The organism is Streptomyces sp. NPDC028635, from assembly GCF_040637635.1.
In the GTDB taxonomy this organism is placed as follows: domain Bacteria; phylum Actinomycetota; class Actinomycetes; order Streptomycetales; family Streptomycetaceae; genus Streptomyces.
In genome coordinates this window covers 1-56,901 of record NZ_JBEZWX010000042.1, presented here as the reverse complement: position 1 = coordinate 56,901, position 56,901 = coordinate 1, and the positions used below count along the sequence as shown (strand labels likewise).

Here is a 56,901-nt window from a genome sequence, read left to right as displayed (position 1 = left end):
GAGAGCGCCATGGTCAGGCCGCCCAGTGCGAAGGCGGCGGAGAGCGGGAGCAGGAGGCGGCGAGCGGCGGCGGTCGTGGTGCCGAAGCGGGCGAGGGGGACCTGGAGGGCCACGACCATCACGTTGTTGAGGACGAGGAGGAGGGGGGCCAGGCCGTGGGGGACGTTGCCGGCGTGGGCGATCCACAGGGGCAGGCCGATCTTGAAGACGGCGTCGTCGAGGGAGAGGACGGTCTCGGTGGCGACGTAGGCGAGGTAGGTGCGGTCGCGCCAGGGGCTGTGGGGCGGGGCTGGTGAGGACGGCTGGGCCGAGGTGGTGACGGTGCGGTGGGCGGAGGGGGGTTCGGCGCAGCGCAGGGTGAGGAGTGCGCAGAGCAGGAAGGAGAGGGCGTCGCCGGTGAGCAGGCAGCGGTAGGCGGTGGTGGTGCCGAGGGTGAGGGCGGCTGCGGCGGCCAGACCGCCGAGGGCCCAGCCGGCGTTGGCGAGGGTGCGGTGCAGGGCCTGGTAGCGGACGCGGTCGGGGCCGGCGATGCGGGTGGCGTAGAGCTTGGTCAGGACGCTGGCGGCGCGGTCGCCGAGGCTGCCGGCGGCGGAGAAGAGGAGCAGGAGGGCGAAGCGGTCGGTGGTGAGCAGGGCGAAGGAGGCGATCGCCCGCAGGATCTGGACGGTGACGAGGATCCTGGTGATCGGGAACCGGTCGGCGAGCCGTCCGCCGAGTGGTGAGCCCGCGATGCCGACGGCTCCGGCGGCCGCCGCGAGGGTGCCGATCTGTGCGAGGGACAGGTGGGCGACGTAGGCGAAGTACAGGACGGAGACGGAGGCCCACAGTCCGCTGCCGATGCGGTCGGCGAAGGCGATGAGCAGCATGGTGCGCCCATCGCGTCCTCCCGGTATGCGTGCTTTTCCGTCGGCTGTCCGGTGCGTTCGGCGCACGGTTCCCCCTTGCGGCACATTATGTATTGATACATAATTATCAACGTGGCAACACAATATGGGATCGCCGGTACGACGGCCAAGGGAATTGCCGCGTCCGTGGAACGGTGCGTGGCCGGAGGGGTGCTGGCGCCGGGCGCCGCGCTGCCGCCGGTGCGGCGGCTGGCGGACGAGCTGGGCGTGAGTCCGGGCACGGTCGCCACGGCGTACAAGGAGCTGCGGCAGCGCGGCATCGTGGTGACGCGCGGCCGGGGCGGGACGGTGGTGGCGCCGGCGCCGGCGGTCGCCTCACGGCGGCCGCCCAAGGTGCCGGAGGGCCTGCGCGACCTGGCGGGCGGGCACCCCGATCCCCGGTTGCTGCCCGCTCTCGTACCGCCGTCCCGCCTCTCCCCCGGCGCGCGTTCGCACCGTTCGGCACCCCGGCTGGCGCACCTCGAGGACGCCGTGCGTGACTGGCTGCGGCCCGACGGAGTGCCCGTGGACCACGTGACGTTCGCCCATGGCGCGCTGGATCTGATCGGGCGGCTGTTGTCGGTGGAGCTGCGCCCGGGGGACGCGGTGGCGATGGAGGATCCCGGCTATCACCATCTGCTGGACCTGGTCGCCGCCCTCGGGCTGCGGATCGTGCCGGTGGCGGTGGACGACGAGGGGATGCGACCGGACGCGCTGCGCGACGCCGTGCGCGCGGGCGCGCGGGCCGTCGTGTACAGCCCGCGGGCGCAGAACCCCTACGGGGGCTGCTTCTCGGCGGCGCGCAGGGACGCGCTCGCGGAGGTGCTGCGGGGGGCCGGGGAGCTGTTGGTCGTGGAGAACGACCATGCCTCCGCGGTCGCCGAGGCGCCGCTGCGGACGCTCACCGCCTCGGGGATCGAGCGCTGGGTGCATGTGCGGACGGTGAGCAAGTTCCTGGGGACGGACCTGCGCTGGGCGGCGGCGGCCTGTGATCCGGTGACGCTGGCCCGGCACGACGGCCGACTGCTGCTGACATCGGGGTGGGTGAGCCACCTGCTGCAGCAGACCGTGTACGGGTTGATGACGGACGCGGACACGCGGGCGTTGGTGGCACGCGCGCGTGGAGCGTACGGCCGGCGACGACAGGCGCTGCAGGACGCGCTCGCGGAGCGGGGCATCACCGCGCACGGGGCGAGCGGAATGAACGTGTGGGTGCCCGTCCGGGACGAGTCCGCGGTGGTGAACGGATTGCGGTCGTACGGCTGGTGGGTCGCGGCCGGCGCCCGGTTCCGGATGGCGTCGCCCGCGGGGGTGCGCATCTCGGTCGCCGAGCTGGAGGGCACCGACGCCGCGCGGCTGGCCTCGGACTTCGCCGCCGTACTGGGCGAGTCCGAGGCCACCTACGGCGGCTGAGGGCGCGGCAGCCGGCCCCCGCGGGCCTCAGGCGCGCTTGCGGGCCAGGTCCTCGTAGAAGTGCAGCAGGTCGAGGTTGTCGATGGAGCCGGGGTTGACGGCCTTCTCCAGGGAGGTGCCCTGCAGGAGGCGCTTGACCGGGACCTCGATGCGCTTGCCGGTGAGCGTGTGCGGGACCCCGGGCACCTCGATGATCTCGTCGGGGACGTGGCGCGGGGACAGCTGCTCGCGGATCGTGCGCTTGATCCGGTCGGTGAGCGCGTCGTCCAGCACGGCCCCCGGAGCCAGGTGCACGAACAGCGGCATCCAGTAACCGCCGTCGGGCTGCTCGACGCCGATGACGAGGGACTCCCGGATCTCCGGCAGGCGCTCGACGGCCTCGTAGATGTCGGCCGAGCCCATGCGCACGCCCTGGCGGTTCAGGGTGGAGTCGGAGCGGCCGTGGATGATCACCGAGCCGCGCGAGGTGACGGTGATCCAGTCGCCGTGGCGCCACACTCCGGGATAGGTGTCGAAGTAGCTGTCGTGGTAGCGGCTGCCGTCGGGGTCGTTCCAGAAGTGGACCGGCATCGACGGCATGGGGTTGGTGACGACCAGCTCGCCGACCTCGTCGGTCAGGGGCTTGCCGCTGGGGTCCCAGGACTGCAGGTCGGTGCCCAGGCAAGGCGCCTGGAGCTCGCCGATGTACACCGGGAGGGTCGGGACGGCACCCGCGAAGCAGGAGCACACGTCCGTGCCGCCGCTGACCGAGGCGATCCACAGGTCGTCGCGCACCTCGTCGTGCAGCCAGCGGAAACCGTCCGGGGGCAGCGGCGAGCCCGTGGTGGCGACGCAGCGCACCCGGGAGAGGTCGAAGTCCCGCGCGGGATGCACGCCGGCCTTGCGGCAGGCCATGACGTACGCGGCGGACGTGCCGTAGAGGGTGGCGCCCGTGCGTTCCGCGACCCGCCACTGGGCGCCCGTGTCGGGGTAGCCGGGGCTGCCGTCGTACAGCACGATCGTGGTGCCGGTCAGCAGGCCGGAGACGAGGAAGTTCCACATCATCCAGCCGGTCGAGGTGTACCAGAAGAAACGGTCCTCGGGACCCAGGTCGCAGTGCAGGCCGAGCTGCTTGAGGTGCTCGACCAGGATGCCGCCCTGCGACTGGACGATGGCCTTGGGCAGGCCGGTCGTGCCGGAGGAGTACAGCACCCACAGGGGGTGGTCGAAGGGCACCGGCTCGAAGACCGGCTCGGTGTCCGCCGCGGTCAGCGCGGACCACTCCAGCGTGCCCTCCGGAGGCTCGGTGCCCAGCAGCGGGATGTGCACCACGGCGCGCAGCGTGGGCAGCTCGCGGCGCAGCTCGGCGACGGTCTCACGGCGGTCGTGTTCCTTGCCGCCGTAGCGGTAGCCGTCCACGGTGAACAGCACGACCGGTTCCACCTGCTGGAAACGGTCGAGGACGGAGCGGGCGCCGAAGTCGGGGGCGCAGGAGGTCCATACGGCGCCGACGGCGGCCGTCGCGAGCAGGGCGACCACGGCCTGCGGGACGTTGGGCAGATAGCCGCTGACCCGGTCTCCGGGGCGTACGCCGAGGGCGCGCAGCTCGGCGGCGAGGGAGCCGACCTGGCGGCGCAGCTCGCCCCAGGTCACCGGGCGCGTTTCGTGGGTCTCGTCGACGTGGAGCAGCGCCGGCGCGTCGGCGCGGTCGGCGGCCGCGCGCAGGGCGTGCTCGGCGTAGTTGAGGGTCGCTCCGGGGAACCACTGGGCCCCGGGCATGGCGCGGTCACCGAGCACGCGCGTGTACGGCGTGGAGAACCGTACGTCGAACCACTGGGTGACGGCCGTCCAGAAGGACTCGAGGTCGTCCACGGACCAGCGCTGCAGCGCCGCGTAGCCGCCGTCGGCGGGTGCGCCGTGGTGCTCGGCCGCCCAGGTCTGGAACCTGGTCACCTGGGCTTGGGCGATGCGTTCCGGATCCGGCTGCCAGAGCGGTTGCGGGTTCACGGTCGTCATGGGGGCGGCTCCCGGGCTGTGCGCGTCGTGTGCGTCCTCCGCGCACGGGCTGGGGTGTGCGCGTGACGCGGCTGGAACGGACGATGCCATGTGATCGTCTTCTGCACCAGGGTTCGCCGCACATAGTTCGTGTCGTGAAGATGTGGTCCGATCACGGGTGAACGGCAGTTGAACGAGGCACGCGCGTGGGCCGGTCAATGGCAGGGTGAGCAGCATGGACGGTCGTGACCTGGTGCGTTCGATGAAGCGGGTCGGTTCGGTGGGGGCGGCCCAGGGATTGCGCACCGTGCGGGCGGCGTGGCGCAGGAATCGGGCCGACGCCACGGGGCTGCCGCGGCGCGGGTCGGAGCGGGCGCGCGTGCCCGGCACCATCCGGGAGGTGGAGCCCGGTCCGGGCGGCGGGGTCATCCGGTTCGGCCGCTCGGAGCTGCGCCTGCTCGTCGCCGTCAACGGGGCCGCGTTCTGGGGGTGGGACGGGGTCGGAGCGGAGCCGTCGTACGCCCTGGCGGGCCGTTGCCCGGAGCCGGACCCCCGGGCGTCGCTGGAGCCGGACAAGGACGGCGGCTGGCGGGTAGTGGCCGAGCGGGTGACGGTCGCCGTTTCGCGGCACGGCGCCGTGGAGATCCGCACGCCCGGCGGGGTGACCCTGCGCCGCGAGGATCCGCCCAGATGGTGGGAGCCGGCCGACGGCAGGACGGGCCGCTGGATGGTGCGCTCCGAGGTCGCCCCGGACGCGCGGTTCTTCGGCCTCGGCGGGCGGGCCCACGGCCCCCGGCTGCGCGACGGGACCTACCGGCTGTGGAACACCGACCCCGGGCACGCCTTCACGCCTGGCGACGACCCGCTGTACATCACCATGCCGGTGCAGGTGGTGGTGGCGGACGCGGGGACGCATCTGCTGTTCCACGACAACTCCTGGGACGGCACGGTGACCCTGCGGGAGGGCGAGGAGGGAGCCGGTTCGGGGCACGACCGGGCCGGGGTCAGCGAGCTGCGCGTCGAGGGCGGCCCCCTGCGCTGCTGGGTGATGGTGGGCACTCCCGCGCGCGTGCTGCTCGCCTGGGCCTCGCTGACCGGGGCGCCCGCCCTGCCGCCCGCGTGGGCGCTCGGCCACCAGCACGCGCGCTGGGGCTTCGGCAGTGAGCGGGAGGTACGGCGGATCGTCGCGGGCTACCGGGAACGCGGTCTGCCGCTGGACGCCGTCCACCTCGACATCGACCATTTCGACGGCCACCAGGTGTTCACCGTCGACCGGGAGCGCTTCCCGGCGCTGCCGCAGCTCGCCGAGGAGCTGCGCCGGGACGGGATCCGTCTGGTCTCGATCGTGGATCCGGCCGTCAAGGCCGCCCCGGGCAACGACCTGTACGACGGTGGCGTGGACCTGGACGTGTTCGTGCGGGACGCCTCCGGGAAGCTCGTCGAGGGGGTGGTGTGGCCGGGAGGCGCGGTGTTCCCGGACTTCACGCACGCACGCGTGCGCAAGTGGTGGGCCGGCCTGTACTCCGAACGCCTCACTCAGGGCTTCGCGGGCTTCTGGCACGACATGAACGAGCCGACGTCGTTCACCGCCTTCGGCGAGTCGACGCTGCCGCGGTCGGCCCGGCACTGTCTGGAGGGGCGCGGCGGCGACCACCGCGAGGCGCACAACGTCTACGCGCTGTGCATGGCGCGTGCCGCGTACGAGGGCCTGCGCGAGCTGGCACCCCGCGAGCGGCCCTTCCTGTTCTCGCGTTCGGGGTGGGCGGGCATGCAGCGGTACGGCGGGGCCTGGTCCGGCGACGTCGCCACGGGCTGGCCCGGACTGCGGGCGTCCTTGTCGCTCGTGCTCGGCCTCGGGCTCTGCGGGGTGCCCTACTCGGGCCCTGACGTCGGCGGGTTCGACGGCAGTCCGTCAGCGGAGCTGTTTCTGCGATGGTTCCAGCTGGGTGCGTATCTGCCGCTGTTCCGCACGCACGCGAGCATGGACGCGGGACGCAGGGAGCCGTGGGAGTTCGGGGCCGAGGTGCTCGAGCACGCGCGCGTGGCGCTGGTGGAGCGCCGGCGTCTGCGGCCGTACTTCATGACACTGGCGCACCTGGCCCGGCGTACCGGCGCTCCGTATGCGCGGCCCCTGTGGTGGGGCGCCCCGGAGGACCGGGCGCTGCGCGACTGCGAGGACGCCTTCCTGCTGGGCGACTGCCTGCTGGTGGCGCCGGTGCTCGACCCGGGGGCGGACCGGCGCGCGGTGCAGCTGCCTCGTGGCCGCTGGTACGACACGGCCACGGGACGGGCGTACGAGGGGCCCGGCCTGGTGGTGCTCGACGCGCCGCTGTCGCGGATCCCGGTGCTGGCACGCGCGGGTGCCGTGCTGCCGGTGCGCGGCGACGACGGGCGGCCGGCGCTCGAGGTGTGGGCGCCGGCGCCGGGCCGTTCGGGGGGCGGGCTGGTGGTGGCGGACACGGGCGACGGCTGGGACGACGCGGAGATCGAGCGGTACGTCACCCGCTGGGAGGGCACGCGCGTGGTCGTGCGGCTGCAGGGCCCGGACGGTCTGCGCGAGCCGTCCCTTCCGGTCCGGGTGCGGGGGCTCGACCCGCGCTGACGTACGGGTACGCGCAGCGCGGTCGCTCAGACGTAGCGGCCCTCGAACCAGGCCCGGACGGCCGCCGTGTGCAGCGGGAACGCGAGCTGCTCCGGGCGGCGCAGCAGCTCCCAGCCCTGCGTCTCGTCCGTGGCCGCCGACGGCGGCAGCCCGTCGGCGGGGCGCTCGGGGAGCAGTCCGAACAGCAGCAGGTGGCCGTCGGGGGAGCTCATGGCGTCGACCAGGCGGACGTCGCGGCCGGCCGCGTCGATGCCCGTCTCCTCCTTGAGCTCGCGGACGACGGCCTGCCGCCAGTCCTCCCGGTCGTCGACGTACCCGCCGGGCAGGGCGATGCCCCCGCGCGCGGGTTCGACGGTCCGGGTGATCACGACCAGGGCGGTGCCCTGTGTGTCGTACACGGGCTGCAGGGCGATCGCGACGGGCAGGGGGTTGCGGTAGGCGACCGTGCCGCAGCCTGAGCAGGTGCGCGGCCAGTCGGTGACGCCCTCTCCATAGGGCGTGCCGCAGCTCGAACAGTGGGAGCCGGGACCGGAGTTGGAAGCGGAGTGCTGAATTTCGGACACGCGCGGACTGTATCCGATCGGAGAGGGCGCCGACTTCCGGCGGTTGAAAGTGCCTTCGTGGCCGACTTCAGTCGGTTGACCGTTCCTTCGTGAGCGACTTGGCGGAGACGGGGAAGTCGAAGTAGGTGCCGGGGTAGGGCTCGGGCTTGTAGGTGTAGTGCCACCACTCCTCTGCGAGGTTCACGAAACCGAGGCTCTCGAGGGTGCTCTTCAGGAGCAGCCGGTTCGCGCGTTGCTCGCCCTGGACGCGCGGGTCGAGGGTGTGCGAAAGAGTGTCGAAGCAGTCGAATCCGGTCCCCATGTCGAGGGAGTTGTCCGGAAAACGCTCCTTCTTGGGGGCGTAACAGGGCACGAGAGGTTGCCCCGGCACGTACGGGTGCGTCGGGCGGGCGGGCAGCCGCACGATCGTGAGGTCCATCGTCGAGCCCCGGCTGTGGCCGGACTTCTCCGCGATGTACCCGTCGGCGAACAGCCGGGTCTTGTCGACGTGCGGATAGAACTCGCCCTTCATCCGCTGGTCGTCGAGGTCCTTCGCCCAGCGCACGAAGTGGTCGACGGCCCGCTGCGGGCGGTAGCAGTCGTACACCTTGAGGCTGTAGCCCTCGCGCAGCAGCTTCTGCTGCGCGAGGTGGAGCGCCTGGGCGGCGGGCCGCGTGAGGATGCACATCGGCTGCTCGTAGCCGTCGATGCGTTCGCCGACGAAGTTGTGCGGGGTGAAGTAACGGATCTCCTGGAGGATCGTGGGGTCCACGGACCTCAGGGCGACGAAGTCCGCGGGGGCCACGGGTTCTGTGGACGCGGGGGTCTTGGGCTCCGTGGACGCACGGGCCGTGGCGGAGGCGAGGGGCACGGTCAGCAAGGCGGTGAGCGCAGTGATCAGCGCTCGCGCCAGGCGGGGCAGTCGTGTCATGCCCTTGCGTCTACCAGGTACGCGGGGCGGCGGGCAGCCGATTGCCCGCATCGGCGGCCGCCGGGACGGTGACGGGGCCCCCGGTCCTACGCTGAGTGATCGCTCGGGAATCCTGCGTGAACGTCTCATGAACTGCGCCTGGGCGGCGCCCCGCGGCGCCATCATGCTCCCGTGCGCTCCTGGACGGATACTCTCCGCTTCGCTTTCCAACCGGTGGTCAATCTCGCCACCGGCGGGGTCGCGGGCCTGGAGATCCTTGCCCGCCCGGAGGTCGGCGACATCCTGGCCGAGGCCCGCCGCGATCCGGAACTGGACGGTCAGCTCGCGGTGTCGGCGTTCCGCGCGGCCGTGCACAAGGAGACGCTGCTGCCGTTGCAGGTGAACGTCTTCGCGGGGACCGTGGCCGATCTCGGCGGGCTGGCCGCGTTGCACGACGCGGTGCGCGAGGCCGGCCGGCTGCCCTGGGAGGTGACCGTCGACATCGGCCCTCCGTACACGCACGTGCCGCAGCGGGCGCTGCTGGAAGCCGTGAGCGTGCTGCGCCGCCAGGGCTTCCGGATCAGCGCCGACGGGGTCGGGGACGGCGACGTGCCGCTGCGGCTGCTCACGGACCTCTCCCCCGAGCTGGTGAAGCTCGACGCGTCGCTGCTGGCGCGGCCCGCGGCGGTGCGGGCGATGCGGACACTGTGCGACGAACTGGGCGCCCTGCTGGCCGTGGAGGGCGTCGAGACGGAGTCCCAGTGCACCGCGGCCCTGGCGGCCGGTGCGCAGCTGGCCCAAGGCGAGCTGTTCGCGCCGCCGGCGCGGCTGCCCGCTGCGGACGTATACGTTCCGCCCCGCTCCCCCGGCCTCGTCCCGCTGCCCCGCTCGGGGCCGCCGGTCCGGCAGTTCGTCCGCCCGGCCGCGCTGCTGCCCGCCGACGCCTCCGCGGGCCGGGTGCGGGACCTGCTGACCGGGTCGCCCGACGTGTCGGGGGTGCTGCTGGTGGACCGTGCCGGGGTACCGGTGCGGTCCGTGCACCGCTCGCGCTTCCTGCTGACGATGTCCGGGCGTTACGGCCACGCCCTGTACGCCGACCGTCCCGCGGCCAAGCTCGGGGATCCCCCGCGGACGGTCGGGATCGACGCCACTGCCTGGGAGGTGCTGGACGTGGTGGCGGTCGGCGGTCGCGACCGCACCTCCGACGATGTCGCGGTCGTCGAAGCGGGTGGGCGGTGCGTGGGGGTCGTACGTCTGGCGGACCTGGTGCGGGCGCTCGCCGAGAGCCGTGTGGAGGAGGCCGCCGGGCTCAATCCGCTGACCCGGCTGCCGGGGTCGGACGCGATCACCGGCGAGGTGGACCGCCGGATCGCGGCCGGGCGGGCGTTCGCACTGAGCTGGCTGGACGTCGACCACTTCAAGCAGGTCAACGACGGGGCGGGCTTCGCGGCCGGCGACGAGCTGATCCGCTCGGTCGGGCGGGCGCTGCAGCGGGCCGCGTCCGGCACCACGCGCGTGGGACACATCGGCGGGGACGATTTCCTGGTACTCGCCGATCCGGAGGGCCTCGGTGCGCTGGTGGCGGCCGTGCTGGACGCACCGTGGGCGGCAGGTGGCCTGCCGGTGACGCTGTCCCTGGCCACGGTGGTGTGCGCACCGGGGACCGTCAGCGACCACCGGGAGGCGGCGGCGTCCCTGGCGCCGTTGAAGAAGGCGGCGAAGGCGCTGCGCGGGGCGAGCTGGGTGCTGGGCCGCGCCGGCCTGGCCGGCCATGAGGTCCTGCGGGGGGCGGAGGGGGCTCCGGTGGCGTCCTGAGGGGCTCGGGGGCGAGGAGGCCACCTCCGGCGCCACTGGCGGCCTTTGGCGCCACTGGCGGCCTTTGGCCCGCGGGGGCCTTGGAGGCCCGCGGGGACGGCCTTGGGGGCCCGCCGGGCCGCCTTGGAGGTCCGCGGGGCGGGTCGGAGGTCCACAGGGCCGCCTTGGAGGTCCGCAGGGCGGCTGGGAGGTCCGCAGGGCGTCCTTCGGGTCGGCTGAGACTCCGGGAGAGGCGTGGGGCCGCTCGGCACGCTCAGGGAGGCCCACGGCGCGCCCCCGTCGCGGGGCGGGCACGAGCCGGGACGCAGGCGCGTCGACGCCGGACGGTTTCTTCGAACGGGCGGCCGGTGCCAGTGCGTGAGGGGGCCAACGCGTGCGGTCGCCGACCTTGACGCTCCCTGAGCACGGGGGAAGACTTCCCGTTGTCAGCCGACATCGCCGTACATTCTCGGCGAATCACGCACCGTGCCGTGTGGGCTCTCTGCGTACCAGGCCTGTCTCGGGGCGGGTCGGCTGCGACGGCACGCTCGTCACGGGCGGACGCCGGGCGGGACGCTCAGGTGGCCCGCCCGCGGCCGGAGCCGCACGGAAAGCGCACCCTGCACGGAGCACCGCGGTTGATCATCGGCCGGACCCGGGAGCCGCCATGCGCAGCGGAGGCACCGCTCGCCGATCCGAGCGATTCTGGAAACCGGCCCCCGGCCCGCCGACGGGAGGACACGCGCGGGCCTCGTCCACCACCCAGCCTGCTGAGCCGAAGCACAAGGGGTAGCCATGACGGACAACGCCGAGAAGTACGTCGCCGCCATCGACCAGGGCACCACGTCGAGCCGCTGCATCATTTTCAACCACTCCGGCGAGATCGTCGCCGTCGACCAGCGCGAGCACCGCCAGATCTTCCCGAAGCCCGGCTGGGTCGAGCACGACGCCACCGAGATCTGGTCGAAGGTGCAGGCGGTGGTCGCCGGCGCGGTCGCCAAAGCCGGGCTGCGCGCCGACCAGCTGAGCGCCCTCGGCATCACCAACCAGCGTGAGACGACCGTCCTGTGGGACCGCGCCACCGGCAAGCCCGTGCACAACGCCATCGTCTGGCAGGACACCCGCACCGCCGGGCTCTGCCGGGAACTGGGCGGATCCGACGGGCAGGACCGCTTCCGTGAGCAGACCGGACTGCCGCTCGCCAGCTACTTCTCCGGGCCCAAGGCCGCCTGGCTGCTGGACAACGTGCCCGACCTGCGCGCCCGCGCCGAGCGCGGGGAGATCGCCTTCGGCACCATCGACTCGTGGCTCATCTGGAACCTCACCGGCGGCACCGACGGCGGACGGCACGTCACCGACGTGACCAACGCCGGGCGGACCATGCTGATGAACCTCGAGACCCTGCAGTGGGATCCCTCCATCCTGTCGGCGATGAACGTGCCGGAAGCGGTGCTGCCGGAGATCCGGTCCTCCGCGGAGGTGTACGGCACGGCAATCGGCCAGCTCGGCGGCGTGCCCGTGGCCTCCGCGCTCGGCGACCAGCAGGCGGCCGTGTTCGGGCAGTGCTGCTATGACGTGGGCACCGCCAAGAACACCTACGGCACGGGCAGCTTCCTGCTGCTCAACACGGGCAACCGTCCGGTGCCGTCCAAGAGCGGACTGCTGACGACGATGGGCTACAAGATCGGGGACGAGGCTCCGGTCTACTGCCTGGAGGGCGCCATCGCGATCACGGGTGCGCTGGTGCAGTGGTTCCGCGACCAGCTCGGCATCATCCGCACGGCGGACGAGATCGAGCCGCTCGCGGCGAGCGTCGAGGACAACGGCGGCGCGTACATCGTGCCCGCGTTCTCCGGGCTGTTCGCACCGTACTGGCGCTCGGACGCACGCGGTGTCGTCACCGGGCTGACCCGGTACGTGACGAAGGCGCACCTCGCGCGTGCGGTACTGGAGGCCACCAGCTGGCAGACCCGTGAGGTCGTGGACGCCATGTTCCAGGACTCGGGCGTGGAGATCACCAGCCTGAAGGTGGACGGCGGCATGACGAAGAACAACCTGCTCATGCAGCACCAGGCCGACGTGCTCGGGGTGCCGGTGATCAGGCCCAAGGTCTCCGAGACCACCTGCCTGGGCGCGGCCTACGCCGCGGGACTGGCCACCGGGGTGTGGAACGACCTGGACGAGCTGAAGGCGCACTGGCAGGAGGACGCCGAGTGGAGGCCGTCGATGGAGGAGTCGGTGCGCGAGCGCGAGTACCACAACTGGCGCAAGGCGGTGGAGAAGAGCTTCGGCTGGCTGGAGGACGGTGACGACTAGCCACGCGCGCGTGCGCGGCTTCCGAGGAACTGCGCACCGCACCTGAGAGACACGCGTGCGTGCGCTCACGGACTGCGGCTCGTACCCCGGTCGGCGGGGGTACGAGCCGCGCCCGTGCGTCAGGTATTACGTCAGGTGGTGACGGCCCGGCGGTGTTCCGCCGTGCAGGCCATCGCGTGCTGGACGACGCCGATCAGCACGTCCTTGACCGACCCGCGGTCGCGGGCGTCGCACAGCACGACCGGAACCTCGTCGTCCAGGTCCAGCGCCGCGCGGACGTCCTCGGCCGGATGGCGTGCGGCACCCTCGAAGCAGTTGACGCCGACGACGAAGGGGATGGAGCGGCGCTCGAAGTAGTCGACGGCGGCGAAGCAGTCCTCCAGGCGGCGGGTGTCGGCGAGGACGACGGCGCCGAGCGCGCCCCCCGACAACTCGTCCCACATGAACCAGAAGCGTTCCTGGCCGGGTGTGCCGAAGAGGTACAGCACGAGGTCCTCGCGGAGGGTGATGCGCCCGAAGTCCATCGCGACGGTGGTGGTGTGCTTGCTCTCCACTCCTCGCGTGTCGTCGACCGGGCGTCCCGCCTCGGTGAGCAGTTCCTCGGTGCGCAGCGGCCTGATCTCGCTGACCGCGCCGACCAGCGTGGTCTTGCCCACGCCGAAGCCGCCGGCCACGAGGATCTTGAGCGTGACGGGCTCGACCGGGGGCTTGCCTCGTTCAGAGCGCCCGAAGATCATCGGTTCCTTCTCCTGCTCGCTGGGTGTCGTCCGGCGGCGGGCCGTAGCCCCCTCCGCCGGGGGTTTCGATGACGAGTACGTCGCCGGGTGCGACGTCGGCCGAGCCGCTGCCGCCTAGGCGGGTCACGGTGCCGTCGGCGCGCTCGATCCGGTTGGCGCCCAGGGCTCCCGGCCGGCCTCCCGCCATCCCGTAGGGCGGCACCCTGCGGTGCTGCGACAGCGTGGAGACGGTCATGGGGGCGTCGAAGCGGATGCGGCGCACCGCTCCGTCGCCGCCGCACCACCGTCCGGCTCCGCCGCTGCCGCGCCGGATCGCGAACTCCTCGAGCCGCACGGGCAGCCGCCACTCCAGCACCTCGGGGTCGGTGAGCCGGGAGTTCGTCATATGGGTCTGCACGACGCCGGCGCCGGGGAAACCGTCCCCGGCGCCGGACCCGGAGGCGACGGTCTCGTAGTACTGGTGCCGGTCGTTGCCGAAGGTGACGTTGTTCATCGTGCCGGAACCCTCGGCCTGCACGCCCAGCGCCGCGTACAGCGCACCGGTGATGGCCTGGGACGTCTCCACATTGCCGGCCACGACGGCGGCGGGCGGCTCGGGCGCCAGCATCGAGCCGGGCGGCACGATGATCCGCAGCGGGCGCAGGCAGCCGTCGTTGAGCGGGATGTCATCGGCGACCAGGGTGCGGAAGACGTACAGGACGGCGGCGTTGACGACCGAGAAGGGCGCGTTGAAGTTCGTGTCCAGCTGTGCGGAGGTGCCGGTGAAGTCGATGGTGGCGGTGCGCTCGGCGCGGTCCACGCGCACGCGTACCCGGATCACCGCCGAGGAGTCCGTCTCGTAGGCGTACTCGCCGTCGTCCAGCGCGTCGATCACCCGGCGGACGGCCTCTTCGGCGTTGTCCTGGACGTGCCTCATGTACGCCTGGACGACGTCGAGTCCGACCGCGTCGATCATGCGGCCGACCTCCTCGACGCCCTTGTGGTTGGCGGCGATCTGGGCCCGCAGGTCGGCGAGGTTGGTTGCGGGGTTGCGTGAGGGGTGCGGCGCCTCGGTCAGCAGGCGGTAGGTCTCCTGCTCGCGCAGCCGGCCGCCTTCGGCGAGCAGCCAGTTGTCGAACAGCACCCCTTCCTCCTCGATGGTCCGGCTGCCCGCGGGCATGGAGCCCGGCGCGATGCCGCCGATCTCGGCGTGGTGGCCCCGGGAGGCGACGTGGAAGAGGATCCGCTCACCCTCCGTGTCGAAGACGGGGGTGATCACGGTGACGTCGGGCAGATGGGTGCCGCCGTGGTACGGGTCGTTGACGGCGTAGGTGTCGCCGGGCCGCATCCGGGCCCCGCGGCGTGTGATGACCTCCTTGACGCTGGTGCCCATCGAGCCCAGGTGGACGGGGATGTGCGGGGCGTTGGCCACCAGGTTCCCGTCGGGGTCGAACAGGGCGCAGGAGAAGTCCAGACGCTCCTTGATGTTGACCGACTGGGCGGTGGACTCCAGGCGGGCGCCCATCTGTTCCGCGATCGACATGAAGAGGTTGTTGAAGATCTCCAGCCGGACGGGATCGGTTTCCGTGCCGATGTGGGAACTCTGCGTGACCGCGACGCGTTCCATGACCAGATGCCCGTCGTCACGGGCGACGGCCTCCCAGCCGTCGTCGACGACGGTGGTCGCACTGGCCTCCGTGATGATCGCGGGTCCGGTGACGGCATGGCCGGGAGCCAGGTGCTCACGGCGGTGCAGGGGTACGTCGCGCCAGGCGCCGCCGGTGTGGAGGCGGACGGTCTCGGGCGCGGCCGGGGTGCCTTCGTACGGGGCGAGGGCGGACAGATCGGGGGGTTCAGTGATGCCGGTGGCTTCGACGGAGAGGGCTTCGACGACGATCGGACGGTCGAGCGTGAAGGAGTACGTGGCGCGATGACGTTCCTCGAACGCCTGCCGCATGGCATCCGGCTCGGTCAGCTCGACGGTGAGGGTGGTGTCGGTGCCGTCGTAGCGCAGTTGGGCACGGCGGCTGACACGGATGCGGTCCTCGGGCACGTCCTCGGCGAGGAGTTCCGCGCGGGCCGCGGCCTCCAGGTCGTCGGCCGTCCGGCGCACGCCGGGGAGTGCGGAGGGATCCAGTGGTGCCTCGACGGACTGTTCGCGCATGGCGGTGGTGTCGGCGAGGCCGATGCCGAGGGCGGACAGCACGCCGGCCATGGGCGGGACGAGGACGGTGCGGATGCCGAGCGAGTCGGCCACCCTGCACGCGTGCTGGCCGCCCGCGCCGCCGAACGTGGTGAGGGTGTAGCGGGTGACGTCGTGGCCCTTCTGCACGGAGATCCGCTTCACCGCGTTGGCGATGTTGGCGACGGCGATCTGCAGGTAGCCCTCGGCGACCTGTTCGGGGGTGCGGTTGTCGCCGGTCCGCTCATGGATCCGCCGGGCGAGCGCGGTGAAGCGGTCCCGGACGATGTCGGCGTCCAGGGGCTGGTCGCCGTCCGGGCCGAAGACCTGGGGGAAGTGGGCCGGCTGGATACGGCCGAGCATGACGTTGGCGTCCGTCACGGCCAGTGGCCCGCCGGCGCGGTAGCAGGCGGGGCCGGGGTCCGCGCCCGCCGAGTCCGGCCCTACGCGGTAGCGGGAGCCGTCGAAGTGCAGGACCGAGCCGCCTCCGGCCGCGACGGTGTGGATGTCGAGCATCGGCGCGCGCAGCCGGACGCCGGAGATCTGCGTGGTGAAGACGCGTTCGTAGGCGCCGGCGAAGTGCGAGACGTCGGTGGAGGTGCCGCCCATGTCGAAGCCGATGACCCGGTCGAAGCCGGCCAGTTGCGACATCCTGGCCATGCCGACGATGCCACCGGCCGGGCCCGACAGGATGGCGTCCTTGCCGCGGAACTGCCCGGCTTCGGCGAGACCGCCGTTGGACTGCATGAACATCAGCCGTACGCCCTTGAGCTCGTCGGCGACGTGCTGGACGTACCGGCGGAGCACGGGCGAGAGGTAGGCGTCGACGACGGCGGTGTCGCCGCGCGGGACGAGCTTCATCAGGGGGCTGACCTCGCTGGACAGCGAGATCTGCGGGAAACCGATGCGCTCGGCCAGCTCGCCTACGGCCCTCTCGTGCGCCGGGTGGAGATGGCTGTGCATGCAGACCACGGCGACGGCGCGGATCCCGTCGTCGTACGCCTGCCGGAGGGGTCCGGCGAGAGCGTCCAGGTCGGGGGCGCGCAGTACGGTCCCGTCGGCGGCCATGCGTTCGTCGACCTCGACGACCCGCTCGTGGAGCAGTTCGGGCAGCTCGATGCGGCGGGCGAAGATGTGCGGGCGGTTCTGGTAGGCGATGCGCAGGGCGTCGCGGAAGCCGCGGGTGATCACCAGCAGGGTGCGTTCGCCCTTGCGTTCAAGCAGGGCGTTGGTGGCGACCGTGGTGCCCATGCGGACGGCCTCCACCGGCTCCGGGGAACCGGCGAGCAGGGTGCGCACGCCGGTGACGGCCGCGTCCTCATGGCGTGCGGGGGTGTCCGAGAGCAGTTTGTGCGTCAGCAGGCGGCCGTCCGGGCGGCGCGCGACGATGTCGGTGAACGTGCCGCCCCGGTCGACCCAGAACTGCCAGCCCGTCATGTCCTCACCCGGCTTCCACGCTGTTCACAGCGCTCGCAGGCCGTTGATCACGTCGCGCAGAATACTCTCGTCGGGCAGCTCGGCAGGCGGTACGGGCCGGTTCACATGGACGAATTCACCGTGCACGAGATCGCCGACGAGGACCCGGACCACGCCGATGGGCAGATCGAGCTCCGCGGCCAGCTCGGCGACCGACTGCGGGGTGGTGCGGCACAGCTCGACGATGTCCACGTGCTCCGGGGAGAGCGTGGGATCGGTTTCCGGGTCGCCCGCGCCGGGTTCCGCGACGACCACCGCGATCAGGTCGAGGCGGTGCTGGGCCGCACTGGTGGTGCGGCCGCGCGTCATGGCGTACGGGCGGACGACCGGTCCGGCCTCCTCGTCGAACCAGCGGCTGCTTGCCTGACCGTCTGCGCTCATGACCTCTCACTACCCGCCGGAGGGCAGATCGGTGCGCGGCGCGGTGCCCAGATGCACACCGACCCGCTTGACGAGGAGGGTCATCTCGTAGGCGACCTGGCCGACGTCCGAGTCGGCGTCGGACAGCACGGCGAGGCAGCTGCCGTCGCCCGCGGCGGTCACGAAGAGGAAGGCGTCGTCGAGCTCCACCACGGTCTGGCGGACACTGCCGGCCTCGAAGTGGCGGCCCACGCCCTTGGCGAGGCTGTGGAAGCCCGAGGCGACGGCGGCGAGGTGCTCGCCGTCCTCCCGGGTCAGGTCCTTGGACACCCCGGTCGGCAGGCCGTCGCCGGAGAGCACGACGGCCTTGCGGATGCTCGCGACGCGGTCCACCAGGTCGTCGAGCAGCCAGTTGAGCTCCCCGTTGCTGGTCGTGCGGCCGGTCGGCTTCGGTGCGGTCATCGACCGTCCCCCTTAGTGGTTCCCTGTGGTGCTGAGCCGCTCCGGGCGTTCTCGCCGGCGGCGTTCTCCTCGCGGCCGCGCTGCCAGCCCCGCTGGAGCGAGGCCATACGGCTGCGTACTTCCTCCGCGTCCCGTTCCCCGGGCTCGTCCGCCGCGGGGCGGGAGCCATGGGCGGGTGTCTGCTTGAGCTGCGGGGCCAGGCTGGCCTGGCGCACCCGCCGGGGCAACCGGCCCTGCGCGGCGGGAGCCTCGGCGGGCGTGGCGGGCGGCGTGGTACCGGTGGTGTCCCGCTCGTCGGAGGAGGCCCGGGCGGAGGTGTCCGGCCGGCGTGGGTCCTGGCCCTCGGTGCGGGTGCCGGCGGCGGTCGGCTCGGCGGCGTTCCGCTCGTCCGAGGAGGTTCGGCCGGGCCGGCCGGGGCGCTCCGGTGGCCGCCGGTCGTGGTCGTCACGGCTCGGTCCGGCCTCCGCCGGTCCGCTGCCGCCCGGTGTCGACGCGGGCCGGCTCTCGGCGGAGTCGGCCGCGTCGCCGGAGGGCAGATCGTGCCGTCGCGGGGCGACCGGTTCCGACGGCGAGGTCCCGCCACGCGTCCGCCGGGGCAGCGCGGGGGCGCCCGCCGGGTCGTCGGCACCGGCGGTGGCCGGCTCGACCGGGCGGCGGTCGGCCGTGCCGCGGTGGTGTGGTGCCGGGCCGCCACGGCGGCGAGTGGGCAGGGGCGCCAGGTTCTCCCCTTCGGGCGCCGGACGCCGGGGCGCGGGCTCGGCGTCCTCTTCGTCCCGCCGTGAGCGTCGCTCGCCGACCGGACGGCCGTGCGAGCTGACGAGCTTGGGGGTCTGGCGTCGGGACAGCGGCACCGGGCCGCCCGCGGCCTGCGTCCGCTCGTCCGGGTCGACGGTGTCCGCTTCGCGCCGGGCGCCGAGGCTGCCGCGCAGCGATCCGCGTGGTTCGCCCACGGGGGCGTCCGGCGTCCCCGTCACGGAGCGGCGGGGACGGAACAGGCCACTGTCGTCGTCGAGGACGTCGGGCAGGTCGCCGAGCGCGTTCAGATCGACGGGAGCGTCCAGCTCGACCGGGCCGTCCAGCAGCGAGGCGGGCAGGCCCGGCAGCTGCACGGGGCCCTTGGCGAGGGCTGCCCGGCGCCGGCCGGCCGCCTTGGTGTCCTTGGCGGTGTGCGGACGGTCCAGGCGGAAGCCGATGCCGTTGGTGTCGGGGACGTCGTCGCTCAGCAGCGCGTCCGGTAGGAAGACGATGGCGGTGGTGCCGCCGTAGGGGGACGGCTGGAGGGAGACCCGGACGTTCTGGCGCTGGGCGAGCCGGCTGACCACGAACAGGCCGAGCCGGTCGGTGTCCGACAGCTCGAACTCGGGCGTCTCGGCGAGGCGCAGGTTGGCGTCGAGCAGAGCCTCGGCGGTCATGCCCAGGCCGCGGTCGTGTATCTCGAGGGTGAATCCGTTGGCGACCCGCTCGCCGACGACGTGGACGGCGGTGTGGGGCGGTGAGAAGACGGTGGCGTTCTCGAGGAGTTCGGCGACGAGGTGGGTGAGGTCGGCGACGGCCGGGCCGGTGACGGCGACCCGCGGCAGCCGGCGGACCTCGATGCGTTCGTAGTCCTCGACCTCCGCGACGGCGGCCCGGACCACGTCCATCAGCTGGACGGGTTTGCGCCACTGCCGGGAGGGGGCGGCACCGGAGAGGATCACCAGGCCCTCGGCGTGCCGGCGCATCCGGGTCGTCAGGTGGTCGAGGCGGAAGAGGTCGGCGAGTTCCTCGGTGTCCTCGGTCCTGCGCTCCATGGTGTCGAGCAGAGTGAGCTGCTTGTGCAGCAGGACCTGGCTGCGGCGGGCGAGGTTGACGAACACCTCGGAGACGCCGGCGCGCAACTCGGCCTGCTTCACGGCGGCTTCGACGGCGGCGCGCTGCAGGGTGTTGAGGGCCTGCCCGACTTCGCCGATCTCGTTCCGGTCGTACTCCAGGCGCGGGACCTCGGTCTCCACGTCGACCTTCTCGCCGGCGGACAGGCGCCGCATCACGCTGGGCAGCCGCACGCCGGACGCCTCGTGCGCCTCCGTGCGCAGCTGGCGCAGGTCCCGGACGAGGGCGCGGCCGATGCGCACCGACAGCAGCAGGGACAGCACCAGGGCGACGAGGCCGAGGGCCGCGGCGAAGACCGCCTTGAGGATGACGTTCATCGCGACGGGCTGGACCCGGTCCTGGTAGCGGTCGCCCGCCTGGTCGTCGAGGGTGCCGAGGTCCCGCAGCGTGGTGCCTGCCGCGGTGTCCCAGTCTTTGGCGGTCACGCCGTCGGGCAGGCGGCCGGGGGACGCGGTGACGACCGACTGTTCGGCGGAGCGCAGCGGTGCGGTGGTGGCGTTCCTCCAGAAGCGTTCGTAGCGTTCGCGCTCCCCGCCGGGCAGTTGCGGGAGGCTGACCTCGTAGAGGACCTCTCGCTGGGCGACCAGGTCGAAGACATGGCGCATCTCGTCCCGGCGGAGCTTTCCGACCACCAGGGCCGAGCCGAGCAGGGCGTCCTCGCGGGAGAGAAGTTCGCGGGCGCGGGCGGCGTTGACGAGGGCCCGGTACTCCTTGTCCATCTCGACGCTGTCGACGACGTCGAGTTTGGACAGCAGGGTGAAGCACGGGTCGACCAGGCGGTCGTAGAGGTCGAGGGCCTGGGCTCGGCTGACGGTGCCCTGTTCGACGCTGCGGCGCAGGGAGTCGATGCCGTCGAAGGCGTCCAGGATGGCGGTGACGGCCTCGCTGTCGTCCGTGTCGAGGTCCTCGCGCACATCGGACGTCGTCGCCCCGCGCCGCACCTCGGCGACGGCCTTGTCGGTGGCGGTGCGGGTGCGGCGCAGCGCGGACAGGGCGTCGGCGGCCCGTGGGTCCGCCAGGTAGACGAGGGTCTGCCGGCGTTCCTGCTGCAGGACGCGGACGGTGTCCTCGACCGGAAAGCCGACGTTCTCCATGACGGAGGAGACCCCGAACAGCCGGGCGGCCTCCCGTCCGGTGAGCACCGTGGCGAAGCCCCAGATCGCGGTCAGGGACACCAGCGGCACGAGAAGCAGCGCCACGATCTTCCGGCGGATCGACTTCCCGCGAAAGCGCATGGCCTCCCCCAGCTCGACCCCCACCAGCAGGGGGTACACATGTACGTCAACAAACGGCGCGAGCCTACTACCGACGGACAGGGAACTCGAAGAGCCGTCCGGAACCTGAACTTCCGTACCGGTGGCGCGACATGGGGAAGTGTCGGGGCATTGCGGGAGATTGTCCGGCGGGCTACGGCGGGACGGCCGCCGCGGACCGGCGCAGCGAACTTCGGGAACTGGCTGAATTCTTACGCCGCGTGGGAATCTTCGCGCGGTCCTGTTCGTCCTTCTCTACAGGAAATGGGGGCGGAAGGCGCCACAGGAGCCACATCCCGCCTCCCGGGGGCATAAAGCAGCGCAAGCCGGGCAGCCAGTCAAGGAGCCGGAGATCTTCCGGTGACGAGGGGAACGGTTCGACCGGCGGTGGGGAGGGGCACGTTGATGGGCACGGCGGAGCGGCGCCAGGCACCTGGAACCGGCACGACGGGAGGCACGACGAAGCGGCGGGGACGGCAACGCCCGGATCTCGGTGGTCCGGCCGACGAGGGCCCGGCCGAGCGGGCGGTTCCCGGAAGCCGGGAAACGTACCGGCCGTTGTGGGTCGAGGAGCCCGCACGACGGCGCCGGCTGCCCGACCCGGTGCGCACGGCCGCCGTGAGGGCGGTGCTGATCATCGCCGTGACCCTGATACAGGCCGTGGTGGCCTTCCTGTGCACCATGGCCGGGTCCTGGCTGGCCTTCCCGATGGTGCTGAGCAGCATCGCGAGCACCGTGGTCGCCACCTGGAGCGTCCTCGACGTGTGGGTGACCCGCCAGGTGTGGAACCAGCGCAACGGCGTGGTGTCGACACCGAGCAGCACCGCGCGGGCGCTGCGCCGCGAGCGGCGGCGCGCCCGGCGGGCGGCCGAGCGGGGCCAGGGGCGGATACGGCGGCGCGGGGGCGCCGGACAGCTGTCGCACCCCTGACACCACGGGCGCACCCCTGGCACCGCGGGTGCACCCCTGACACCACGGGTGCACCCTGACACCGCGGGCCGCCGCCCCACGAGCGGCTAGGGAGTCGTCGGGGCCGGTCGCTTGTACATCCGCGTCGCTGTGATCTCGCTGTGTGCCGCCTCCCCGGCGGGGATCTGCTGGGGCAGACCGGGCCGCAGGTGTTCCTCGACGCTGATGTACTTCAGGCCGGCCCGCAGGTCGGCGTCGTTGCGCAGCCGGATCACCAGCGGGAACTCCGCGAGGGCGGTGGTGTCGAACAGGCCGGTGGTGTACAGCAGTTGCACACCGAGCGCGTCGGACACGGCTCGCTGCAGCTCCAGGAGATAGGTGGCGTTGGCGCGGCCGATGGGGTTGTCGAGGAACAGCGTGCCGGCGTGCCGGTGCTTGTCCCGGCCCCGGTCGTTGGACCGCAGCGCGGCCATCGTGCAGTACAGCGCGATCGCGGCAGTGAGCAGCTGGCCGCCGGAGAACACGTCGCCCATCTGCCCGACCGGTACCCGCTCGGCGCGCAGCACGGCGTCCGGCTTGAGGATCTCCACGGCGACGCCCTTGGGCTGCAGGGCCGCGGCCACCCCGCGCAGCAGCAGGGACATGCCGTCGCGGCGCAGGTCGGAGTTCTTCTTCACGGCCGCGCGGGTGGCCTCGTCGATGACTTCGCCGAGGCGCTCGGTGAGGGTCGCCTGGTCGGGCTCCTCGAAGCGGATGCGCAAGAACTCCTGCCCGGACCACTCGCCGAGCCCCTCGGGCAGCCGGGACAGCCGCTGAGCCGAGCGAAGGGTGGCCAGCGCGGTCTCCACGAGGCCGCGCAGCCGGTCCACGATCGAGTCGCGGTTGCGCTCCAGCTGCGCCAGCTCATCGGTGAGGACGCGCAGGCGGGGCGCGAAGGCGTCGGCCCACTTCTGGGCGTGCTCGGGCAGCGCGGAGGCGGGCAGTTCGCGGATCTGCTGCCGGGCCGGGGTGCGGACCTGCTCGTAGCGGGTGGAGTTGGCGTGCCGGACGAGGATGTCGCTCGCCTCGCGGACGGAGGCCTCGGCGGCGGACAGGTCGGCGGCGCAGCCGCGCAGGGAACGGCGGGTCTCGGCGGCCGCCTGACGGGCCTCCTCCAGCGTGCCGGGGTAGGGCTCGGACTCCTCCTGTTCCTCCTCGCCGGCGTGCTCGCGCAGCAGGTCGCGGAGCATCGCGGCGAGTTCCTCGAAGCCGCCGACCGCGTCCTCGGCGGCGCGGTGGGCCTGGAGCAGCTCGGCGTGCGCGTCGCGCGCCTGGGCCAGGGCCTCGGTGCGCGAGCCGAGTTCGGCGCTCGCCGTGCGCAGCAGGGCCTGCGCGTGGTCGGCGTCGCGGGGGACGAGTTCCTCGGGCAGTTCGGTGTGGGCCTCGCCGTCCTCGGGGGCGTGCCGTTCGGCCTCGCCGCGCAGCCGGCCGAGCTGTTCGCTCGCGTTCGACATGCGCGTCTCCAGGAGCTGCACCAGCTCCTCGGCGCGGGCGGCGGCCGCCTGCCGGGACGGCCCGTCGGAGCCGTCGGGGGATTCGAGCAGCTGCTCGGCGCGGGTGCGGACCTTGTTGCTCAGCCGGTCCAGTTCGGCCCGGGCGGCGCTCTCGTCGCTCTCGGCGCGGGCCTGTTCGGCCCGCAGATCGGCGCCGACACCCACCTTCTCGTACACCTGGGAAGCGGCCCGGTAGGCCTCGCGCAGCGCGGGCAGGGACGTCTTGACCGTGTCCCCGTCCGCCTCCGGTACGTCGTCGGGGGCGCCGGCGATCTCGGAGCGCTCGGCGCGCAGCGCGCGTGCGGTGCGGCGGGCGTCGTCGGCGGCGCGCTGGGCGGCGCGGCGGTCCTCGTCGGCGGCGCGGGCCCGCTCCAGGCAGGCCTGGGCGCGGGCCTCGCTCTCGGTGGCCTCGTCGGCGAGTTCGCGCACGCGGGCCTGCCAGCCGGCGCGTTCGCGCAGCCGGAAGGCGAGTCCGGCCAGGGCGTCGGCGGCGCGGCGGGCCTTCTGCGCGGCCTCCTGCCGCTCGTCGCGGACGCGGACCGCCTCGGCGGCGGTCTCCTCGGCCTCGGCGCGGGCGGTGCGGGCCTCGGTCAGCTCCGCCTCGGTCTCCTCGGCGAACGCGCGTGCCTCACGGGCGGCCTCGGCGAGTTCGACGAGCCGTCCGGCGGGGCAGCCGGTGCGCCAGGACGCGAGCCGCGCGGACAGCTCGCGGTCCTTGCCCAGGCGTGCGGCGAGGGCGCGGATCTCCTCGTCGCGCTCGGTCGCCCGGGCGCGCAGCGCCTGCCGTTCCTCGTCGGCGGCGTGCTCGTCGTGCATGGCCGGGTTCGGCGGGACGAGGAACACGTCCCCGGTGTCCGTCTCCACGGCCGGGGTGGGGGCCAGCAGGGCGGCGGCGGTGCCGACGGCGACGGCCGAGCGGGGCAGCAGGGCCGCGTCGCCGAGCGCCTGACGCGCGCGGGCGTGCGAGTCGGGGTCGGTGATGATCACGCCGTCGACGAGTTCGGGCCGGGCGGCCAGCACGCGCGCGTGGTCGGCGGGGTCGACGGCCTGGGCGAGGTAGCGCCAGCCGGGCAGGGCGGGGATGCCGTGCTCGCCGAGGAACTCGACGGTGGCGAGGACGTCCGGGCCGGGCGGCAGCAGCCCGCCGTCACCGAGCGCGCCCAGGATGCGGGCGTCGTCGGCGGCGGCCGTACGCAGGTCGAACAGCTGGCGTTCGGCCGAGGAGACGGCGTCGTCGAGGAGTCCACGCAGCTCGTCGGCGCAGCGGTCCAGCTCCTCCGGCGTCAGGGCACCCCGGCCGCCGGTGTCGTCGCCCTGCCGGGGCTGCGGGATGGCGGAGCGCGTGTCGGTCAGGCCGAGCAGCTCCGCGAGCCGCTCCTCGCGGGACAGCGCCTCCGCGGTGCGGCGTTCGCCGTCGTGGGAGCGCTCGGCGGCGGTGGCGGCGTCGGCCGCGCGGGCGGCGGTCAGTTCGGCGCGGGTCTCGGCGGCGGCCGCCTCGCGCGCGTGCTCGGTGGCCCGGCGCGCCGCCTCGCGGGCGGTGTCCCAGGCGGCGACCGCGGTCTTCTCGGCGTCGCTGGCGGCGAGGGCGGCGCGGGCCGGGTCGGCGTCGGGTGTGCTGTCGTCGAGCCAGCCGGCGCGGACGGCCTCGGCGGTCTCCTGTTCGACCTCGCTGAGGCGCTGGCGCAGATGCCCGACCTCACTGCGGGCGCGCTGCGCCTCGGTCGCGGCGGCGGTGGAGTCCCGGTAGGCCGCGTCGCTGACCTCCTGGAGCTGCGCGGAGCGTTCCTCCTCCTCGTTGGCGAGGTTCTCGGCGTTCTCCGCGGCAGCGTGCAGGGCCCGGACGAGGTCGACGGCGGCCTTGGTGCGCGCGGCGAGCGCGGGGGCCGCGTCCCGCTCCGCCTCCTGGATCGCGGCCGACACCCGGGCGACCCGGTCGGCGGCCGCGCGGTGGCGCAGGACGGCCTCGGCGGCCTGCCAGGCGGCGTGCAGGGTGCGGGCGTCGGCCAGCTCCCGCTTCTGCGCCGCGGCGGCCTTCTCGGCGGCGGCCAGGGCCAAGGAGGCGTGCCGGTAGGCGAGTTCGGCCGCGATGAGGGCGCTGCGCTCGCGGGCGCCCTCGCTGTGCGTGACGGCGTAGGCGGCGGCGGTGACCCGCTGGGCGAGGTCGGTGGCGCGGGCGCGTTCCTGCACGGCCCGTGCGGTCAGCCGGCGGGCCAGGGTGCGGGTGCGGCGCTCGGCGCCCGCGTGAATGTCTCGCGCGCGGGCGCGGGCGTCGGCCGCTTCGACGATCCGGCCGAGCAGGTCGACGGAGCCGGCGGTGAAGTCGCGTTCGGCGATCAGCTCGGCGCGCCGGCCGAGCTTGTTGCCGAAGCCGCCGACCAGGTCGGCGAGGCCGTCGGTGTCGCGGGTGTCGGTGACCGCGCGCAGCAGCAGGTCGGTGAAGTCGGAGTCCTTCTTCACCGCGAACAGGCCGGCGGCCTCACCCTCGTCGGCGTTCATCTCCCGCTGGTAGCGGAAGAGTTCGGGATCGAGGCCGAGGTCGCCGAGGTGCTCGATCCAGCGGTCGTGGATCTCCTCCCAGTGCACCTCCAGGTGCGGGTACGCCTTGCCGGCCTCGGTGAGGGCGTCACGGAAGCCCTTCATGGTGCGACGGCGGCCCTGTGCGCCGGACTGGCCCTCGACGGGCGGGCGCACGGCGGTGGACTCGGCGACCGGCAGGTTGTCCAGGGTGAGCCCGGGGCCGGGCCGGAAGGAGTACCAGGCCTCGGCGAACTTGCGCGGGTCGTTGGAGACCTGGCGGCCGCGCCACTCGCTGACCTTGCCGACGACGACGCACTCGCCGGTCTGCACGTGCTGCCACTCCAGGGCGACGTGCCCGCAGTCGTCGGCGAGCAGGAACTTGCGCAGCACGCCGGAGCTGGCGCCGCCGAGGGTGTTGCGGTGGCCCGGCAGCATCACCGAGAAGATCAGTTTGAGCAGGACGGACTTGCCGCCGCCGTTCTCCAGGAAGAGCACACCCGCCGGGGCGGGACGGCGCGGCGGGCCGACCGGCTCCTCCTCGAAGAACTCCGCCTGGGTGGGCGCGGGGTCGGGCACCGGCTCACCCACGCCTCGCAGGTCAAGCACGGTGTCGGCGTAGCGGGCACCGGCGGGACCGATGGAGTAGAGGCGGACCCGGGACAGCTCGTACATGGCGGACTCTCGTTAAGTCTTCGAAACAGGTGCGGTGGTGCGGCGGGTTGTTCGGCGGGCGTCGCTCAGGAGTGGAACGGAAGCCCGGCGTCGGCCACCAGGTCCAGGTCCTCGGTGTCCTCGGCGGGCAGCAGGGTCGGCGTGCCGTCGGTGACGGGGACGACGCCCAGCTCCAGCAGTTCGGCCATGGCGGCGCTCCCGGCCATGTCGCGCACCTGGAGCTGGTAGCGGGCCGTGGTGCGGTAGGTGCCGCCGTTGTCGTCGCCGGTGCGCTGCAGGAACCCGGAGTCGGTGAGGAAGGTGACGGCCTTGGCGACGATGCCGGTGGTCGAACCGGCGAGCCGGCGGGCGTCCTTGGTCGCGCCGGTGGCGCTGCGTCTGGCCCAGATCCGCCAGGCGGCCTCCAGGCCGGGCGCGTCGGTGACCGGGTCGGTGTTCTCACCCTGTTCGGCGGCCCGCTCCTCCAGACGGCGGCAGGCCTGCCGGACGAAGGCGTCCACGCCGTTGACGGTGACGCGGCCGATGTAGCCGTCGTCGGCGAGGTCCTCGGGGCGCGGGAAGGCGAGGGCCGCCACGGCGAGATGGGCGAGGCCGTGCAGGAAGCGGTCGCCGGAGTCGGCGGAGGCGCGACGCGCGTAGTCGCCCATGCGGACGGCGAAGACGGAGTCCTCGGCGGCGGTCACGGCCATGCCGGCGCGCGGGGACACCTCCAGCACCACCAGACCGAGGCCGGCGGCGACGGCGTCGGCGAGCCGGGCGAACGGCGGGTCCTCGCGGTAACGGCGCAGCAGGTCGGCGTACTCCTGGTCGCGGGCCGGCTGGAGCTTGGGCTGCAGGCCGAAGGCGACGAGCCGGGCCGCGTCGGCGGCGTCGGCGGGGGTGACGGCGGCGGCCGCCGGGGCGGGTCCGGCTTCCGGCTCACTCCACTCGACGTGCTCGGTCACGGCTGTCGCTCCTTGTCGTGCGGGGCATGCGGGTCGTGCGGGTCGTGCGGGTCGTGCGGGTCGTGCCGGTGGTGCGGTTCGTACAGGTCGTGCCGGTCGCGAAACCGCGGCAGGTGGTGCGAGTCGTACAACCGCGGCAGGCCGGGCCGGTCGTACCACTGCGGCTGATCGTGCCGGTCGTGCAACCGGGGCGCGCCGTGCCGGTCGTGCAACCGGGGCGCGCCGTGCCGGTCGTACAGCCGCGGCCGGTCGTGCGGGGTGTGCGCGTACCGGCTCATGCCGCTTCCGTCCGGTCCGCGGCCATCCCTGCCGCGTCCAACAGGGCCGTGCCGACGATGAGGTCGGCGCCGCCGAACTCCGGGTCGTCCAGTTCGGTGCCGTCGTCGACGGCGAACAGCAGCTTCTGCTCGCCCTGCCGGTAGGCGGTGCCGAAGGGCGGGCTGGCCGCGTGCACGGCCAGCAGCGCGACCAGGTACGGAAGGTCGGGGTCCTTGGTACGGGCCTCGGCGAGCAGGCCGGACAGCCGGCGGGGCGCGTCGTGCGGCAGGTCGAGCAGCTCCTGCGCGGCGGCCATCTGCTCCTCGCTGAACCGGCTGTCGTCGGGCGTGGCGACGAGATCGGGCTCGGGCATCTCGGCGCCGAGGTGCTCACGTTCGACGGGCGGGGTCAGCAGTATGTCGACCAGGTCGCCGACCCTGACGGCCACCGGCGTGCGCAGGCCGGTGCCGCGGTGGAAGAACGCGTCCGTCACGCGCGTGGCCTGCTCCAGCGGCAGCGGCAGGGTCGGCGCGAGGAGGTGGCCGTACAGGTCGAGTCCGGAGGTGGTCAGCGGCGTGGCGAAGGCCTGCCGGTCCTGTTCGGCGCGGAAGAGGGGGCCGGCTTCCAGCAGGCGGGACTGCAGCTGGGTGTGGCGGCGGATGCAGTCCTTGACGATGTCGACGAGTTCGGCGGCGCGCCGCTTCTGCTCGGGGTCCTCGGACTCGTCGCGGGCCTTGCGGATGTTGGTGAGGATCGCGTTCTCGTGGCGGTACCGCTCGGCGACGTGGTCGAGGGCCTCGGCGATCATGTCGGGTACGGCGTTGAGCCAGTCCACCGCGCGGACGTTGCGCCGGGTCGCGTCCAGGGCGCGGCGCAGGGTCTCGGAGTACTGCACCGTCCGGTAGCGGGCCTGCTCGGCGGCGAGCTGGGCATCGGCCAGCCGGCCGCGGCTGATCAGGACCTCGAGCTTGACCTCGGCGGCGATCTGGGCGCTGGTGACGTCGGTGTCGAGGGCTCCGACGAGGACGTTGACGGCTTCGTCGGTGGTGCGCAGATAGACCGTGCCGCCGGGCCCCGGGACCTCTTCGATCAGCTTGAAGTCGTAGTCGCGGCGGACATAGGCGCCGTCGGCGGCGAAGGTGCCGTACACCGCGCGGAAGCCGCGGTCGACGCTGCCGACGTTGATCAGGTTCTCCAGGACCCAGCGGGCCACCCGCTCGTGCTCGGCGGACGGGCGCTGCGGGGCCTGGGCGCCGATGCGCGGGATCAGCCGGGCGACGATCTGCTCGTGGTCGGCGCCCGTGTCGAAGTCCATGTTGAGTGTGACGAGGTCGATGGCGGCGAGGGCGAGCTCCGCCATGCCGTACACCGAGTACTCACCGGCGAGGTTGGCCTTGCGCGCGTCGAGGTCGTGGATCGGCGCGGTGCACGCGAGCGCGCGCAGCCGGCGCGCCAGGCCCTCGTCGGCGGCCGGGCCCGGTGCGGGGCGCGGCCCCGCGCTGAGCTGGGGCGGAGCGCTGTCCGTCGATGCAGGCGAAGTCACGGTGCACAGACTAGGTCCTTGGTCTGACAACAGCCCAAACGAGCGGCTCCGCCGGGGAGCGCCGGGTATGTGCGGTTGTCTCGGGGGCGGGCCCGGTTGTGGCCGGTCGCGCGCTTCCCGCGCCCCTGAGGTGTTCGGCCGGCCTCAGTCCGGAAGGGGGCCGTCGGTTCCGACTCGTCGCCGGTAGACCTCGACCACCCGGTCCAGGGAGTCGCGCAGGTACACGGCGAGCAGCTGTTCCGCGCCCGCCTTGTCCCCGTTCCTCATGGTTTGCAGGATCTGCCGGTTGCGTGCCAGATACGGTTCGTGGAGCTGCCGTGGGTCGTCTACCACGTGGAACGCCAGACGGAGTTCGGCGAAGACGCTGCGCATGAGCTCGTCGGCGCGTTCGCTGCCGGCCAGGGCGACGAGTTCGCGGTGGAAGTGGATGTTCGCGGTCCCCAGCGATTTCCAGTCGTTCTCCGCGCCGGCCCTCTCCCCCTCGGCCACCGCGGCGGCGAGACCGTCGAGGGCGTACGGCGGGTCGCCGAGGCCCCGTACGACCGCGCACTCCACCAACGCGCGCGTGCGGTAGATGTCCTCCACGTCCTCGACGGTCAGGACCCTGACGAAGACCCCTCGGTTGAGTTCGTGGACGAGCAGGCGCTCGTGGGTGAGCAGCCGGAACGCCTCGCGCAGTGTGTTGCGGGACACACCGAGCGCGCCGCCGATGCTGTCCTCCGACAACCGGGTGCCGGGCGGGAAGAAGCCGTCGGCGATCCGGCTCCGGAGGATGTCCGAGACCCGCTCGGCCGTACTGGTGCGGCCCAGGAGGGCGCGGTCGTCGGCCAGTGACGCCAGCTGCTCTGCCATGCCCGGAATTCAATCGCACCTCCAGGGGCGAGACAACGGGGGTATTGAAGGATCGTTGAACGATCCTCTACGGTGCTGCGCACGGCTCTTCCCGATGCTCCTCCGTCACCCCTGAGCGAGGTGTCCATGAGCACGACCCCTCCACCCCGGGCAGCCACCGCCGACGCGCATTCGGCCGCGGCGCAACCCGGTGTCTCCGACGGCGCGTTCGGCTGGTTGCGCGCCCTCGGGCCGCGCGGTCGGCGCGCCTTCGCGGGCGCGTTCGGCGGCTATGCGCTCGATTCCTACGACTACTTCACGCTCCCGCTGAGCATGGTCGCGCTGTCCGCGTACTTCGGCCTGGACAGCGGCCAGACCGGCCTGTTCACCACGGTGACCCTCGTCGTCTCCGCGGTCGGCGGCGCCCTCGCCGGCATGCTCGCGGACCGGGTGGGCCGGGTGCGGGCGCTGCTGCTCACCGTGATCACCTACGCCGTCTTCACGGTCGCCTGCGGCTTCGCGCCCGACTTCGAGACCTTGCTCGTCTTCCGCGCGCTGCAGGGCCTCGGCTTCGGCGGCGAGTGGGCGGTCGGTGCGATCCTGGTCGCCGAGTACGCGAGCGCCCGGCACCGCGGCCGCACCCTCGGCGCCGTACAGAGCGCCTGGGCGGCCGGCTGGGCGCTGGCCGTGGTCGTGTACACGCTGGTGTTCTCGTTCGTCGACGACGCTCTCGCCTGGCGAGTGATGTTCTGGACCGGCGCGCTGCCCGCCCTGCTCGTGGTCTGGGTACGGCGCCGGGTGCACGACGCGCCACAGGCCACCGCAGCACGCGAACACAGCGGGCGGAAGGGGTCCTTCGCGGCCATCTTCAAGCCGGGTCTGCTGCGCACCACCGTCTTCGCCGGCCTGCTGTCGACCGGCGTCCAGGGCGGGTACTACACGCTGGCCACCTGGGTGCCGACCTATCTGAAGTCCGAGCGCGGTCTGTCCGTCGTCGGCACCGGTGGGTACCTCGCCTTCCTGATCTCCGGCGCGTTCACCGGCTACCTCACCGGCGGCTATCTGACGGACCGGCTGGGCCGACGGCGCAACATCTGGCTGTTCGCCCTGCTGTCCGCGCTGTGCATCGCGGTCTACGCGAACATCCCGAGCGGCGCCGACACCCTGCTGCTGGTGCTCGGCTTCCCCCTCGGGTTCTGCATGTCGGCCATCTTCAGCGGCTTCGGGTCGTACTTGAGCGAGCTGTACCCGACGGCCGTGCGCGGCACCGGCCAGGGCTTCACCTACAACACCGGCCGCGCCGTGGGCGCGGTGTTCCCGACCACGGTCGGCTTCCTGGCGGACAGCTGGGGCGTGGGCGGCGCGCTGGTCTTCGGCGCGATCGGTTACGGACTGGCCGCCGTCGCCCTGCTGGGGCTTCCGGAGACGCGCGGGAAGGAACTGGTGTGAACCGCACGGACGACAGCACGGCCTTCCACGACAGCACGGACGACAACACGGCTTGCCGCGACAGCACGGACGACAACACGGCCCTTCACGACGTCACCCACGCCGGCACAGTCCTCCGCTGCGGCACCCACGACAGCGCGCCCCCCTCCGCGGGCGCCGACGACCGTCCCGTCACCCTCGTCCACCCGCACGCGCACGCGTGGAGCCCTGCGGGCGCGCGCGCCCGCTTCCGGGCGGGGCTGTCCGGCCCGACCGCCGGTGTCGCCGCCGGCCACACGCAGGTCAACCTGATCTCGGTCCCGGCCGACTGGGCGTACGACACGCTGCTGTTCTGCACCCGCAACCCCAAGCCGTGCCCGGTCCTCGACGTCACCGACGCCGGTTCGTGGACGACCACGCTCGCCGACGGGGCCGACCTGCGCACCGATCTGCCGCGCTACCGGGTGTGGGAACACGGCCGGCTGGTGGACGAGCCGACCGACGTGCGGGCGTACTGGCGCGAGGACCTGGTGTCGTTCCTCATCGGATGCAGCTTCACCTTCGAATGGGCGCTGACCTCGGCCGGCGTGCCCCTGCGCCACATCGAGCAGGGCCGCAACGTCCCGATGTACACGACGAGTCGGCAGTGCCGTCCGGCGGGGCGGCTGCACGGCCCGCTCGTGGTGTCGATGCGGCCGGTGCCGCCCGAGCACCTGTCGGCGGCGATCCAGCAGAGCGCGCTGCTGCCGGCCGTGCACGGCGGCCCCGTACACTGCGGCGATCCGTCGGCGCTCGGCATCGACGACCTCGGCCGTCCCGACTTCGGCGATCCGGTTCGTCTCGAACCGGACGACATTCCGGTGTTCTGGGCCTGCGGAGTGACCCCGCAGGCCGCGCTGACGGCCTCCCGGCCGCCGTTCGCCCTCACCCACGCACCGGGACAGATGTTCCTCACCGACGCCCGCGACGAGCAGTACCGCGTGGCCTGAGCATCCGGAAAGAATCCATGACCTCGCAATCGACGACCCCGATCGATCTGAACGCCGACCTCGGTGAGGGCTTCGGCCGCTGGGAGCTGACCGACGACGAACGGCTGCTGTCCGTCGTCACCAGCGCCAACGTGGCCTGCGGCTTCCACGCCGGGGACGCGGTCACCATGCGCCGGGTGTGCGAGCTGGCGGCCGAGCGCGGGGTGCGGATCGGCGCGCAGGTCTCCTACCGGGATCTGGCCGGGTTCGGGCGGCGCGCGATGGACGTGCCGCCCGCCGAACTGGCCGCCGAAGTGGCGTACCAGATCGGCGCCCTGGAGGTGTTCGCCCGGGCGGCCGGGGCGCGCGTGGCCTACGTCAAGCCGCACGGCGCGCTGTACAACCGGGTGGTGCGCGACGAGGAGCAGGCGCAGGCGGTCGTCGACGGGGTGCTCCTCGCCGACGCCACGCTGCCGGTGCTGGGCCTGCCCGGCTCGCGGCTGCTGGAGAGGGCGGAGAAGGCCGGGCTGCCCGTCGTCACCGAGGCGTTCGCCGACCGCGCCTACACCGACGAGGCCACCCTGGTGCCGCGCGGCCGGGACGGCGCCGTGATCACCGACCCGGAGGCGGTGGTCGAGCGGTCGGTGGGCCTCGCCCGCTCCGGGACGGTCACCGCGCACTCCGGGGCGCGGATCGAGGTACGCGCGCGTTCCCTGTGCCTGCACGGGGACACGCCGGGCGCGGTGGAGCTGGCCCGCCGGGTGCGCCGGCGGCTGGAGGAGGCCGGTGTGCGGGTGGAGGCGTTCGCGTGAGGGCGCTGCCCGTGGGCGACGACGCCCTGCTGATCGAGGTGGCCTCCGGTGAGGAGGCGGCGGCCCTGCACGCCGAACTGGTGCGCCGGCGCGCCGAGGGACTGCTCACCGTGCGGGAGATCGTCCCGGCGGCACGCACGGTCCTGCTCGACGGGCTGCCGGACCCGGCCCGCGTGGCCGCGGAACTGGCGGGCGCCGAGATCCCGCCCGTGCCCGCACGCGCGCGTGAGGTGGTCGAGATACCGGTCCGCTACGACGGTCCGGACCTCACGGAGGTCGCGGCGCACTGGGGGGTCGGTGCCGAGGAGGCGGCGAGCATCCACGCGGCGACCGAGTTCCGGGTGGCCTTCTGCGGGTTCGCCCCCGGCTTCGGCTACCTCACGGGCCTGCCGTCCCGCTACGACGTGCCGCGCCGGGGCACTCCGCGCACCGCCGTCCCGGCCGGTTCGGTGGCGCTGGCCGGCCCGTACACCGGGATCTACCCGCGCTCCTCCCCCGGCGGCTGGCAGCTGATCGGTACGACCGACGCCGTGCTGTGGGACCACGCGCGCGTACCGGCCGCGCTGCTCGCGCCGGGCACGCGCGTGCGGTTCGTGCCCGTGGGCGGGGTGGGTGCCCCATGACGGACCGTGCGCTCGCCGTCGTGCGGGCCGGGGCGCTCACGACCGTGCAGGACCGGGGGCGCCCCGGGCACGCGCATCTCGGCGTGCCCCGCTCCGGGGCGCTCGACGCGCCCGCCGCCGGACTGGTCAACCGGCTGGTCGGCAATCCGGCGGAGGCAGCCGTGCTGGAGACGACGCTGACCGGCTGCGCCCTGCGTCCGCGCTGCGCGGTCACCGTGGCCGTGGGCGGCGCTCCCTGCCCGGTCACCGTGGACGGGCGGCCGGCCGCCTGGGGAGCCCCCGTACGGGTGCCTGCCGGGGCGCTGCTGGACGTGGGCCCGGCGGTGCGCGGGGTGCGCGGTTACGTGGCCGTCTCCGGGGGCGTCGCCGTCGAACCGGTCCTCGGCAGCCGCTCCACCGACCTGCTCTCCGGGCTCGGGCCGGCACCGCTCGCCGACGGTGCGGTGCTCCCTCTCGGACCGGAACCGGGCGGGGCGACGGTGTCGTACGCGCGCGTGGACGTGGCTCCGCAGCCCTGTCCGCCGTCCGAACTGGTGCTGCGAGTGACGCCGGGGCCGCGCGACGGGTGGTTCACGCCGGAGGCGGTGCGCGTCTTCACCACGCGCGCGTACCGGGTCTCCGCCGCGAGCAACCGCATCGGCCTGCGCACGGAGGGGCCGGGGCTGGAGCGCGCCCGGGCGGGCGAACTGCCCAGCGAGGGCATGGTCCTGGGGGCCGTGCAGGTGCCGCCCGACGGACGCCCGGTGGTCTTCCTCGCCGACCACCCGACCACCGGCGGCTACCCGGTCATCGGTGTCGTCCGCGCCGCCGACCTTCCTGCCGCGGCGCAGGCCGTGCCCGGGACACCGGTGCGGTTCGTGGCGGTACGTCGCCGGTAGGACGTGACGTCGGCGGACGGACACCACTCCGGCCGACCGCGCGTGCCGTCGGCGCGCGCCGTCCCGGCCGGCGGCGCACCCAGCGGGCAGGGGGCTGCGTCAGCCGGCTGCCCCTCTCGGCAGCGCCTCGCACCCCCAGGCACGGTGTGCCGCCCCGCGCGGGCCGCCTACGCCGCCTCCTCCACCTCCCCCACCGTCAGCGCCGCCAGGGCCGCCGAGACGGCCGCCGAGGTGCGCAGGTCGAGGCGGGCGCTGGTGCCCCGGGCCCGGTGGCGCAGTTCGTCGGCGGCGAGGGTGAGCAGCTGCGGCAGCAGGTCGGTGCAGCGGCGGGCCACCCAGCCGGTGCCGGCGGTGGCCAGCCACCGCAGACTCGCCGTGCGGGTCGGCGCGGGAGACTCCGGCTCGGCCGAGGGCGCGGGCCCGCTCGCCAGGCCCGCCCCGGCCAGCAGGGCGTGACAGCGGACGGCGAGCTGCCGGTGACCGCGTTCACCGGGGTGCAGACGGTCCGCGCTCCACATCGCGCGGTCCCTGATCCATTCCTCGGTGTCGGCGTGCAGGTGCTGCGTGCCGTACCGCTCGGACAGGGCGTGCACGACGGCGTTCACCGCCCGCTGACGCCGGGCCAGCGGCCGGGCCAGGGCGCCGGGGAGCCCCAGCATGGCTCCCGGATCGGGCAGGCAGGCGGTGAGCGCCGTCGCCCCGTGCCGGGTGAGGGCGCCGTACACGGTGTCGAGACGGGCGGCCACCGCGTGGATGTCGAAGGTGCAGCGCAGGGTGTCGTTGACGCCGATCACGACCGACACCAGGTCGGGGCGGAGCGCGAGCGCGGCCGGCAGTTGCCTCTCCAGCACGTCCCGCGTCTGCGCCCCGCTGACCGCGAGGTTGGTGAAGTCCACGGGCGAGACGGACAGGGACGGGGCGAGCAGGGCGGCCCAGCCGCGCCAGGCGCCGTCGACCGGGTCGCCCACGCCCTCGGTCAGCGAGTCGCCGAGGGCCACGAACCGCACGGGTCTCATGTCACGCCCTCCGGCACGGTGGGCCGCGGCGCGAGGGGCACGTCATGGGCGGTGAGGAACGCTTCCACGGCCTGCTGCCAGCCGAAGCACTCGGCACGCGCGCGTGCCGCCGCCCGGCGCTCCGGCGCGGGCCGTGCCAGCAGCAGTTCCACGGCGTCCGCGAACGCCCCGCCGTGGTCGGCCGCGGTGGCACCGGCCGATCCGACGACCTCGGGGAGAGCGGAGGACGCGCTGACGGCGACGGGCGTACCGCAGGCCAGTGCCTCCAGGGCGGCCAGCCCGAACGTCTCGGCGGGGCCGGGCGCCAGGCACACATCGGCGGACGCCTGAAGGACGCCCAGCTCCCGCCGGTCGGCGACATGCCCGAGGAAGGTGACCGGCAACCGCCGCTCCCGCGCGCGCTGTTCGAGCCGGGCCCGCAGCGGACCGTCCCCGGCCACCACGAGCACCGCCCGGCGGCCGCGGCCGAGCAGCGTCTCCAGCGCGTCCAGGGCGGTGCCGGGGCGTTTCTCCACGGACAGCCGCGAGCACATCAGCAGCAGCGTCTCGTCCCCCCGCGCGTGCACCGCGCGCACGCCCGCGTCCCGCAGCGCGGGGTGCCGCTCGGTCAGGTCGACGCCGAGGGGGGCGCGTACGACGTTGCGGGCGCCGATCCTGACGAACTCGCGCTCGGCGAACTCCGTGGTGCACACCACGCGCGCGTACGTGTGCGCGGTGCGGATGTTGAGCGCGTCGGCGGCACGCCGGGCGGCGCCCTCAGGCAGGCCCCAGGTGCGCAGCACTCCGTCGGCGGACTCGTGGGAGACCATCACGGCCGGCACCCGCGCGCGCCGGGCCCATCTGCCGGTCCACCTCAGCGTCGTACGGTCGGACACCTCCAGGCGGTCGGGGGCCAGCTCCTCCAGGAGCCGCGCCACGCGCCGCTTGTCGGTGAGGACGCGGTAGCCGCCGGTGCCGGGCAGCACGGGCCCCGGCAGGGTGATGACACGTCCCTGCTCGGTCTGCTCGTCGCTCTCGCTCTCGCCGGGGACGACCAGGACGGGGTCGTGCCCGGCGGCCCGGTAGCCCTTGCCCAGCTCGCGCAGGGCCGTGCGCAGCCCGCCGGAGGCGGGGGTCACGAAGTTCGCGAGCCGGACGATCCGCAGGCCGGCCGTGCCGGCACCTCCACGGTCGAATCGGTTCATGCCGCCACCGCCGGCCTGCGCGCGGCCAGCACGTCGGCGTAGTGGCCGATCAGCTGGTCTCCCACGTCCGCCCAGGTGCGGCCCTCGACCATGGCCCGGCCGGCGGCGCCGAAGGCCGTGCGCAGGGCCGGATCGGCGGCCAGGGCGCGCACGCCCTGCTGTACGGCGGTGGCGTCACCGGCCGGGAAGAGCAGCCCGGTGTGGCCGTGGGCGACCAGGTCCAGCGGGCCGCCGGCGGCGGGCGCGAGGACCGGCACGCCGCTCGCCATGGCCTCCTGCACGGTCTGGCAGAACGTCTCGAAGGGGCCGGTGTGGGCGAAGACGTCGAGGGAGGCGAAGATCCGGGCGAGGTCGTCGCCCGTGCGGCGGCCCAGGAAGAGGGCGCCGGGCAGCGCCTCCTCCAGCCCCGGACGGCTGGGGCCGTCGCCGACGACGACCACCCGCACACCGTCCAGGCCGCACACGCCGGCGAGCAGCTCCACCTGCTTCTCGGGGGCGAGCCGCCCGACGTAGCCGACGATCAGCTCGCCGTCGGGGGCGAGTTCGCGGCGCAGCGCCTCGTCGCGGCGGTCGGGGCGAAAGCGGGCGGTGTCCACGCCCCGCGCCCACAGCCTGAGCCGGGGCACGCCGTGCTCGTCCAGGTCGCGCAGGGCGGCGGTGGACGGGGCGAGGGTGAGGTCGGCCGCGGCGTGCACGGAGCGGATGCGCCGCCAGGCGGCGGCCTCACCGGCGCCCATGTAGGTGCGGGCGTATCCGGCCAGGTCGGTCTGGTAGACGGCGATGGCGGGGATGCCGAGCCGGGCGGCGGCGGCCATGCCGCGCACCCCGAGGACGAAGGGGCTGGCCAGGTGGACCAGGTCGGCGCGGTGCTCGACGAGCGTCGCGGCCAGGCGCCTGCTGGGGAGGGCGACGCGGACCTGGGGGTAGCCGGGGAGCGGGAGGGAGGGGACGTGTACGACGGGGCAGGGGGCGGACGCGTCGGGCTTGTTCCCCGGGGCGGGAGCCGGCGCGACGACGAGCGGGGCGTGACCGCGGGCGACGAGGTGCCGGGCGGTCTGGAGCGCGCAGTGGGCCACGCCGTTCACGTCGGGGGGAAAGGATTCGGTCACGATGACGACACGCATACGGGTGTTGTCGCCGCGCCGGACGTGGCCGCGTCAACGTGGATCTTTCCGGCCGAGGAACGTCCTGTGAGCGTTGCGCTGCGCACCCGAGCAGGCCGGGAACCGGCCATGCCCTCCTGACGTACGGGTCACCCGGCGTTCACACGGCGGGCTGCGCCCCGCCGACGACCGGCGCCCCGTCCGGCGGTCTCGCCTGACGCCGGGCCGGCGAGCCGGACGGGCCGCAGCAGGCCCCGACTCGCCCGGCCGGCGGGCCGGGACGGGCCGCGTCACGCCCCGACGGTGGCGGGGGCACGGGCGCACGGCCCCGGAGGAACGCCGCGCCCCTCCCGGCCCTCCCCCGTGGCCCGGGGTCACACCGCCGACGCGTCCGGGCCGATCCGGCTGCGTACCGCCGTCTGGACCTCGTCCTCCTCCGCCGGGTCCGCGGCGAGTCGGCGCAGTCGTTCCACCACGCGCGTGTCGCCGGTCTCGGCGTGGCGCGCGGCGATCTCGCGGGTGGTCTCCTCGCAGTCCCACAGGCACTCGACGGCGAAGCCGGTGCCGAAGGAGGGGTCGGTGGCCGCCAGCGCGCGGGCGCAGCGGCCGCGCAGATGGGAGGAGGCGGTCTCGCGGTAGACGTGCCGCAGGACGGGTGCGGCGCAGGTGATGCCGAGGCGTCCGGCGCCGTCGACGAGGGTCCACAGGGTGGGCGCGTCGCAGCCCTCACCGCGTACGGCCTCCCGCAGGGCGCCCAGGACGAGCTCGTTGTCCTGGACTCCGCCCCGGCAGGCGAGGACGCGTCCGGCGGCGGCGCCGAGCGCGTCCGGCCGGCGGGCCCAGCCGCGGGCCCGGTCGACGGCGGCGACGCCGCGCATGCGTTCAAAGGCGTCGACGGCTGCCTCGACGACGGGCGCGGTGCCGCTCGCGACGGCGGTCTCGATCAGGTCGAGGGCGTCGGGATCGTTGCTGTCGGCGAGGTAACGCAGGGCGGTGCACCGGGCTCCCTCGGTGCCGTCCAGCGCGGCCCGCACGATCTCCGGCCGGTCCTCGGGGCCCGCGACGGCGGCGAGGCAGCGGGCGGCGGGGACATGGAGGGCGGCGCCGCGTTCAACGCCCTGCTGGGCCCATTCGAGGACCGCGGCGACACTCCACCCGGGCCGTGGCCCGGTCGGCCGCATCTGCCGTTGCCAGCGGTCGAACGAGCCGGCCTCGTGGGCGGCACGCACGCGTGCCGCGATGTCGGTGCGCGGGTCCTCGGCCCACAGCCGCCACGGCCGGGGTTCGAAGGCGTCACGCACGACGGCGGCCAGCGCGGCCTCGCCCTCGGCGTCGGTGGTGAAGCGGGCGAGGACGGGTACGGCGAGGGCGCGCAGCCCGGCGTCGTCGTCGCGCAGGGCGAGTTCGTCGAGCGCCCAGGCCCAGTTGGAGCCGGTGGCGGCGTAGCGGCGCAGCAGGTCGAGGGCGTCACGCCGGCCGTAGGAGGCGAGGTGGCCGAGCACGGCCAGGGTGAGTCCGGTGCGGGACTCGTCGGTGTCGAGGGCGTCCTCGACGTCGAAGAGGTGGGCCTCGATCTCGTCCAGCTCACCGGCGAGGTCGAGGAAGAGACGGGCGTAGTACAGGGAGCGGTTCTCCACCTGCCAGTCGTGGCGGGGGTCGCGCAGCACGCAGTGGTTCAGTGCCGCGAGCGCCTCGGCGCGGGGGGCGGTGAGCGCGTGGAGTGTGCCGTCGCCGCGGCCCCGCTGGAGCAGGCCGAGCAGCGTACCGCTGGGCGCTATGACCGGATCGAACATGGGAAACAGCCTCACATCAAGCGTCGACGCAACCGGGGACGTGCATTACCTGGCCGCGTGACAACACGTCGGGGCGCCCGCCGTTTCCTGCTTGCTGTAGACCATTTCTCTCTGCCTCTCGTCGGTGGCCCATGCGGGCCTCATCACGGCCCGCGCGGTGCGGCATCCCCTGCCCGGCCATCGCGTCCGTGAATCACGACGTCATGATGACCCGGCGGTTCCGCCCACCGCGACCGAAATTTCCGGCGGCCTGTTACCGCCTCCCCCGTGGTCGGTGTCCTATCTGGTCAAAATCCTTGTTCCCGCTGGTCGCAGCGGGTGTGTTCAGGCCGCGCCGAACAGTTCGAGCAGTTCGGTCTTGCCGAACATGCGCGCCGTGTCGACGGCCGAGGGGGTGCCCGCGGCCGGGTCGGCGCCGCCCTGAAGGAGGGCCCTGATGACGGCTTCCTCGCCCTTGAAGACGGCGCCGGCGAGCGGGGTCTGACCACGGTCGTTGGCGCGGTCGGCCTCGGCGCCGCGGGTGAGCAGCGCGCGGACGGTGTCGGCGTGGCCGTGGTAGGCGGCCAGCATCACCAGGGTGTCGCCGCGGTCGTTGGTGAGATTGGCCGGTACGCCCGCGTCGACATAGGCCACGAGCGGCTCCGTCTGCCCCTGCCGGGCCAGATCGAAGATCTTGGTCGCCAGCTCCACGACCTCGGGGTCGGGGGCTTCAGTCATCGGCCGGACCGCCTCTCACTGCGTTCTTGGGGACTGCTGTTGCCTGGCGCCGCCTCCGCGGCTGCGGCAGCGGCGTACGACCGCGAGCGGGCGCGGCCGTACGAGTGAATCGCCAGGGTACTGGCTCGTCGGTCACATGTCGGGCGCCGCGGGCGGCAAAGATCACCGACAGGTCCGTTCGACGCCAATTGTCCTGCTCGGACAGCGCAGCCGACGCTCCGCCGAGCGGGGGAAATCGTGGGAATTTCCCCCATTTGCACCTTTAATCGTATAGATACATCCTGTGAGCCTGGAAGTACTCATGGTGACTGTCCCCACCGAACACCAGGAGAGCTCAAATGATCCTGTCCATCTCAGGCGTCGTCCTGCTCGGCATCGTCGTCTTCATCTTCTTCCGCAAGGACGGCCTCAAGGCGTCGCACGCGCTGATCTCGGCGCTGTTCGGCTTCTACCTGGCCAGCACGGCGATCGCCCCCAGCATCAAGGCCGGCGGCGAGAGCCTGGCCAGTCTCCTCGGCGGCATCAGGTTCTGACGTCGTCCTCCCCGCCCGTACGCACCACAAGGAGGCAGCAGTGGCCCGGCGCCCCCTCCCCCGCATCCTGAGCACAGGCAGCGCGCAGATCGCCCGGAGCCGGGAGCTGGCCCGGACGGCGGCGGACAGCGCCACCGACGTCCTCCATCCGCTGATCACGATCACCCGCGGTCTGCGCCGGCTGGCCTCGGCCGGACGGCGCAGGTGGGCCGAGACCCCGAAGGACAAGCGCGGCCAGCTGCTGTTCATGGTGGCCGCGGTGGTCCTGGCCGTGGCCCTGGTGCCGTACGGCCTGCTGCTCGCCGTCATCACGCTGATGGCGGCGGCAGCCTGGCAGGGCCGTGACCGCACGCCCCCCGAGCCCGAGGGCCCGGACGAGTCGCAGACGCAACGGCTCAAGGCCCTGTACGAGGCCCTGGTGCCGTACTTCTCCACCGCCGAGGACCCGGCGCCGCTGTACGCGCACGGCGGCGAGTGGGAGAAGGCCTTCCCGGCGCACGAGTTCGACGGCTCGGGCCGGATCACCCACCTCCAGATCCGCTACCCCGCGTACTTCCCGGACGGCCGGGCCGAGGCACGCGCGCGTGTCGAGCAACTGCTCACCGCGAAGTCGGGCCGTGGCCGCGAGTACCACTTCGCCTGGGACGAGGAGGGCAACGAGCTGACGGTGAGCGTGCTGGCCCCGCTGCCGGCGGACATCGCGGCGCAGCGGTTCGTCACCACGCCGGGCGAGACGGTCCTCGGCTTCACGGACTCGCTCCAGGTGCAGCGCACTCTCCCGCTCTCCTTCGGCGACGAGCAGCGCGACATGCCGCCCGTCGTCTGGCGCACCGGGATCCGCTCCACCGAGCCGCACCTGCTGGTCATGGGCCAGCCCGGCAGCGGAACCTCGACCCTGCTCCGCTCGATCGCGCTCCAGGCCCTCCCCTACGGCGACGTCCTGATCGTCGACGGCGGCGGTACCGGCGAGTACGCCTGCCTGACCGGCCGGGACGGCGTGCTGGCCGTCGAGTGCGGGCTGAGCGGGGCGCTGGCCAGCCTGGAGTGGGCGGCCACCGAGACCGAGCGGCGGCTGATCGCCGCCAACCGGGCCCGCCAGGAGGGGCACCCGCCGCCGGACGACACCCGCCGTCCGCTGTGGGTCCTGCTGGACCGGCCGACCGCGTTCGCGCCGCTGGCCGCCGCCGACGGCCGCAAGGACCCGGAGGCCCTGCTCCAGGTACCGCTGCGGCACGGCCGTGCGGCGAACGTCACCGTGGTGATCGCGGAGCAGTTCGACAGCCTGGACACGCTGAGCGATCCGGTACGGCAGCACACACGCGCGCGTGTCGCCCTGGGCCCGGCGACGCCGGCCCAGCTGGAGGCCGTCCTGGGCGCGCCGCCGTGCACCACTCCGCTCGCCCACGTCCCGCCCGGGCGCGGCTATGCCCGTCTGGGCAGCGGCCCGGTGCACCGGCTGCAGGTGCCGGCGACCCCCGACCCGTACGACGACGCCACCAGTGACGCGCACCGGCAGGCCGTGATGGATCTGCTGCCGCCGCGTACGACCCCCGCGGACGGTGAGAAGGTGCCCATGGACAAGGACGTCCCGGAGGAGCCGCTCACCACCGAGGCCGCGGTGGTGGAACAGGCGTAGCCCCAGGGCCGTACGCCGCCGGAGGCGCCGCACGCCACGCACGCGTGCGGCGCCTTCGGCCTGCGTGCGCCGGGGCGTGGTCCCGCCCTATCCGCGCCCGGAGCGGGCCGTCACGGCCTGGCGCAGGGCGTCGCGGCAGGCGAGGACGGCGGGGTGCCTGCGGCGGACCTGGCGCACGACGGTGAAGACACGGCGCGTGCCCTGCCAGCGAAGGAGCGCCGCAAGGGCGGCCCACGCCCGCCCCGGCTGCCGGTCGCCTGAGCGCTGGCGCTGCTCCTCCACGGCGCCCTCACCCTCGCCTGGCTGAGCAGCTGTGTGGCCGCCGAACCCCCGAGCCGAGCCGGACCGCTACCGGTGCCCGCTCACGCCACGAAGGTGCGCGGCGCCTCGGCGCCGCCTCCCGCCCCGCCGCTCGCCACCAGTCGCGCCGCCGCCGCGAGCCGTGCCGCGGCCTCCTCGGCGACCGCGCCGCCGACGGTGAACGGCAGGCGGACGAACCCCTCGAAAGCGCCGTCGACGCCGAAGCGCGGCCCCGACGGGACCCGTACGCCGACCCGCTCGCCCGCCTCGGCGAGCCGCGACCCGGACAGTCCCCCGGCGCGCACCCACAGCGTGAGCCCGCCCCGGGGCACCTCGAACTCCCAGTCCGGCAGCTCCCGGCGCACCGCGGCGACCAGGGCGTCCCGGTTCTCCCGGGCCTGGGCGCGCCGCAGCCGCACGGCCTCCTGCCAGCCGCCGGTGCTGAACAGCCAGTTCACCGCCAGCTGCTCCAGGACGGGGGTGCCCAGGTCGGCGTACGCGCGGGCGGCGACCAGGGAGCGGATCACATCCGGTGCCGCGCGCACCCAGCCGATGCGCATCCCCGCCCAGAAGGCCTTGCTGGCGGAGCCGACGGTGATGACGGTCGAGCCGGCGGGGTCGAAGCCGCACACGGGCCGCGGCATGGCGCCCTCGAGGTCGTCGTCGAGCCACAGCTCGGTCATCGTCTCGTCGGCGACCAGCACGGTCCCCGCCGAGCGGGCCGCCTCCACCAGCCGCCGCCGCTGCTCCTCGTCGGCGAGCGCGCCGGTGGGGTTGTGGAAGTCGGCGACGACGTAGGCGATGCGGGGCGCGGCATCGCGCAGTACCTGCCGCCAGCGGTCCAGGTCCCAGCCGGACAGCCCCTCGGCCATCGCGACCGGCACCAGCCGCGCGCCCGCCTCCCGCATCAGCTGCAGGATGTTGGCGTACGACGGGGACTCCACGGCGATGCGCTCGCCGCGCCCGCCGAAGAGGTGACAGATGGCGTCGATGGCGCCCATCGCGCCGGTCGTCACCATGATCTGCTCGGGCATCGTCGGGATGCCGCGCGCGGTGTAGCGCTCGGCGATCATCGCCCGCAGCGCGGGCAGGCCGGCCGGGTAGTCGCCGTGCGTGTGGGCGTACGGCGCGAGCTCCTCCAGGGCGCCCTGGACGGCACGCGTCAGCCACGGTTCGGGCGCGGGCAGCGCGGCGCAGCCGAGGTCGATCATCGAGCCGAGCGCCTCGGGCGGCAGCGGTTCCAGACCCCGGGCGGGCAGTGGGTTGCCGGCCGGGACGGCGGTCCAGCTGCCGGCGCCGCGCCGGGACTCCAGGAAGCCCTCGGTGCGCAGCGCCTCGTAGGCCGCCGCCACCGTCGTACGGCTGACGGACAGGGCGAGGGCCAGCTCACGTTCGGCGGGCAGGCGGGCGGCCACCGGGACGCGGCCCTCCAGGACCAGCAGGCGGATGCCGTCGGCCAGCGCGCGATAGGCGGGGGGCCGGCGGGTGCCGGGGCCCGCCGGGCGGTCCTGCTGCGACTTGAGCAGCCGGGCGAGCTGCGCCGCGCCCACCGCAGAGGTCCACTGGGCCATCCCGATCAGTCCACCTTCCCCGAATTGGCCATGGAGAGCGTGTGCTTCCACGCCACAGGGTGTCATGTGTCAGGCCACTACCACCACCCAGGGGGCCCTCGTGTCCACACCACCACACCACCTGCCCCGGCGGCTGATCCAGCTCTACGTCGGGCTGGTCCTGTACGGCGCCAGTTCGGCGCTCCTCGTGCGCGCGGGCCTCGGTCTGGAACCGTGGGGCGTGCTGCACCAGGGCCTGGCCGAGCTGACCGGGCTGAGCATGGGCGTGGTGTCGATCGTCGTGGGCGCGGCGGTGCTGCTGCTGTGGATCCCGCTGCGTCAGCGCCCGGGCCTGGGCACCGTGTCCAACGTCTTCGTCATCGGTCTCGCCATGGACGGCACCCTCGCGGCCGTCCCGACGGCACACGCACTGGCCGTCCGCGTCCCGTTGCTGGCCGCGGCGATCGCCCTGAACGGCGTCGCGACCGGTCTGTACATCGCCGCCCGCTTCGGGCCCGGCCCGCGCGACGGGCTGATGACCGGGCTGCACCGGCGCACGGGCCGCTCGATCCGGCTGATGCGCACGGCGGTGGAGGTGGCGGTCGTGGTCACCGGGTTCGCGCTGGGCGGCACCCTGGGGGCCGGCACGCTGCTGTACGCGGTGTCCATCGGCCCGCTCGCCCAGTTCTTCCTGCGGGTGTTCGCCGTTCCGCAGGCACCGCAGGGCAGCACGGTCGTTGCCACGGGGTCACCCACTCGGGCGATACTGCGTCCGTGACGACGTCCATACGCCACCCGTATCTCGACCATCCGGGCCCGCTGGCCTTCGCTCACCGCGGAGGCGCCGCCGACGGCCTGGAGAACACCCTGGCGCAGTTCCGGCGGGCGGTGGAGGCCGGTTACCGGTACATCGAGACGGATGTGCACGCCACCAAGGACGGACGGCTCGTCGCCTTCCACGACGCCACACTGGACCGGGTGACGGACGGCGCCGGCCGGATCGCCGACCTGCCGTGGACCCAGGTGCGGCACGCGCGCGTGCAGGGCACGGAGCCGGTGCCCCTCTTCGACGAGCTGCTCGAAGCCTTTCCCGGGGTGCGCTGGAACGTGGACGTGAAGGCCGAGGCGGCGCTGCACCCCTTCCTGAACCTGATCGCCCGGACGAACGCCTGGGACCGGATCTGCCTGGGATCGTTCTCCGAGGCCCGCGTGGTGCGTGCCCAGCGCCTGGCGGGCCCGAAGCTCGCCACCTCCTACGGCACCCGGGGCGTGCTCAACCTGCGGCTGCGCTCCTGGGGCGTGCCCGCCGCGCTGCGCCGCTCGGCGGTGGCCGCGCAGGTGCCGGAGGTGCAGTCGGGCATCCAGGTGGTGGACCGGCGCTTCATCCGCTTCGCCCACGCCCACGGGCTGCAGGTGCACGTGTGGACGGTCAACGAACCCGAGCGCATGCACCGGCTCCTGGACCTGGGAGTCGATGGCATCATGACCGATCACATCGACACACTGCGCAAGGTCATGGAGGAACGCGGCGTCTGGGTCTGACCGACCGGCGCCCGCCCGGGCGGCGCGCTCTACCTTCGGCGGGGAAGCGAGGGCACGGGTGGACATCGACACCGTGCGCAGGGCGGGGGCGGACGACGCCGCGGACCGCGGGCGCGAACAGCGCGGCTGGTACTTCTACGACTGGGCGTGCTCCGTCTACTCGACGAGCGTGCTCACCGTGTTCCTGGGCCCGTATCTGACGTCGGTCGCGAAGTCGGCCGCCGACGCGGACGGGTACGTGCATCCGCTGGGCGTCCCGGTGCGGGCCGGCTCCTTCTTCGCCTACGCGGTGTCCCTCTCGGTGATCGTGGCGGTGCTGGTGATGCCGCTGGTGGGGGCGGCCGCCGACCGCACCGGCCGCAAGAAGCCGCTGCTGGCGGCGGCCGCGTACGTGGGAGCGGCGGCGACGACGGGGATGTTCTTCCTCTCCGGCGACCGCTATCTGCTCGGCGGCGTGCTCCTGGTGGTGGCGAACGCGGCCCAGTCCGTCGGGATGATGCTGTACAACTCCTACCTGCCGCAGATCGCCGGGCCCGAGGAACGCGACGCGGTCTCCTCCCGGGGCTGGGCCTTCGGGTACGCGGCCGGCTCGCTGGTGCTGATCGGCAACCTGGTCCTCTACTCCGCCCACGACAGCTTCGGCGTCTCGCAGACCATGGCCGTGCGGATCTGCCTGGCCTCGGCCGGGCTGTGGTGGGGCGCCTTCACGCTGGTCCCGCTCGCACGGCTGCGCGACCGCCGTTCCGCGCGGCGCGAGGCCGCCCTGCCGGGAATGCGGCAGCTCGCGGCGACGGTCCGCGACATGCGCCGCCACCCGCTCACCGTGGCCTTCCTGCTCGCCTACCTCGTCTACAACGACGGCATCCAGACGGTGATCTCCCAGGCGTCGGTGTACGGCTCGGAGGAACTGGGCCTCGGCCAGTCGACACTGATCACGGCGGTGCTCCTGGTCCAGGTGCTCGCGGTGGCGGGCGCACTGGCGATGGGCCGGCTGGCCCGGTTCTACGGCGCGAAGCGGACCATCCTCGGTTCGCTGATCGCCTGGACGGTCACCCTCGGCGCGGGCTACTTCCTGCCCGCGAAGGCGCCGGTGTTCTTCTTCGTGCTGGCGGCCGGGATCGGTCTGGTCCTCGGCGGCAGCCAGGCGCTCTCCCGCTCCCTGTTCTCCCACCTGGTGCCGCCCGGCAAGGAGGCCGAGTACTTCTCGGCGTACGAGCTGAGCGACCGCGGGATGAGCTGGCTGGGCCCGCTGCTGTTCGGCGTCACCTACCAGCTGACCGGCAGCTACCGGTCCGCGATCCTCTCGCTGGTGGCGTTCTTCGCGATCGGTTTCGTGCTCCTCGCGCGCGTGCCGGTGCGGCGCGCGATCGGCGACGCGGGCAATCCCGTTCCCGAGAAGATTTAGCACTCGGGGTGAAAGGGCGGTAGTGTACGCGTTTGGCCTGCCAGGCGTACCGTTACTGCGCGTCAAAGGCGACGAGGCGCTAGGTGACATCTCCGATCAGACGTGACAAACCGGGCGTCGGTGGGTACTGCACTGGTTGACAAGGCTGCGGCACGACGGCGACGCATGACCCGGAACGGGACATCGGGACGGGAATCTTTACCGCCGACCGGACGTTGACCGGATGACGACGACAGCGACACCTGTCCTGTGGGCGACAAGCCCGGGAGGCACGATTCATGAGTGAGCGAGCTCTTCGCGGCACGCGCCTCGTGGTGACCAGCTACGAGACGGACCGCGGCATCGACCTGGCCCCGCGCCAGGCCGTGGAGTACGCATGCGAGAAGGGGCATCGATTCGAGATGCCCTTCTCGGTCGAGGCGGAGATCCCGCCGGAGTGGGAGTGCAAGGTCTGTGGAGCCCAGGCACTCCTCGTGGATGGCGACGGCCCTGAGGAGAAGAAGGCCAAGCCCGCGCGTACGCATTGGGACATGCTGATGGAGCGGCGGACCCGAGAGGAACTCGAAGAGGTCCTCGAGGAGCGGCTCGCCGTTCTGCGCTCCGGTGCGATGAACCTCGCGGTTCATCCCCGGGACAGCCGCAAGTCCGCGTAGTCCCTGCGGGGCTCGGACCGGTTCACAGCGCGCGTTACTGACCGCGGGCGCCGTACGTTTCGACGTACGGCGCCCGCGGTCTGTCGTATCTGTCGTGCTGGGGTCCGCCGGAGCCCATGCCCCCTCGGGGCTCAGCGGGTCAGCGGCGGGCGGCCCTCCTGCGGGGTGTCGCCCGGCTCGTCGTGCTGGATGACCTCGCCCTGGACGACCTTGCCGTCCGGGCGGTGGATGCGGGCCTGCTGGAGGACGTCACCGAAGCCGCCCGCGCCCGCCGCGCGCAGGGTGCGGTCCACGGTGCGCTCGGTGTAGCGCCCTACGGCCTTCTGGACCGGCGGGAGGAGCAGGAGCAGGCCCACCGCGTCCGAGAGCAGCCCCGGGATCATCAGCAGCAGGCCGGCCAGCATGAGGAAGCCGTTGCCGCCGCGCTGCGCCGGGGAGCCGCCCCGCTGCAGCGCCTCGTTGAGGTTCTGGAAGGCCCGCCGGCCCGCCCGCTTGACCACCGCGGCACCGGCCACGACGCCGGCGAGTAGCAGCAGGAAGACCACGAACCCGTTCGACGCGCCGGCGACGACGGTCAGCAGCCAGATCTCCAGCACCAGCCATGCCGCGATCCCCAGCGGCAGGGCGGTGCGCAGCCGCGAGCGGCGGGTCCGGCCGGAGAGGCGGGAGGAGGAAGAGGTCGGAGCGCCAGTCGTCATGTCTCCAGTGTGCCTGGCCCCGGCTCAGCTCCGGATAAGAGCCTGATCAGGCGTTCCCGCCCGCAGGCGGCTCACCCTTCGTCGGCTCGTCCGCCGCCTGCGCCCCCGGCGTCCGCTCCCCCGGCGCAGCCGCCGACGGCTTGTGCGGCTCGCCCGCCGACGGCCTGGCCGGCTTGGCCTTCCCCGTGAGCTTCCCGACGCGCTCCCCGACGCCCCACGCCGTGACCCGCCACAGCGCCTCGACGAGGATGTCGCGGCTCATCTTGGAGTCGCCCAGTTCCCGCTCGACGAAGGTGATGGGCACCTCGACGACGTGGTAGCCGGCCTTGACCGCGCGGCGCGCCAGGTCGACCTGGAAGCAGTAGCCCTGGGAGGCCACCTCGTCCAGCCCCAGGCCCTCCAGGGTCTCCCGGCGGAAGGCCCGGTACCCGCCGGTGATGTCCCGCAGCGGAAGGTCGAGCGCCAGCCGCGAGTAGAGGCTGCCGCCGCGGGAGATGACCTCACGCGACTTCGGCCAGTTGACCACGCGGCCCCCGGGCACCCAGCGCGAGCCGAGGACCAGGTCGGCGCTCTTGAGGGCGGTGAGCAGGCGGGGCAGCTCCTCGGGCTGGTGGGAGCCGTCGGCGTCCATCTCGACCAGCACGCCGTAGCCGTGCTCCAGCCCCCAGCGGAAGCCCGCCAGGTAGGCGGCGCCGAGGCCCTCCTTGCCCTTGCGGTGCAGCACGTGCACGTGCTCGTCCTCGACGGTCAGCTCGTCCGCCAGCTTGCCGGTGCCGTCCGGGCTGTTGTCGTCGGCCACGAGAACGTGCGCCTCGGGAACCGCCTGCCGCACCCGGCCGACGATGCTCTTGATGTTCTCCGCCTCGTTGTAGGTCGGAATGATCACCAAGGCCGTGCCGAGCGGACCGAACTTCCTCCCTTGGGCCTTCGCCTCGAAAGTCCCGTCGCCGTCGTTCACTGCTGCCCCTTCATGTCCGTACGCAGAGGACCACCATAGTGGCCGCGGCCTGCGATGACGTGACAGGACGTTCGTATGGTGGTGTCCAAAGGGGAAACTCGGGGTAGGAGTGACGGTTTTGGGACCCTTCGCACGCGCGCGTGCGGCGGATGGGGGCCCGGCGCCCTTCGGGCCGACCTGGGACCCGCTGGCTGCGGATCGACCGAAAGCCGTTGTCTACTGAGCGCCCGGGCCCCACCCGGGTCACACCTCCCCGGCGCGGCCAAAACGTTCCCTCGCCTGCGCTGCGCTGAGCCTGGCTCCCAGTGGCGGTGCCCCGATCCGGGGGCACCGACCCTGACCCAGCGGCGCTGCGACGCGTGGACGTTTCCCGCACCGGGCGTCCGGTGGTGGACTCCGCCGAACCTATCGGCCCCGGGGCGCCGCCTGTCAACAGCCGTTCGACCTGCGGTGACGCCGTCAACGCGCAGGTCAGCCCGGCGACGGCGGCGGCGGGGCGGTCGGCACCGGTCCGCCGCCCGGCCGCCGTAGATCACTCGCCCGGCCGTACGTACACCGTGCGGCCGCCGACCACCGTCCGCAGGCAGACGGGCAGGTCGTGGCCGGGGGTGAGGTCGGGCAGGCCGGGGGTGCCCGAGCGCGGGTCGGTGGACCAGCGGGCGACCCGGTCGTCGGGGGCCTGGACGACGAGGGCGTCGGTGCGCCACACGGCGTAGTCGGCGGGGGCGCCCGGCACCAGGACGCCCGCGTCGTCGCGTCCGACCGCCCGCCAGCCGCCGCGCGTATGGGCCGTGAAGGCGGCGCGGACGGAGATGCGGTGCTCCGGGGTGCGGTGGAAGGCGGCCGCGCGGACCGTGCCCCACGGGTCCAGCGGGGTGACCGGGCTGTCGGAGCCGAAGGCCAGCGGGACGCCGGTGCGCAGCAGGGCCGCGAAGGGGTTGAGCGTCCGTGCCCGCTCCACACCCAGCCGCTGGGCGTACATGCCGTCCTCACCGCCCCACAGCGCGTCGAAGGCCGGCTGCACGGAGGCCGTCAGGCCCAGCTCGGCGAAGGCGGCGACGGACTCAGGGGTGAGCATCTCGGCGTGTTCGACGCGGTGGCGCGCGGCCCGCACCCGGGCCAGGCCGACCTTCTCCGCGGCGGCGCGCACCCCCTCGACCACGGCGGTCACGGCGGCATCGCCGATGGCGTGGAAGCCCGCCTGGAGGCCCGCCTCGGTGCAGGCGACGACATGGGCGGCGACCGCGTCGGCGTCGAGGTGGGCGGTGCCCGTGTGGGCGGCGTCGGCGTACGCCTCGTGCAGGCAGGCGGTGTGCGAGCCGAGGGCGCCGTCGACGAAGAGGTCCCCGGCGGCGCCGAGCGCGCCCAGCTCCCGCGCCTTGGCGACGTCCGCCTCGGCCCAGTAGCCCACGACCCGCGGCCCCGGCTCCTCGGCCGCCAGCCGGAGCAGACCGGTGAAGTCGTCCTCGGAGGAGATCTCAGGACCGCCGCACTCGTGGACGGAACCGATGCCGAGGGACGCGGCACGCGTCAGGGCCGCGCGCTGGGCCTCGGCACGCTGCCCTGGCGTGATCGCGCCGAGGGCGGTGGCACGCACGGCGTGGTGGGCGTCGCCGGTCAGCGGCCCGTCCAGGACGCCGAGGCCGGGGGTGAGCTCCAGCAGGGCGGTGGTGACGACCGCGGAGTGGACGTCGATGCGCGACAGGTACAGCGGCCGCCCGCCCGTCGCCTCGTCCAACTCCGCGCGCGTGGGCGGGCGGCCGTCGGCCCAGCGGGCGGCGTCCCAGCCGTGCCCGAGCAGCACCCGGTCGTGCGGCCGGGCGGCGGCGAACTCCCGCACGGCGGCCAGTGCGGCCCCCAGCGAGGGCGCGCCGGACAGGTCGAGGCCGGTGAGGGCCAGGCCGGTGGCGGTGGTGTGCACGTGCGCGTCGCTGAACGCGGGGGTGACCAGGGCACCGTCGAGGTCGATCACCTCGTCGACACCGTCGGCGAAGGCGTCGGCCGCGCCCTCGGAGCCCACCCAGGCGACCTGGCCGCGTTCGACGACCATGGCGGTGGCGAAGGGGTCGGCGGGGCTGTGGACCTCGCCACGGCGGAGCAGGACGGTCTGCGGCTCGGGGGTGCGCTCACTCATGGAGAACAGTCTCCCGCCTGGCCCGGACCGTTCCGCACCCAGGTGGGGTCAGATACGCGGCGGCCGCGCCTCGTACGGCGTGGACAGCACCACCGTGGTGCGGGTGGACACGCCGGCCAGCGAGCGGACCCGGGCGAGCAGCTCCTCCAGCTCGTGCGGGGTCGCCACGCGCACCTTGAGGATGTAGTTCTCGTCACCGGCGACGCTGTGGCAGGCCTCGATCTCGGGGACGCCGGCGAGCCGGTCGGCGATGTCGTCGGGCGCGCTGGGGTCGAACGGTTTGACCGAGATGAACGCGGTCATCGGCAGCCCGACGGCCTCCGGGTCGACGACGGCCGCGTAGCCGCGGATGACGCCACGCTGCTCGAGCCGGCGCACCCGCTGGTGCACGGCTGACGTGGACAGGCCCGTGGCCTTGCCCAGGTCCGTGTAGCTCATCCGCCCGTCCTTGACGAGCAGCTGCACGATCTGACGGTCCAGCTCCTCCATGACGCAGAAACCTACAGGGCGGGTGATCTCCTCGGATACCTCCCAAGCCCAGGTCATACCCGGTTCGTGACCTGGCGGCCGGCCCTCCGTGCGCCATCCGGGCGGCGCGCGGTCCGCTTCCGGTCACACACCCGGGGCATGTGACGAACGCCACAGCCTTCGAACGGTCTCCGTGATGGTCTCGTGATTACCCCCGAGGACGGGCGGGAAGTGCTTGCTGTGGTCGAGGCCGCAGCGCCTTCACGGCCCAGCCCGAGGGGGAGAATCCCATGCAGAGTCTTAAGCGCCCTGGTCGCTCCGTGCCCAAGCGGCAGCAGCTCGTCGTCGAGCCCGAGCCGGAGGGCGTCGAACCCGACGCCTTCGACGACGGTGACGAGTTCGACGCCTACGACACTTTCGAGATGTACCGGGTGATCTGCCCGGACTGCGCGCAGCCGATCGCCCTGCTGGCGGACGAGGAGATCCTGCCGGAGCACGCGCTGTGCGCCTCGCCGTGGAACCCGTTCGGGCTCACGGTGTGTGCCGGTACGGGCCGCAGCGCGTCCGACGCCCGGCCCGCGGACGAGTCGTTCGCGCCCCAGGAGCAGGACACGGCCCTGCTGTTGACGCTCCCTCAGGGCCTCGACTGGCGGACGCAGCCCTTCTCGCACGTCGGCGGCCCGGGCTCGCGCCCGATGCGGGTGCCGACGATGCGGCGCGCCGCCTGACTTCACGCCTGACCGACTTGCGCCACGGCCGTCAGGACGCCGTGGCGCGGGTCGGTGTGCGGTGCCGTGAGGTTCCGGATGCTCGTCCGGCGGTTCTCGTGGCAGGCGGTGACTGGCCGGTCAACCTGCTTACTTTGACCGCACATTGACGGTCCTTCAGGTAATTCCGGGCGGCCCCGGAGCGGCGGCGTCCGCGCGCGAACGCACGCCCGATTCCGCGGGCCGGTGACCTCGCGGACCGCCGCCGCGTTGCCCGGGTATGACCCGCACGTATGCGACGACCGGACATGAGCGGCGCCTCTTCGTGCCGCCGCCCGCAGAATCGGTTCCTCTTGCGCCGCCGCAGCATCCGGACCCGCCCATCTACCGCGCGGTGCTGCGGGTGTGGGCGGAGGGCGGCCGTACCCTGCCGGGCCGCCACGACCCGGAGTGGGCCCGGCTGGCGGCCCCACCGGTCCGACCGGGCCAGTTCGGCGGCTTCCGCGGCGGCCTGGGCGACCCGGGCTGAGCGAGCAACGGGCGCCGGTGGAGCGGGGATCGAGCCGGACTCGAGACCTCGCCCCGCCGGGGCGCCGGGGGCTCGCGCTCCCGTCGAACCAGGGGGCCCAGCGGGCCGGGGTGCGCACCGAACCTGCGGGCCGGCCCGACCCGTTGGAGCCGGAGCGACAGGCACGCGGCCGTCTCCGAGCCGGGTCCGTCCGGCCACGTGGTCGTCTCCGAAACGGGTCCGGCAGGCCGCCTGGCCGCAGCGAACCCGCAGCCGGCTCGCAAGCCCCTGGCCGTACCGAACCCGAAGCCGGACCCGCAGGCCTCGGCCCGCGCCGGACCCGCAGGCCTCGGCCCGCACCGAAAGGGACCCGGCAGGCCGCGCGGCCCTCCGAACGCGGAACCTGCCTGGCTGGCCGCGCGGCCCTCACTGAACGCGGAACCGGCCTGACCGGCCACACGGCCCCCACTGCTCAGGACCCCGGCAGGCCACGCGGCTCACATCCGGCTCAGGATGCGCCAGGCCACGCGCCGCACCGACCCGTACCGGGCCTGGCAGGTTTGGCAGACCCCGCGCCGCACCCAACCCGTAGCCGGTCCTCGCAGGCCACGCGGCCCGCACCCGGCCCCGGCGCGCCGCCCCGGCAGGCCGCGCGGCCCCCGCCCGGCCCCAGCGGGCCGCCCCCACGGGCCACTCGGCCCGGCCCTGGCGAACCGTGCCGAGCCGCCCCCGTCGAACCGTCGCTCAGCGGGTCTCGGGGCCCGCGAGGTGGCGGGCGATGACCATGCGCTGGATCTGGTTCGTGCCCTCGACGATCTGCAGCACCTTGGCCTCGCGCATGAACCGCTCGGCCGGGAAGTCGGCGGTGTAGCCGTAACCGCCGAGGATCTGGACGGCGTCGGTGGTGACCTTCATCGCCGCGTCGGTGCAGTGCAGCTTGGCCATGGCCGCCTGCTTGGCGAACGGCCGGCCGGCGTCCTTCAGCCGGGCCGCCGTCAGGTACAGGGCCCGGCCGGCCTCGATCTGGGTCGCCATGTCGGCCAGCATGAAGCGCAGGCCCTGGAAGTCGGCGATCGGCTTGCCGAACTGCCGCCGCTCGGTCGCGTACGTCACCGCCTCGTCGAGCGCCGCCTGGGCCACGCCGATGGCGCAGGCCGCGATGCCGAGCCGACCGGAGTCCAGGGCGGCCAGGGCGATGGTGAAGCCCTGGCCCTCCTCTCCGATGCGCCGGTCGTCGCCGACGCGGACGCCGTCGAAGTGGACCTGGGCGGTGGGCGAGCCCTTCATGCCCATCTTCTTCTCGGGCGCCGCGGCGCTCAGCCCCTCCGCGTCACCCGGCACCAGGAAGGCCGTGATCCCCCGCGGGCCGTCCTCGCCGGTGCGGGCCATGACGGTGTAGAAGTCGGCGACCCCGCCGTGCGTGATCCAGGCCTTGGTGCCGGTGATCACCCAGCCGTCGCCGTCACGGACGGCCTTGGTGCGCAGGGAGGCCGCGTCGGAGCCGGAGGCCGGCTCGGACAGGCAGTAGGCGCCGAGCAGTCCGCCGCCGAGCATCGCGGGCAGGTGCTCGACCTGCTGCTGCTTGCTGCCGAAGGCCGCGAGGGCGTGGCAGGCGAGGGTGTGCACGCTGACGCCGAGGCCGACGGTGAGGCGGGCCGTGGCCAGCTCCTCCAGCACCTGGAGGTAGACCTCGTACGGCTGGTCGCCGCCGCCGTACTCGGAGTCGTAGGGCAGGCCGAGCAGGCCGGAGTCGGAGAGCAGGGAGAAGACCTCGCGGGGGAAGCGTCCGGCGTCCTCCTCCTCGGCCGCCTTCGGGGCGATCTCGCGCTGCGCTATGTCACGGACGAGCGAGATCAAATCCCGGGACTCCTCCGTGGGCAGCAGACGGTCCACCGGCTGCGGGGCGCGGTCGGGCATGGCGACGCTCTCCTCCCTGTCGGGCACGTCGGCGGACGTGCGCCCGGGGTGGGGGCGGCTCCGCCGGGTCTTCCTGGTGCCGGTCGGGGCGGGCGTTTCCGGGTCTCGGAACACTGCTGACCAGCGGCTGTGCGCTGTGAGTATGCCCGATCCGAGGGGTCGCGTCACCAGTTAACGACCGCTTACTTCAAGAAAAGTCCCGGACCCTTCCGCCGGGCCGGGGATCGGGGCCGGATCCGCCTTGCGCGGGGCCGGGGATCGGGGCCGGATCCGCGCGGATCCGCGCCGGCGTCAGCCCTCGCGGCGGGCGGGCGCGGGGGCCGGGCAGGCCGGCTCGATCTCCTCGACGGCGCGCAGGACGCCGCCCAGCGTCTTCACCAGCAGCTCGCGCATCGTGTCCCGGGACAGCTCGGGGCGGTCGACCCAGTCGAGTGTGGCGCCCTCGACCCCGCACACCCAGGACAGCAGGCCCATGCGGGCGGGCGGGGTCAGGTCGGTGCGGCCGTAGGCGCCCTCGGCGATGGTGAGGATGATCGCCTCGCGCACCGAGTCACGTATGGCGTGCACCTCGGTGTCGAAGCCGACGCCGCCGCTGACGATGGTGCGGTAGGCGGCCTGGTTCTGCTCGGCGTAGCGCAGGTAGCCGTCGATGGTGCGGTGCACACGGTCCACGGCGGGCAGGTCCGCGCCGCTCGCGGCGAAGGCGACCAGGTCGGCGACCGCGTCCTGGACGATGGCCAGGTAGTAGCCGCGCTTGGACCGGAAGTAGTAGTAGATCAGCCCCTTGGCGACATGGGCCTGGCGGGCGATGTCGTCCATCGACAGGGCGTCGTAGGAGGTGTCGGCGAACAGCCGGCGCCCGATGGCGATCAGTTCGGCGCGACGCGCCAGCGAGCGCTCCGTGCCGCGGGGTCCCGCGACGGCGACGGCAGCGGGCTGGTGACTGAGGTTCAAGGTCGACCCTGGGTTCCTGCGGGCGGCGGACATGCCGCAGTATGGCAGGTCGGGTATGCCTCAGATCACAGCTGTCCGAGCCGCGAGAACCCCGCGCGCGAAAGGCTGTTCAGAGCAGTCCGAGCTGGGTGACGAGCATCGCGAGCACCACGACGAGCACCCAGCCCATCGCGTGCTCCAGGATCGTCGGGCCGTCGTCGCGGGGGCCGCCGGTGCGTGCGCGGAGGGCGGTGGCCGTGTGTGCGGTCATGGCGTCGTCTCACTGTGGTCGTCCGTGCGGGGCAGTCCCCCGCCGATCGTCCACCATGCCACCCGCGGCGCCTGTTGTGGCGGAGAGGTTGGTCACAGCCCCCGCCGGGAGACGGCCGCCCGGCGGCTCCCCGCGGGCGGCCGGCGCCGCCCCGGGGCCGCCGGGCGGGGGCGGAGCGCGCCCCCGCCCCCCCCCGCGCGGGGGGCG

The 56,901-nt window shown here is 73.7% G+C and carries 46 protein-coding genes (1 of these 46 only partly in view); 18 read left to right on the top strand and 28 right to left on the bottom strand.

What is annotated here, in order from left to right; translation table 11 throughout:
* Positions 1-866 carry the 5' portion of an MFS transporter gene (locus tag AB0E88_RS30580; RefSeq protein WP_361637394.1) on the bottom strand. 343 nt of this gene lie to the left of the window's left edge, so 866 of the gene's 1,209 nt are visible here — the first part of the coding sequence; it begins with the start codon at positions 864-866; its stop codon lies beyond the left edge, outside the window.
* 111 nt (positions 867-977) lie between these two features.
* On the opposite strand from AB0E88_RS30580, the gene AB0E88_RS30575 reads away from it, so the two are divergent.
* Entirely contained in the window at positions 978-2,297 is a 1,320-nt protein-coding gene (locus AB0E88_RS30575) for an aminotransferase class I/II-fold pyridoxal phosphate-dependent enzyme (protein WP_361637391.1), read from the top strand.
* Positions 2,298-2,324: 27 nt separating this feature from the next.
* Here AB0E88_RS30575 and AB0E88_RS30570 read toward each other — a convergent pair whose 3' ends face one another.
* Positions 2,325-4,292 (bottom strand): acetoacetate--CoA ligase, encoded by a 1,968-nt coding sequence (locus tag AB0E88_RS30570; RefSeq protein WP_361637389.1) that lies wholly within the window; start codon positions 4,290-4,292, stop codon positions 2,325-2,327.
* Between the two features lie 214 nt (positions 4,293-4,506).
* Here AB0E88_RS30570 and AB0E88_RS30565 point away from each other — a divergent pair, with 214 nt between their 5' ends.
* Positions 4,507-6,873, top strand: coding sequence for a TIM-barrel domain-containing protein (locus tag AB0E88_RS30565; protein ID WP_361637386.1), 2,367 nt, complete (start codon positions 4,507-4,509; stop codon positions 6,871-6,873).
* A gap of 26 nt (positions 6,874-6,899) precedes the next feature.
* Here the strand turns inward: AB0E88_RS30565 and AB0E88_RS30560 are convergent, their stop codons facing one another.
* Both AB0E88_RS30560 and AB0E88_RS30555 read right to left on the bottom strand, forming a co-directional pair.
* On the bottom strand, positions 6,900-7,436 hold the full coding sequence (locus AB0E88_RS30560) for an NUDIX domain-containing protein (protein WP_361637383.1): 537 nt from the start codon (positions 7,434-7,436) through the stop codon (positions 6,900-6,902).
* A 67-nt stretch (positions 7,437-7,503) separates the two neighbouring features.
* Entirely contained in the window at positions 7,504-8,346 is an 843-nt protein-coding gene (locus AB0E88_RS30555) for a M15 family metallopeptidase (protein ID WP_361637380.1), read from the bottom strand.
* Between the two features lie 171 nt (positions 8,347-8,517).
* On the opposite strand from AB0E88_RS30555, the gene AB0E88_RS30550 reads away from it, so the two are divergent.
* Positions 8,518-10,140, top strand: coding sequence for a GGDEF domain-containing protein (locus AB0E88_RS30550; RefSeq protein WP_361637378.1), 1,623 nt, complete (start codon positions 8,518-8,520; stop codon positions 10,138-10,140).
* 774 nt (positions 10,141-10,914) lie between these two features.
* Positions 10,915-12,435 carry a glycerol kinase GlpK gene (gene glpK, locus AB0E88_RS30545; RefSeq protein WP_361637375.1) on the top strand — a complete coding sequence of 507 codons (1,521 nt, stop codon included), beginning with the start codon at positions 10,915-10,917 and terminating at the stop codon, positions 12,433-12,435.
* Positions 12,436-12,566: 131 nt separating this feature from the next.
* On the opposite strand, the gene AB0E88_RS30540 is transcribed toward glpK, so the two are convergent.
* Genes AB0E88_RS30540 through AB0E88_RS30520 form a run of 5 tightly spaced genes read right to left on the bottom strand, consistent with a single transcriptional unit; the run spans position 12,567 to position 20,735 of the window.
* A complete protein-coding gene (locus tag AB0E88_RS30540) occupies positions 12,567-13,172 on the bottom strand; it encodes an ATP/GTP-binding protein (protein ID WP_361637372.1) in 606 nt (201 codons plus the stop codon).
* A complete protein-coding gene (locus AB0E88_RS30535; protein WP_361637369.1) occupies positions 13,153-16,770 on the bottom strand; it encodes a hydantoinase B/oxoprolinase family protein in 3,618 nt (1,205 codons plus the stop codon). Before AB0E88_RS30535 ends, AB0E88_RS30540 begins: the two co-directional genes overlap by 20 nt.
* A 24-nt stretch (positions 16,771-16,794) precedes the next feature.
* Positions 16,795-17,190, bottom strand: a complete 396-nt coding sequence (locus tag AB0E88_RS30530) for a DUF742 domain-containing protein (protein WP_361637366.1) — start codon at positions 17,188-17,190, stop codon at positions 16,795-16,797.
* 9 nt (positions 17,191-17,199) lie between these two features.
* Positions 17,200-17,631 carry a roadblock/LC7 domain-containing protein gene (locus AB0E88_RS30525; RefSeq protein ID WP_361637363.1) on the bottom strand — a complete coding sequence of 144 codons (432 nt, stop codon included), beginning with the start codon at positions 17,629-17,631 and terminating at the stop codon, positions 17,200-17,202.
* Entirely contained in the window at positions 17,628-20,735 is a 3,108-nt protein-coding gene (locus AB0E88_RS30520; protein WP_361637406.1) for a nitrate- and nitrite sensing domain-containing protein, read from the bottom strand. Before AB0E88_RS30520 ends, AB0E88_RS30525 begins: the two co-directional genes overlap by 4 nt.
* A gap of 423 nt (positions 20,736-21,158) precedes the next feature.
* On the opposite strand from AB0E88_RS30520, the gene AB0E88_RS30515 reads away from it, so the two are divergent.
* On the top strand, positions 21,159-21,683 hold the full coding sequence (locus AB0E88_RS30515; RefSeq protein ID WP_361637360.1) for a hypothetical protein: 525 nt from the start codon (positions 21,159-21,161) through the stop codon (positions 21,681-21,683).
* Between the two features lie 86 nt (positions 21,684-21,769).
* Here the strand turns inward: AB0E88_RS30515 and AB0E88_RS30510 are convergent, their stop codons facing one another.
* The 5 genes from AB0E88_RS30510 to AB0E88_RS30490 all read right to left on the bottom strand — a co-directional run bounded on the left by AB0E88_RS30510 (position 21,770) and on the right by AB0E88_RS30490 (position 29,980).
* Positions 21,770-26,383, bottom strand: coding sequence for a hypothetical protein (locus tag AB0E88_RS30510; protein WP_361637357.1), 4,614 nt, complete (start codon positions 26,381-26,383; stop codon positions 21,770-21,772).
* Between the two features lie 65 nt (positions 26,384-26,448).
* Entirely contained in the window at positions 26,449-27,327 is an 879-nt protein-coding gene (locus AB0E88_RS30505) for a hypothetical protein (protein ID WP_361637354.1), read from the bottom strand.
* Positions 27,324-27,605: a hypothetical protein gene (locus AB0E88_RS30500; RefSeq protein ID WP_361637351.1), complete on the bottom strand. Its 282-nt coding sequence runs from the start codon at positions 27,603-27,605 to the stop codon at positions 27,324-27,326. The genes AB0E88_RS30505 and AB0E88_RS30500 overlap by 4 nt, the downstream gene beginning before the upstream one ends.
* The gene (locus AB0E88_RS30495) at positions 27,602-29,128 is read right to left on the bottom strand and encodes a hypothetical protein (protein WP_361637348.1); all 1,527 of its coding nucleotides are present in this window, start codon (positions 29,126-29,128) and stop codon (positions 27,602-27,604) included. The genes AB0E88_RS30500 and AB0E88_RS30495 overlap by 4 nt, the downstream gene beginning before the upstream one ends.
* 144 nt (positions 29,129-29,272) lie before the next feature.
* Complete coding sequence (locus AB0E88_RS30490; protein WP_361637345.1) at positions 29,273-29,980, bottom strand: GntR family transcriptional regulator; 708 nt, start codon at positions 29,978-29,980, stop codon at positions 29,273-29,275.
* Positions 29,981-30,106: 126 nt separating this feature from the next.
* Here AB0E88_RS30490 and AB0E88_RS30485 point away from each other — a divergent pair, with 126 nt between their 5' ends.
* The 5 genes from AB0E88_RS30485 to AB0E88_RS30465 are packed head-to-tail and all read left to right on the top strand — an operon-like array spanning position 30,107 to position 34,668.
* Positions 30,107-31,408 carry an MFS transporter gene (locus AB0E88_RS30485; protein WP_361637342.1) on the top strand — a complete coding sequence of 434 codons (1,302 nt, stop codon included), beginning with the start codon at positions 30,107-30,109 and terminating at the stop codon, positions 31,406-31,408.
* Entirely contained in the window at positions 31,405-32,376 is a 972-nt protein-coding gene (locus AB0E88_RS30480) for a putative hydro-lyase (protein ID WP_361637339.1), read from the top strand. Before AB0E88_RS30485 ends, AB0E88_RS30480 begins: the two co-directional genes overlap by 4 nt.
* 17 nt (positions 32,377-32,393) lie before the next feature.
* On the top strand, positions 32,394-33,167 hold the full coding sequence (locus tag AB0E88_RS30475) for a 5-oxoprolinase subunit PxpA (RefSeq protein ID WP_361637336.1): 774 nt from the start codon (positions 32,394-32,396) through the stop codon (positions 33,165-33,167).
* Positions 33,164-33,790, top strand: coding sequence for an allophanate hydrolase subunit 1 (locus AB0E88_RS30470; RefSeq protein ID WP_361637333.1), 627 nt, complete (start codon positions 33,164-33,166; stop codon positions 33,788-33,790). Before AB0E88_RS30475 ends, AB0E88_RS30470 begins: the two co-directional genes overlap by 4 nt.
* Positions 33,787-34,668, top strand: coding sequence for a biotin-dependent carboxyltransferase family protein (locus AB0E88_RS30465; RefSeq protein WP_361637330.1), 882 nt, complete (start codon positions 33,787-33,789; stop codon positions 34,666-34,668). The genes AB0E88_RS30470 and AB0E88_RS30465 overlap by 4 nt, the downstream gene beginning before the upstream one ends.
* Positions 34,669-34,835: 167 nt before the next feature.
* On the opposite strand, the gene AB0E88_RS30460 is transcribed toward AB0E88_RS30465, so the two are convergent.
* From AB0E88_RS30460 to AB0E88_RS30440, 5 genes are all read right to left on the bottom strand, one after another.
* A complete protein-coding gene (locus AB0E88_RS30460) occupies positions 34,836-35,684 on the bottom strand; it encodes an SGNH/GDSL hydrolase family protein (RefSeq protein WP_361637327.1) in 849 nt (282 codons plus the stop codon).
* The gene (locus AB0E88_RS30455) at positions 35,681-36,868 is read right to left on the bottom strand and encodes a glycosyltransferase (protein WP_361637324.1); all 1,188 of its coding nucleotides are present in this window, start codon (positions 36,866-36,868) and stop codon (positions 35,681-35,683) included. The genes AB0E88_RS30460 and AB0E88_RS30455 overlap by 4 nt, the downstream gene beginning before the upstream one ends.
* On the bottom strand, positions 36,865-37,992 hold the full coding sequence (locus tag AB0E88_RS30450) for a glycosyltransferase family 1 protein (protein ID WP_361637321.1): 1,128 nt from the start codon (positions 37,990-37,992) through the stop codon (positions 36,865-36,867). Before AB0E88_RS30450 ends, AB0E88_RS30455 begins: the two co-directional genes overlap by 4 nt.
* A gap of 353 nt (positions 37,993-38,345) precedes the next feature.
* Positions 38,346-39,764 (bottom strand): HEAT repeat domain-containing protein, encoded by a 1,419-nt coding sequence (locus tag AB0E88_RS30445; RefSeq protein WP_361637318.1) that lies wholly within the window; start codon positions 39,762-39,764, stop codon positions 38,346-38,348.
* A gap of 324 nt (positions 39,765-40,088) precedes the next feature.
* Positions 40,089-40,481: an ankyrin repeat domain-containing protein gene (locus tag AB0E88_RS30440; RefSeq protein WP_361637315.1), complete on the bottom strand. Its 393-nt coding sequence runs from the start codon at positions 40,479-40,481 to the stop codon at positions 40,089-40,091.
* Between the two features lie 338 nt (positions 40,482-40,819).
* Here AB0E88_RS30440 and AB0E88_RS30435 point away from each other — a divergent pair, with 338 nt between their 5' ends.
* Both AB0E88_RS30435 and AB0E88_RS30430 read left to right on the top strand, forming a co-directional pair.
* Positions 40,820-41,014, top strand: coding sequence for a hypothetical protein (locus AB0E88_RS30435; protein WP_123759446.1), 195 nt, complete (start codon positions 40,820-40,822; stop codon positions 41,012-41,014).
* A gap of 40 nt (positions 41,015-41,054) precedes the next feature.
* Positions 41,055-42,650 carry an ABC transporter ATP-binding protein gene (locus AB0E88_RS30430; RefSeq protein WP_361637311.1) on the top strand — a complete coding sequence of 532 codons (1,596 nt, stop codon included), beginning with the start codon at positions 41,055-41,057 and terminating at the stop codon, positions 42,648-42,650.
* Between the two features lie 87 nt (positions 42,651-42,737).
* Here the strand turns inward: AB0E88_RS30430 and AB0E88_RS30425 are convergent, their stop codons facing one another.
* Together AB0E88_RS30425 and AB0E88_RS30420 are read right to left on the bottom strand one after the other, a co-directional pair.
* Positions 42,738-42,932 carry a hypothetical protein gene (locus AB0E88_RS30425; protein ID WP_361637308.1) on the bottom strand — a complete coding sequence of 65 codons (195 nt, stop codon included), beginning with the start codon at positions 42,930-42,932 and terminating at the stop codon, positions 42,738-42,740.
* Between the two features lie 80 nt (positions 42,933-43,012).
* On the bottom strand, positions 43,013-44,521 hold the full coding sequence (locus AB0E88_RS30420; protein ID WP_361637305.1) for a PLP-dependent aminotransferase family protein: 1,509 nt from the start codon (positions 44,519-44,521) through the stop codon (positions 43,013-43,015).
* A gap of 64 nt (positions 44,522-44,585) precedes the next feature.
* Between AB0E88_RS30420 and AB0E88_RS30415 the strand changes: the two genes are divergently transcribed.
* From AB0E88_RS30415 to AB0E88_RS30400, 4 genes are all read left to right on the top strand, one after another.
* Entirely contained in the window at positions 44,586-45,278 is a 693-nt protein-coding gene (locus AB0E88_RS30415) for a hypothetical protein (protein ID WP_361637302.1), read from the top strand.
* A complete protein-coding gene (locus AB0E88_RS30410) occupies positions 45,275-46,042 on the top strand; it encodes a glycerophosphodiester phosphodiesterase (RefSeq protein WP_361637299.1) in 768 nt (255 codons plus the stop codon). The genes AB0E88_RS30415 and AB0E88_RS30410 overlap by 4 nt, the downstream gene beginning before the upstream one ends.
* A gap of 58 nt (positions 46,043-46,100) precedes the next feature.
* A complete protein-coding gene (locus AB0E88_RS30405; protein ID WP_361637296.1) occupies positions 46,101-47,447 on the top strand; it encodes an MFS transporter in 1,347 nt (448 codons plus the stop codon).
* Between the two features lie 278 nt (positions 47,448-47,725).
* A complete protein-coding gene (locus AB0E88_RS30400; protein ID WP_010357981.1) occupies positions 47,726-48,100 on the top strand; it encodes an RNA polymerase-binding protein RbpA in 375 nt (124 codons plus the stop codon).
* Positions 48,101-48,231: 131 nt separating this feature from the next.
* On the opposite strand, the gene fxsA is transcribed toward AB0E88_RS30400, so the two are convergent.
* From fxsA to AB0E88_RS30380, 4 genes are all read right to left on the bottom strand, one after another.
* Positions 48,232-48,798 (bottom strand): FxsA family membrane protein, encoded by a 567-nt coding sequence (fxsA, locus tag AB0E88_RS30395; protein ID WP_361637293.1) that lies wholly within the window; start codon positions 48,796-48,798, stop codon positions 48,232-48,234.
* A 46-nt stretch (positions 48,799-48,844) separates the two neighbouring features.
* Complete coding sequence (locus AB0E88_RS30390) at positions 48,845-49,756, bottom strand: polyprenol monophosphomannose synthase (RefSeq protein WP_361637290.1); 912 nt, start codon at positions 49,754-49,756, stop codon at positions 48,845-48,847.
* Positions 49,757-50,288: 532 nt separating this feature from the next.
* The gene (locus AB0E88_RS30385) at positions 50,289-51,890 is read right to left on the bottom strand and encodes an amidohydrolase (protein WP_361637287.1); all 1,602 of its coding nucleotides are present in this window, start codon (positions 51,888-51,890) and stop codon (positions 50,289-50,291) included.
* A gap of 48 nt (positions 51,891-51,938) precedes the next feature.
* The gene (locus AB0E88_RS30380; RefSeq protein WP_006136660.1) at positions 51,939-52,379 is read right to left on the bottom strand and encodes an Lrp/AsnC family transcriptional regulator; all 441 of its coding nucleotides are present in this window, start codon (positions 52,377-52,379) and stop codon (positions 51,939-51,941) included.
* A 269-nt stretch (positions 52,380-52,648) separates the two neighbouring features.
* Here AB0E88_RS30380 and AB0E88_RS30375 point away from each other — a divergent pair, with 269 nt between their 5' ends.
* Together AB0E88_RS30375 and AB0E88_RS30370 are read left to right on the top strand one after the other, a co-directional pair.
* On the top strand, positions 52,649-53,086 hold the full coding sequence (locus tag AB0E88_RS30375) for a hypothetical protein (protein ID WP_361637285.1): 438 nt from the start codon (positions 52,649-52,651) through the stop codon (positions 53,084-53,086).
* A gap of 259 nt (positions 53,087-53,345) precedes the next feature.
* Entirely contained in the window at positions 53,346-53,594 is a 249-nt protein-coding gene (locus tag AB0E88_RS30370) for a hypothetical protein (RefSeq protein ID WP_361637282.1), read from the top strand.
* 723 nt (positions 53,595-54,317) lie between these two features.
* Here the strand turns inward: AB0E88_RS30370 and AB0E88_RS30365 are convergent.
* From AB0E88_RS30365 to AB0E88_RS30355, 3 genes are all read right to left on the bottom strand, one after another.
* Positions 54,318-55,490, bottom strand: a complete 1,173-nt coding sequence (locus AB0E88_RS30365) for an acyl-CoA dehydrogenase family protein (protein ID WP_361637279.1) — start codon at positions 55,488-55,490, stop codon at positions 54,318-54,320.
* 291 nt (positions 55,491-55,781) lie between these two features.
* Positions 55,782-56,444: a TetR/AcrR family transcriptional regulator gene (locus AB0E88_RS30360; RefSeq protein WP_361637277.1), complete on the bottom strand. Its 663-nt coding sequence runs from the start codon at positions 56,442-56,444 to the stop codon at positions 55,782-55,784.
* A 109-nt stretch (positions 56,445-56,553) separates the two neighbouring features.
* The gene (locus AB0E88_RS30355) at positions 56,554-56,694 is read right to left on the bottom strand and encodes an SCO1431 family membrane protein (RefSeq protein WP_361637275.1); all 141 of its coding nucleotides are present in this window, start codon (positions 56,692-56,694) and stop codon (positions 56,554-56,556) included.
* Positions 56,695-56,901 lie beyond the last annotated feature (207 nt).

Excerpts from the sequence above, each read along its gene's own strand:
- AB0E88_RS30570 (WP_361637389.1), bottom strand. The coding sequence starts at position 4,292 with ATGACGACCGTGAACCCGCAACCGCTCTGGCAGCCGGATCCGGAACGC.
- AB0E88_RS30565 (WP_361637386.1), top strand. The coding sequence starts at position 4,507 with ATGGACGGTCGTGACCTGGTGCGTTCGATGAAGCGGGTCGGTTCGGTG.
- AB0E88_RS30555 (WP_361637380.1), bottom strand. The coding sequence starts at position 8,346 with ATGACACGACTGCCCCGCCTGGCGCGAGCGCTGATCACTGCGCTCACC.
- glpK (WP_361637375.1), top strand. The coding sequence starts at position 10,915 with ATGACGGACAACGCCGAGAAGTACGTCGCCGCCATCGACCAGGGCACC.
- AB0E88_RS30540 (WP_361637372.1), bottom strand. The coding sequence starts at position 13,172 with ATGATCTTCGGGCGCTCTGAACGAGGCAAGCCCCCGGTCGAGCCCGTC.
- AB0E88_RS30535 (WP_361637369.1), bottom strand. The coding sequence starts at position 16,770 with ATGACGGGCTGGCAGTTCTGGGTCGACCGGGGCGGCACGTTCACCGAC.
- AB0E88_RS30530 (WP_361637366.1), bottom strand. The coding sequence starts at position 17,190 with ATGAGCGCAGACGGTCAGGCAAGCAGCCGCTGGTTCGACGAGGAGGCC.
- AB0E88_RS30525 (WP_361637363.1), bottom strand. The coding sequence starts at position 17,631 with ATGACCGCACCGAAGCCGACCGGCCGCACGACCAGCAACGGGGAGCTC.
- AB0E88_RS30520 (WP_361637406.1), bottom strand. The coding sequence starts at position 20,735 with ATGCGCTTTCGCGGGAAGTCGATCCGCCGGAAGATCGTGGCGCTGCTT.
- AB0E88_RS30515 (WP_361637360.1), top strand. The coding sequence starts at position 21,159 with ATGGGCACGGCGGAGCGGCGCCAGGCACCTGGAACCGGCACGACGGGA.
- AB0E88_RS30510 (WP_361637357.1), bottom strand. The coding sequence starts at position 26,383 with ATGTACGAGCTGTCCCGGGTCCGCCTCTACTCCATCGGTCCCGCCGGT.
- AB0E88_RS30500 (WP_361637351.1), bottom strand. The coding sequence starts at position 27,605 with ATGAGCCGGTACGCGCACACCCCGCACGACCGGCCGCGGCTGTACGAC.
- AB0E88_RS30490 (WP_361637345.1), bottom strand. The coding sequence starts at position 29,980 with ATGGCAGAGCAGCTGGCGTCACTGGCCGACGACCGCGCCCTCCTGGGC.
- AB0E88_RS30485 (WP_361637342.1), top strand. The coding sequence starts at position 30,107 with ATGAGCACGACCCCTCCACCCCGGGCAGCCACCGCCGACGCGCATTCG.
- AB0E88_RS30475 (WP_361637336.1), top strand. The coding sequence starts at position 32,394 with ATGACCTCGCAATCGACGACCCCGATCGATCTGAACGCCGACCTCGGT.
- AB0E88_RS30465 (WP_361637330.1), top strand. The coding sequence starts at position 33,787 with ATGACGGACCGTGCGCTCGCCGTCGTGCGGGCCGGGGCGCTCACGACC.
- AB0E88_RS30460 (WP_361637327.1), bottom strand. The coding sequence starts at position 35,684 with ATGAGACCCGTGCGGTTCGTGGCCCTCGGCGACTCGCTGACCGAGGGC.
- AB0E88_RS30455 (WP_361637324.1), bottom strand. The coding sequence starts at position 36,868 with ATGAACCGATTCGACCGTGGAGGTGCCGGCACGGCCGGCCTGCGGATC.
- AB0E88_RS30450 (WP_361637321.1), bottom strand. The coding sequence starts at position 37,992 with ATGCGTGTCGTCATCGTGACCGAATCCTTTCCCCCCGACGTGAACGGC.
- AB0E88_RS30445 (WP_361637318.1), bottom strand. The coding sequence starts at position 39,764 with ATGTTCGATCCGGTCATAGCGCCCAGCGGTACGCTGCTCGGCCTGCTC.
- AB0E88_RS30440 (WP_361637315.1), bottom strand. The coding sequence starts at position 40,481 with ATGACTGAAGCCCCCGACCCCGAGGTCGTGGAGCTGGCGACCAAGATC.
- AB0E88_RS30435 (WP_123759446.1), top strand. The coding sequence starts at position 40,820 with ATGATCCTGTCCATCTCAGGCGTCGTCCTGCTCGGCATCGTCGTCTTC.
- AB0E88_RS30420 (WP_361637305.1), bottom strand. The coding sequence starts at position 44,521 with ATGGCCCAGTGGACCTCTGCGGTGGGCGCGGCGCAGCTCGCCCGGCTG.
- AB0E88_RS30415 (WP_361637302.1), top strand. The coding sequence starts at position 44,586 with ATGTGTCAGGCCACTACCACCACCCAGGGGGCCCTCGTGTCCACACCA.
- AB0E88_RS30400 (WP_010357981.1), top strand. The coding sequence starts at position 47,726 with ATGAGTGAGCGAGCTCTTCGCGGCACGCGCCTCGTGGTGACCAGCTAC.
- fxsA (WP_361637293.1), bottom strand. The coding sequence starts at position 48,798 with ATGACGACTGGCGCTCCGACCTCTTCCTCCTCCCGCCTCTCCGGCCGG.
- AB0E88_RS30385 (WP_361637287.1), bottom strand. The coding sequence starts at position 51,890 with ATGAGTGAGCGCACCCCCGAGCCGCAGACCGTCCTGCTCCGCCGTGGC.
- AB0E88_RS30380 (WP_006136660.1), bottom strand. The coding sequence starts at position 52,379 with ATGGAGGAGCTGGACCGTCAGATCGTGCAGCTGCTCGTCAAGGACGGG.
- AB0E88_RS30375 (WP_361637285.1), top strand. The coding sequence starts at position 52,649 with ATGCAGAGTCTTAAGCGCCCTGGTCGCTCCGTGCCCAAGCGGCAGCAG.
- AB0E88_RS30370 (WP_361637282.1), top strand. The coding sequence starts at position 53,346 with ATGACCCGCACGTATGCGACGACCGGACATGAGCGGCGCCTCTTCGTG.
- AB0E88_RS30365 (WP_361637279.1), bottom strand. The coding sequence starts at position 55,490 with ATGCCCGACCGCGCCCCGCAGCCGGTGGACCGTCTGCTGCCCACGGAG.
- AB0E88_RS30355 (WP_361637275.1), bottom strand. The coding sequence starts at position 56,694 with ATGACCGCACACACGGCCACCGCCCTCCGCGCACGCACCGGCGGCCCC.